The 57,671-nt window shown below is 59.0% G+C and carries 39 protein-coding genes and 4 pseudogenes (1 of these 43 running past the window's edge); 7 read left to right on the forward strand and 36 right to left on the reverse strand.

What is annotated here, in order from left to right; translation table 11 throughout:
* Positions 1-192, forward strand: a 192-nt coding sequence (locus LCM4577_RS28985; RefSeq protein WP_206744902.1) for a hypothetical protein, incomplete at its 5' end; no start/stop codon positions are given.
* A gap of 17 nt (positions 193-209) precedes the next feature.
* Here the strand turns inward: LCM4577_RS28985 and LCM4577_RS28990 are convergent.
* Entirely contained in the window at positions 210-695 is a 486-nt protein-coding gene (locus LCM4577_RS28990) for a molybdopterin-dependent oxidoreductase (protein WP_083354898.1), read from the reverse strand.
* Positions 696-1,536: 841 nt separating this feature from the next.
* Positions 1,537-1,893: a hypothetical protein gene (locus LCM4577_RS28995; RefSeq protein ID WP_198540316.1), complete on the reverse strand. Its 357-nt coding sequence runs from the start codon at positions 1,891-1,893 to the stop codon at positions 1,537-1,539.
* A 182-nt stretch (positions 1,894-2,075) separates the two neighbouring features.
* Between LCM4577_RS28995 and LCM4577_RS29000 the strand changes: the two genes are divergently transcribed.
* A complete protein-coding gene (locus LCM4577_RS29000; protein WP_040971399.1) occupies positions 2,076-2,483 on the forward strand; it encodes a MucR family transcriptional regulator in 408 nt (135 codons plus the stop codon).
* Positions 2,484-2,701: 218 nt separating this feature from the next.
* Entirely contained in the window at positions 2,702-3,868 is a 1,167-nt protein-coding gene (gene alr, locus LCM4577_RS29005; protein WP_082056433.1) for an alanine racemase, read from the forward strand.
* Between the two features lie 363 nt (positions 3,869-4,231).
* Here alr and LCM4577_RS29010 read toward each other — a convergent pair whose 3' ends face one another.
* The 12 genes and pseudogenes from LCM4577_RS29010 to LCM4577_RS29065 all read right to left on the reverse strand — a co-directional run bounded on the left by LCM4577_RS29010 (position 4,232) and on the right by LCM4577_RS29065 (position 23,340).
* The gene (locus tag LCM4577_RS29010) at positions 4,232-8,044 is read right to left on the reverse strand and encodes a Ulp1 family isopeptidase (protein WP_244508453.1); all 3,813 of its coding nucleotides are present in this window, start codon (positions 8,042-8,044) and stop codon (positions 4,232-4,234) included.
* Positions 8,045-8,248: 204 nt separating this feature from the next.
* Positions 8,249-8,434 (reverse strand): annotated as a pseudogene (locus LCM4577_RS29015) (IS5/IS1182 family transposase); the annotation flags it as partial.
* Entirely contained in the window at positions 8,428-8,826 is a 399-nt protein-coding gene (locus tag LCM4577_RS29020) for a hypothetical protein (protein WP_371410087.1), read from the reverse strand. The gene LCM4577_RS29020 and the pseudogene LCM4577_RS29015, both read right to left, overlap by 7 nt.
* Before the next feature lie 205 nt (positions 8,827-9,031).
* Positions 9,032-9,967, reverse strand: coding sequence for a MurR/RpiR family transcriptional regulator (locus tag LCM4577_RS29025; RefSeq protein WP_071074408.1), 936 nt, complete (start codon positions 9,965-9,967; stop codon positions 9,032-9,034).
* Entirely contained in the window at positions 9,964-10,227 is a 264-nt protein-coding gene (locus LCM4577_RS29030; protein WP_131614332.1) for a hypothetical protein, read from the reverse strand. The genes LCM4577_RS29025 and LCM4577_RS29030 overlap by 4 nt, the downstream gene beginning before the upstream one ends.
* Positions 10,228-10,381: 154 nt before the next feature.
* Positions 10,382-10,804, reverse strand: a complete 423-nt coding sequence (locus tag LCM4577_RS29035) for a tetratricopeptide repeat protein (protein ID WP_082047141.1) — start codon at positions 10,802-10,804, stop codon at positions 10,382-10,384.
* A 153-nt stretch (positions 10,805-10,957) separates the two neighbouring features.
* Complete coding sequence (gene sctV, locus LCM4577_RS29040; RefSeq protein WP_071074409.1) at positions 10,958-13,051, reverse strand: type III secretion system export apparatus subunit SctV; 2,094 nt, start codon at positions 13,049-13,051, stop codon at positions 10,958-10,960.
* Positions 13,052-13,062: 11 nt separating this feature from the next.
* Complete coding sequence (locus tag LCM4577_RS29045; protein ID WP_096874933.1) at positions 13,063-13,440, reverse strand: M48 family metallopeptidase; 378 nt, start codon at positions 13,438-13,440, stop codon at positions 13,063-13,065.
* A 42-nt stretch (positions 13,441-13,482) separates the two neighbouring features.
* A complete protein-coding gene (locus tag LCM4577_RS29050; protein WP_071074410.1) occupies positions 13,483-14,034 on the reverse strand; it encodes a hypothetical protein in 552 nt (183 codons plus the stop codon).
* Between the two features lie 26 nt (positions 14,035-14,060).
* A complete protein-coding gene (locus LCM4577_RS29055; protein WP_071074411.1) occupies positions 14,061-14,951 on the reverse strand; it encodes a hypothetical protein in 891 nt (296 codons plus the stop codon).
* A 115-nt stretch (positions 14,952-15,066) separates the two neighbouring features.
* Positions 15,067-15,273 (reverse strand): hypothetical protein, encoded by a 207-nt coding sequence (locus LCM4577_RS29060; protein ID WP_040971374.1) that lies wholly within the window; start codon positions 15,271-15,273, stop codon positions 15,067-15,069.
* Positions 15,274-16,251: 978 nt separating this feature from the next.
* A complete protein-coding gene (locus tag LCM4577_RS29065) occupies positions 16,252-23,340 on the reverse strand; it encodes a shikimate kinase (RefSeq protein ID WP_338012048.1) in 7,089 nt (2,362 codons plus the stop codon).
* Positions 23,341-25,682: 2,342 nt separating this feature from the next.
* On the opposite strand from LCM4577_RS29065, the gene LCM4577_RS29070 reads away from it, so the two are divergent.
* On the forward strand, positions 25,683-27,878 hold the full coding sequence (locus tag LCM4577_RS29070) for a Ulp1 family isopeptidase (protein ID WP_157900512.1): 2,196 nt from the start codon (positions 25,683-25,685) through the stop codon (positions 27,876-27,878).
* 63 nt (positions 27,879-27,941) lie between these two features.
* Here LCM4577_RS29070 and LCM4577_RS29075 read toward each other — a convergent pair.
* Together LCM4577_RS29075 and LCM4577_RS29080 are read right to left on the reverse strand one after the other, a co-directional pair.
* Positions 27,942-28,763 (reverse strand): annotated as a pseudogene (locus LCM4577_RS29075) (transposase); the annotation flags it as partial.
* Between the two features lie 82 nt (positions 28,764-28,845).
* Complete coding sequence (locus LCM4577_RS29080; RefSeq protein WP_157900513.1) at positions 28,846-28,989, reverse strand: hypothetical protein; 144 nt, start codon at positions 28,987-28,989, stop codon at positions 28,846-28,848.
* Positions 28,990-29,597: 608 nt separating this feature from the next.
* On the opposite strand from LCM4577_RS29080, the gene xopAD reads away from it, so the two are divergent.
* Positions 29,598-37,574, forward strand: a complete 7,977-nt coding sequence (xopAD, locus tag LCM4577_RS29085; RefSeq protein ID WP_071074413.1) for a XopAD/skwp family type III secretion system effector — start codon at positions 29,598-29,600, stop codon at positions 37,572-37,574.
* A gap of 322 nt (positions 37,575-37,896) precedes the next feature.
* On the opposite strand, the pseudogene LCM4577_RS29090 reads toward xopAD, so the two are convergent.
* The 12 genes and pseudogenes from LCM4577_RS29090 to LCM4577_RS29145 form a co-directional block, all read right to left on the reverse strand.
* A pseudogene (locus LCM4577_RS29090) lies at positions 37,897-38,052 on the reverse strand (ISL3 family transposase); the annotation flags it as partial.
* 198 nt (positions 38,053-38,250) lie between these two features.
* Entirely contained in the window at positions 38,251-39,285 is a 1,035-nt protein-coding gene (locus LCM4577_RS29095) for an EscU/YscU/HrcU family type III secretion system export apparatus switch protein (RefSeq protein ID WP_040971372.1), read from the reverse strand.
* Complete coding sequence (gene sctT / locus LCM4577_RS29100) at positions 39,282-40,103, reverse strand: type III secretion system export apparatus subunit SctT (protein ID WP_071074414.1); 822 nt, start codon at positions 40,101-40,103, stop codon at positions 39,282-39,284. Before sctT ends, LCM4577_RS29095 begins: the two co-directional genes overlap by 4 nt.
* An 8-nt stretch (positions 40,104-40,111) precedes the next feature.
* Complete coding sequence (locus tag LCM4577_RS29105; RefSeq protein WP_071074415.1) at positions 40,112-40,387, reverse strand: EscS/YscS/HrcS family type III secretion system export apparatus protein; 276 nt, start codon at positions 40,385-40,387, stop codon at positions 40,112-40,114.
* Positions 40,388-40,389: 2 nt separating this feature from the next.
* Positions 40,390-41,055 (reverse strand): type III secretion system export apparatus subunit SctR, encoded by a 666-nt coding sequence (gene sctR, locus LCM4577_RS29110; protein ID WP_040971369.1) that lies wholly within the window; start codon positions 41,053-41,055, stop codon positions 40,390-40,392.
* Positions 41,048-42,097: a type III secretion system cytoplasmic ring protein SctQ gene (gene sctQ / locus LCM4577_RS29115; RefSeq protein WP_041006923.1), complete on the reverse strand. Its 1,050-nt coding sequence runs from the start codon at positions 42,095-42,097 to the stop codon at positions 41,048-41,050. The genes sctR and sctQ overlap by 8 nt, the downstream gene beginning before the upstream one ends.
* Positions 42,098-42,155: 58 nt before the next feature.
* Positions 42,156-42,689, reverse strand: a complete 534-nt coding sequence (locus LCM4577_RS29120) for a hypothetical protein (protein WP_040971368.1) — start codon at positions 42,687-42,689, stop codon at positions 42,156-42,158.
* Positions 42,665-44,023: a type III secretion system ATPase SctN gene (sctN, locus tag LCM4577_RS29125; protein WP_071074416.1), complete on the reverse strand. Its 1,359-nt coding sequence runs from the start codon at positions 44,021-44,023 to the stop codon at positions 42,665-42,667. The genes LCM4577_RS29120 and sctN overlap by 25 nt, the downstream gene beginning before the upstream one ends.
* 12 nt (positions 44,024-44,035) lie before the next feature.
* Positions 44,036-44,641: a type III secretion system stator protein SctL gene (gene sctL / locus LCM4577_RS29130; RefSeq protein ID WP_040971367.1), complete on the reverse strand. Its 606-nt coding sequence runs from the start codon at positions 44,639-44,641 to the stop codon at positions 44,036-44,038.
* A complete protein-coding gene (locus tag LCM4577_RS29135; RefSeq protein ID WP_071074417.1) occupies positions 44,638-45,270 on the reverse strand; it encodes a nodulation protein NolU in 633 nt (210 codons plus the stop codon). The genes sctL and LCM4577_RS29135 overlap by 4 nt, the downstream gene beginning before the upstream one ends.
* 12 nt (positions 45,271-45,282) lie before the next feature.
* Positions 45,283-46,128: a type III secretion system inner membrane ring lipoprotein SctJ gene (gene sctJ, locus LCM4577_RS29140; RefSeq protein ID WP_040971365.1), complete on the reverse strand. Its 846-nt coding sequence runs from the start codon at positions 46,126-46,128 to the stop codon at positions 45,283-45,285.
* Positions 46,129-46,137: 9 nt separating this feature from the next.
* The gene (locus LCM4577_RS29145) at positions 46,138-46,650 is read right to left on the reverse strand and encodes a nodulation protein NolB (protein WP_071074418.1); all 513 of its coding nucleotides are present in this window, start codon (positions 46,648-46,650) and stop codon (positions 46,138-46,140) included.
* A gap of 178 nt (positions 46,651-46,828) precedes the next feature.
* On the opposite strand from LCM4577_RS29145, the gene LCM4577_RS29150 reads away from it, so the two are divergent.
* Together LCM4577_RS29150 and LCM4577_RS29155 are read left to right on the forward strand one after the other, a co-directional pair.
* A complete protein-coding gene (locus LCM4577_RS29150) occupies positions 46,829-47,533 on the forward strand; it encodes a secretin N-terminal domain-containing protein (RefSeq protein ID WP_096874931.1) in 705 nt (234 codons plus the stop codon).
* Positions 47,534-47,780: 247 nt separating this feature from the next.
* Complete coding sequence (locus tag LCM4577_RS29155) at positions 47,781-49,694, forward strand: HrpF/NolX family T3SS translocon protein (RefSeq protein ID WP_052459188.1); 1,914 nt, start codon at positions 47,781-47,783, stop codon at positions 49,692-49,694.
* A gap of 741 nt (positions 49,695-50,435) precedes the next feature.
* Here LCM4577_RS29155 and LCM4577_RS29160 read toward each other — a convergent pair.
* The 8 genes and pseudogenes from LCM4577_RS29160 to LCM4577_RS29195 all read right to left on the reverse strand — a co-directional run.
* Positions 50,436-51,008 (reverse strand): CpaD family pilus assembly lipoprotein, encoded by a 573-nt coding sequence (locus LCM4577_RS29160; protein WP_244508456.1) that lies wholly within the window; start codon positions 51,006-51,008, stop codon positions 50,436-50,438.
* Between the two features lie 15 nt (positions 51,009-51,023).
* Positions 51,024-52,469 (reverse strand): type II and III secretion system protein family protein, encoded by a 1,446-nt coding sequence (locus LCM4577_RS29165; RefSeq protein WP_040971388.1) that lies wholly within the window; start codon positions 52,467-52,469, stop codon positions 51,024-51,026.
* Positions 52,470-52,499: 30 nt separating this feature from the next.
* Positions 52,500-53,186: a response regulator transcription factor gene (locus LCM4577_RS29170; RefSeq protein ID WP_040971362.1), complete on the reverse strand. Its 687-nt coding sequence runs from the start codon at positions 53,184-53,186 to the stop codon at positions 52,500-52,502.
* Between the two features lie 908 nt (positions 53,187-54,094).
* Complete coding sequence (locus LCM4577_RS29175; RefSeq protein WP_131803538.1) at positions 54,095-54,352, reverse strand: hypothetical protein; 258 nt, start codon at positions 54,350-54,352, stop codon at positions 54,095-54,097.
* Positions 54,297-54,518 (reverse strand): hypothetical protein, encoded by a 222-nt coding sequence (locus LCM4577_RS29180; protein WP_052459187.1) that lies wholly within the window; start codon positions 54,516-54,518, stop codon positions 54,297-54,299. Before LCM4577_RS29180 ends, LCM4577_RS29175 begins: the two co-directional genes overlap by 56 nt.
* 405 nt (positions 54,519-54,923) lie before the next feature.
* Positions 54,924-55,302, reverse strand: a pseudogene (locus tag LCM4577_RS29185) (proline racemase family protein); the annotation flags it as partial.
* A 502-nt stretch (positions 55,303-55,804) separates the two neighbouring features.
* Positions 55,805-57,157, reverse strand: coding sequence for a HipA domain-containing protein (locus LCM4577_RS29190; RefSeq protein WP_071074419.1), 1,353 nt, complete (start codon positions 57,155-57,157; stop codon positions 55,805-55,807).
* Between the two features lie 3 nt (positions 57,158-57,160).
* Positions 57,161-57,671: the 3' portion of a helix-turn-helix transcriptional regulator gene (locus LCM4577_RS29195; RefSeq protein ID WP_198541107.1), read on the reverse strand. The gene runs 272 nt beyond the window's last position; only the last 511 of its 783 coding nucleotides appear in the window; its start codon lies off the right edge, out of view; it ends in the stop codon at positions 57,161-57,163.

Consider the following 57,671-nt stretch of genomic DNA (forward strand, 5'->3'; position numbering starts at 1 on the left):
AGGCTTCAAGCGCAAAGGGGTCATGCGGCGAGGCGACTGTCGGCGGAACTCGCCTTCACAGCAGTCCTGCTTCCGCCCGAGGCGAAGATCCCGGCGCAGAGCCTGCAAGGCATGATAAGGATTTCGCCCTGGTTGAAAGCCGCAATTGCAATCGAGGAAATCGTCTTCGAACACACTACAGCCACGTGCTGACCATCCGCGCGCGACAGCTACAGGCTCCGCGCCAAGCGATCGTTGTCCGACCTGACAAGACATGGAGCATTCGTCCAATCTCGCACGAAATCCCAATCGAACGCCGCGCGTTCAATAAGCTCTCCGAATCGCAGGATCCAATAGGTGCTGTCCGACAACGGGGATGACGATCCCGAGGTTACCGCGAAAGCGATGGACTCCGGACCGCCTCGGGCAACATGGTCCTTCAACCGATCACCGATCTCATCGAGTGCTTCGTCCCAAGAGATCTCCATCCACCGCGGATCCGGATCGCTCTTCGGCGTCGTGCGCCGGAGCGGCGCCGTAAGACGCCGTGAATTGTGGACGACTTCCGGCGCCGATCGGCCCTTGAGGCAAATTGCCTTTCCGGTCGGATGATCAGGATTTGGCACCACCTTTTTGAGCCAGCCGTTTTCGACGACGTTGATGGTGCCACACCGCGACTTACACAGCGTACAAAAACCGACTTTTTCTTCCATCATGGGAGGCGGGTCTCCGACCGTCGTGCGATCGTCGCAGGGCAACAAAGAGAGGGCGAACCGCGGCTTCACGACTATGGCGTAGCGACCGCCAGTCCGATCTTTTCCAGCGCAAAAATCCCCATCTGAACCGTCGAAGCGGCGGGATGGACGGCTGTTATTGCCACTGATCTCGGATTAGTCCGGGCATTGGGCGGCAAAGCCGGAAGATTCCAAGCCGGTCGGCTGGGCCAATTTCACCGGGCAGGACCGGGGGTCGGTTCCCTCAGATCACGTTCGGACGAAGGCCTTTACATTTCGTAATTTGTCATCGCCGGACAATTCACGATAGGGCTCGCTTGCGGCTCGCGTCGCCACCCGACTCGGACAGCTCCTCCGGCCGGATGGACGGCTCGAGCCGCCCCTGCCCTCCGCGCACACGTCGCTGCAGTTGGCGGAAGACTTTCCGAAGCTACTCAGCCCGGCGGCAGCCGGTCGCGCCGGCGCGATTGCCGGAGACCACCAAGCTAGGTCGGCCCGCCATCTCGGTTTCAGCGCATATTCGCAGACCTTTGAGACCGCATCCGGAGCCTGTGCGGGCGCTGTGTCCACACATGTTGCACAGCCCACCGTGCCGGGAACCTCGGCCCGTGACAGGAGGAGGGACCCCTTCGCACCAAGAAAATCGGCAGATTCGTTAAGCGCTATCTCACTCGCCGGGAACCGCGGTTCCCGATTTCGCCACACCTGATCAGCTGCTGTCCAGTTCACCCACGCCGCAGGGTTTGAGGCGTTTGCGCCGGCCGAGGCACCGTAAAGTATTGCCTAGCGAGACTTCATTCAGCCGTCATGATGCGGATGCAAGCTAAGGGACTGCTGATCCCTCCGGTTGGCCCTTGCGTTCCCGTTTAACTCCTGGGCCCGGCTTACGACCGGGCTTTCTTTTATGCAGGCCTAGTTTCGACCGGATCGAACGGATGGCCTTCAGGATCGCGTAGGCAGCGTGCGCGTCCAGCGCGATATCCAACAGGCCTTCGGTGGTGTGAATCGAGAGAATGCCAATCTCGCTTTGGAATCCTCGACTGTCGAAATGTGAAATTCGCTCGGCACGAAAGGCAATGCCTTCTTCGTCTGGCGCATCAAGCACCTTGTGTCCATAGCGCCGACAATCGCGCAACCCGACACCATGGTAAAGCGGACCTAGAGGTCCGATAAACTTCATGACCTTGTAGAGCCTCCGGGAGGGGGCGATAATTGCGCGCTTCCGGGGGCCGTCGGTGGCAAAAAGCCTCCGTGGACTTTCAACCCGACCCCGTACCCGCGGACTTCGTTGCGTTCATGCCGCGCCACCGTTAAAAAACGAGGAGCTTCGGCGACATTGCTTCAGGCAAGAAGTGCACCGCGATGGAAGAAACCGACGACAACACTAGCGCCGTTATCGAGCTGACCGCCGAGGTGGTCTCAGCCTATGTCTCGAACAATCCAGTCCCGGTCGGAGATCTCCCGGCGCTGATCGATCGAGTGCATGGAGCGTTGAAGAGCGCCGGCGGCGGCACGGCGGAAAAGCCGGAAACTCTCACGCCAGCGGTGCCCATCAGGAAGTCCGTCACGCCGGACTACATCATCAGCTTGGAGGACGGGAAGAAGTTCAAGTCGCTGAAGCGGCATCTTTCCGTTCACTATGGCCTGACGCCGGACGAATACCGCGCCAAATGGGGCCTGCCGGCTGACTATCCGATGGTGGCCCCGAATTACGCCGCCGCACGTTCTTCGCTTGCCAAGTCAATGGGACTTGGCCGCAAGGCTACCTGATAAGCCAAAGGGGCGCTCGCTGAGACAGGCCCGCAAGCGTCCTGGGCGATGTGGGCCTGCCAACACTGATGGCCTTGCCCCTCTGATGATTAAATTGTCTCCTTGAGGGTGGAATGCTGCCGAGCGCGTTTAGGAGCCCACCTATCACCAGCACTTAGACGGTCTCAAAAAGACCTGATAAATCGACCGTTCTCGGGATTGTTTTCATCGTTTTTGTCATGCAGCTTGACTATCAGACACTGATACATTGCGGTCCACCCGGCGCCTCTGACCCCCACCGCACGCCGCTGCGCGGCAGCTGGTACGAGATCGACCTGGACGCGATCAGGCACAATTATCGCCAGCTTCGCGCACACCTGCCCGCGGCAGTCCGGATTTTCGCGTGCCTGAAGCGCAACGGTTATGGGTGCGGCGCCGGACCGGTGGCTTCAGCTCTGGCTGCAGAGGGGGTTGACGGCTTCGGCGTCGCTGCGCTGCCGGATGCGGTCGCGATAAGGCATATGGGGGTCGAGCTTCCAATCCTACTCTATCCAGGACCTCTGCCGTCATCGGCCGACATCATCGAACGGCTCGGGCTTACAGTCACGATCTCCAGCCTCGAGGAACTGGAGCGCTGGCGTGCTGCAATGGACAGCACGCGGGTCTTTGTAAAGGTTGATCTTGGCTTTTACAGGTCGGGGGCAGCGCCATCGGTTGTCGGCGCATTGCTCGCGGCCGGCCATGCTTATGACGATGTCGATGTCGAAGGGCTTTATGCGCATCTCAGCGAACTGCCTTCGAAGACGCCCTTCCATTTAAGCGAACAGCGCTCCCGTTTGCAGCAGATTCTTCAATCGGCCAATGCTTCTGGGACACGACCTCCCATTGCGATGGTGGCGAGCACGGCGGGCGTGCTTCGATACCCTGAGATGGATTTCGATGCCGTCGATCCCGGCGCCTTGTTCATTGGTGTCTCCGAGACGGATCATTCCACCCGGCCTGTCGCCCTGCGGCCGGCTCTTAAGGCCATTTCGAGCTCTCTGGTTTCAATCAAGCGGACCGACTCCTCGCTCGGGACGGCGCCGGACCTGCCTGGCTACCAGCAAGGAATGGTCGTCGGAGTGCTCGGTATCGGTTGGGGAGACGGGCTGCCACGTCAGCTCCCGCCCGGCGCTGAGGCACTGGTGAGAGGCCGGCGTGCGCCTCTGCTGCCGCCGGTTCATTTAGAACATCTCCGTATCGACCTCACGGAGATCCCCGATGCTTGTTTCGGCGATCAGGTGCTCTTGCTCGGGCAGCAGGGAGACCAGACCATCACACAGCATGAGGTCGCCACCTGGTGGGGCACCGACATCGTCGGGCTGTATGCTCAGCTTCGGGACCACGTTCCACGCGTCTATGTCTGAGATTCAGAAGAGCACAACAATCGAGAGCGGGTGATCCCAGCGCAACGACATTCACTAAATGGGCTACGACAGGCTTCTTCCTCCCCAAGCCCCCCGAAATAAAGTGGATCCATGCAAGTCCGAGAGGTTGCACGCAAGCTCTCAGCCTTGTGATCGTGGCAAGAAGAATAAGACATGAGCGGAAAGCTATCGGCTGATGACCGATCCCCTAGGCGGGCCCCTAAATCTGGAACTGAAATTCATTACATGGAAGCTTGACCTCTTCGTGGGAGGTTTAGCGATGGCGCACGGCGGCTCCGGGATCAGGCTGGTATTTCAGAACACCTCGGTCGGTTATCGGTTTTTGACCAGCAGAGGCCGACATCAGCCCCGCAGTCGGTGTTGGAGTGCCTGCCGATCGATGACGAAGTTGTCGAGGTGCAGCCTAGCTGGCTGCCACCTTTGCCCCAGTCGTCCGACCAGCGCCCTGGTGCCGTCAAGCACAAAGACGCCGCAATCATAGCCGTTCTGCTGCTGGGTTATGCGGGCCGGCTCCAGGCGGGCTCCCAGCCGTTTTGCGAGCTGTGCCGCGGGCTGGTCGTTGTGCCGCCCGGCGGAGTCGTAATGATAGGCAACCGGCCTTTCCCGCTCGCGTCGATCTACCAGAAGCAGCGACCAGTGGCTGCCGCGGCGTTGGGGATCGGTAGCGCTGGCATCGTTGACAGGCAGGAACAGGAAGTCGGCTGTATCATTGCCATTGCGATCATAGACGATGCGCTGGAAAGCCCTGAGGGCGGCATTATCGGAGCCCAGGCGCAGATGGTAATGGGCTATCAGCGGGTCGACGAGCTGCGTTCGGGCGGCGAGATCTGGATTTTCCCTCTGCAGCTCCTGCGCCAGCAGCTCGTAGTCTCTCTGGATATGCTCATCGCCCAGCCATTGCGTGGCGGCGAGCGCCAGCCCGCTGCGGTCGTGAGACGATGCTCGCGGATTGAGCGCCTTAAGCTGAGCGTCGGAGGCTGTACCTGGAGGCGGGGCATAATGGGCCTCATCACGCAGCTCGGCCGGTGTGGACGGCAAATCGACCAGGGGGTCAAGACCGCGGTAGATGTCAGACGAGCGAGCTGACGCGGACCGCCGGGCTGGCCCCATGTCTTGATCCGACTGCGGCGACCACGCTGACCAGGGGCGGTCCCAACCGGCAGGTCTTTGCCTTCCGGCTTGATCCACGTCCTGCCAAAGTTGCGACTGATCGTAACTTTCCGGCGAGGCGGCGGGCCTTACCCCCCAATCGGCCTGCTCCCGCGAGCCAAGCTGTGACCCGGGATCCGGGAGCCTGCCATGTGCAGCGCTCGACGCCGCGGAACCTTCGCCAGGCACGCTCGATGATGGCGATGGCCCGGCAATCGATCTCGACCTGGCAGCGTCCGACCGCGGCGCGGAGCCGGCATCGTCCTGCAAGTCGACGATGTCATCAAGGCCGGCATTGATCTGCGATGATCTACGTGACGAGCCGGGCTGGGCAATTGCCGAGCCGGCAACTGCGGTCCAATGGCCCGAGCCGCTACCCTCCTCAGCCAGTTGCACGGGCGTGAGCGCATTCAGATCAAAATCGGGATGCCGATAAGGTGTGGGCGACAGCGGCGCAAGGCCGGCAAAGGGCGAGGACGAGCCGGCACTTTGAGCAGACGAGGATGGGGCCGGCACGGGCGCCAATTCTGACAGGAGCGATGTCATCTGATGGAATTGCGCCGCATTGGTAGCTATTGGCGCGCCACGCTGTGCGGCCTCTTCTTCATGGAAGGCTCTCAACACGTCCCAAGCCGGGTCGCCCGGGGACATGGGGATGGGCGAGAGGACCACAGGCGAGGTGCTCTGCACAGTTCCAGCGGGCGGGCCGCTTGGCTGCTCGCGCGGGGCGGCTTGCCCATGGGCTGCCAAGCCCAGCGCATTGTTGGCTGCGACCATTTGCCGGTATTTCTGCAGAAAGCCCCAGGCTGCGCTGAAAACGGGGGCTGCGTTCTTCTTGTACTCGTCAACCGCCCGGCTCAGCATCGCGGGTTCAATCCGGGCAATGCCCTCGCCGAAGTTCTGACTGAGCCATCTGTTGAAACGACCCAAATGACTCCGATAGATCGCTAGCGTGACCTGACCGTACCTGCTCGCAGCTGCCTGACATGCGTCTTCGATCACCTGGTTCTCTTCGCTGATAAGGCGCGATCTGGCTGTTGTGACAGTCTGTCCGGCATCAGCTTGCCGGAGCCTTCCCAACGCCACATTAAGTTCACTCAGTAATTTTGCATCGTTGCCCGCGAAGTCCTTCGCCAGACTGTCCAGCCCCGGGTCCTCAATCCGGCCGGCGATCTGCGTCCGGTGGTTCTCGTAAAGCCATTTGCTGAACTTGCGCAGCGCCGCTAGATCGTGCGACATGGTTCCTTCTTTGAGGCGGGCAGCTATGGCTCTTGTCTGGTATCTGGCCAGGAGTTCCTCATCGTCCTTCGTGCCAAATTCCCGGATCTTAGAAACGATTGTCACAGGCTGTCCGGCAGAATGCTGCCGGAGCCTTTCCAACGCCACGTTAAGTTTGCGCAGTAGTATGGCATCGTTGCCCGCGAAGTTCTTCGCCAGACCGTCCAGCTGCTCGTCATCAATCCGACCGTCGATTTGGCTCTGGTGGTTCTCGTCAAGCCATTTGCTGAACTTGCGCAGCGCCACTATATCGCGAGCAATCGAGCTTTCACTCACCTTGGCTGTTTTAGCCGCTTCGGCACGGTAGGCGGCAAAAAGCGCCTCGTCCGGGTGCTCGCGGCCGCCCCTGCGACTGCGCGTTTGCTGAACGAGGGAAGCCTGGTGCGGTGCCTCGGCCGGCATTATTTGACGCGCGCCGGTCAAATCGCCTCCCAGGGTTCGTTCTTTGAGGCCGGCAGCCTGGGCAAAAAGTTCCTCATCATCGTTGGTGCCAGGTCGAACATTCGAAGCAGCCGTCCCAGGCTGTCTGACAGAAGCTTGCCGGAGCCTCTTCAACGCCGGATTGATACGCTCGTCATCGCGCTCCGCGAAGCCCTTCGCCAGCGCGTCCAACCCGGGGTCCTCAATCCGGCCGGCGATTTGCGTCCGGTGGTTCTCGGCGAGCCATCTGCTGAACTTGCGCAAGGCCGCTAGATCGCGCCTCACGGCTGATCCTTTGACCATGGCTTTTGCCCGGTATTGGGCGAAGAGTTCCTCATCGTCCTTCGTGCCGGGTCGAACAGCCGAAGCAGCCGTCACAGGCTGTCCGGCAGAATGCTGCCGCAGCCTTCCCAACGCCACCTTGGTATCGCCCAGTAGTACGGCATCGTTGCCCGCAAAGTCCTTCACCAGACCGACCAGCTGCCCATCCTCAATCCGACCGTTGATTTGGCTCTGGTGGTTCTCGTCAAGCCATATGCTGAACTTGCGCAGCGCCGTTATATCGCCACGAATCGAGCTTTCACCCACCTTAGCTGTTTTAGCCGCCTGGGCACGGTAAGCGGCAAAAAGCGCCTCGTCCGGATGCTCGCGGCCGCGCTTGCGACTGCGCGTTTGCTGAACGACGGCAGCCTGGTGCGGCGCCGCGGTCGGCATTGTATGGCTTGCGCCGGTCAAATCGCCCTGTTGATTGGCCGCAGGCCGATATGCGTCCGCGATGACGTGAGGGAGGCTCACGCCATCGGGTGCGCTTCCAAAGCCCGTGGCGGGCAGGTTGACCCGCGGCGGCGGGATGGAACTCGAAGCTTCGCAACCGACCCCAATCGCTGCGCGGCTCCGCGGCTGATCGCCACTTTGCGCCGGTGAGTGGGCCACCCGCTCCGCATCCTGCCAGAACTGCGAAGCGAAACTTGCAGCCGCAAACGGCCCGGCGCGGTCGGCGGCGGCAAAGAGCTCGTCCTGGTCAAAACTCTGCGCAGGTGAGTGAGCTGGTGGAGCAAAGGGCAAGTGCGAATCGCCTTCCCCGGCGCCCTCCTCTTGCAGCATCCTCGGTCCAACCGCATCAGCATGTGAGCCGGTCCGCCTGGCAAGACGGCTGTTCGGAACGGCTGGCCGATGCTGGCCCGGCTGCAACGCGTTCAGATGCTCCTGAAAACGCGCCTGGTCAGTCTGCTGCTGTTGCGAGCCTGCATCGTCTGTGCGGGCGAAATCTGAGACGTGGGACCGATTGATATTGCTAAAGGGATCCATCGTATCTCCCTTACCTGTTCCGAGCAGCTCAAGCCGCCCTGGCGGCTAAGAACTGTTTCTATGGGGCTCAGCTGTCGACAGGCTGACGGACGGAGAGCGCGGCAGGACGCAGTCGAGATCATCACCTCCAGGTGCGAAGGAGGAACTCGCTGCACGGCCGGCCGATCTTCCCGTTCGACGAGCCCCGTCCGGCTGCCGTTGCGAAGCTGTCGGATCTGGTGAATGCCGGAGCGCGGCGAGGAGCAGCCACAAATGCTGCCCGAACCAGTTGGGCAGCAGCGAGGAGTTGTAGCCGGCGGCGGCCAGGATGGCGTTGACGGCGTCGCCCTGCTCGCCGGCGAGGTAGTTGCGGTCCATCCGGTGCTCGGCCTTGATGTGGCCGATCACCGGCTAATCGCGGAGCGGCGGCGCATCTGCCGCTTGATGCCCGCGGTGTGACGCGCAGCTGCGTCATCGGTCAGCTCGCCTGGCTGGGGCAGCTCAACGCGATTGCCGCTGCGCGCCAGATTATCCGGCACCGTACTGCATGCTATTCCCAGCACGACCACAATAAGCTGGTCCCGCTTCCGGTAAGCCGAAGCATTTGTCTCAATACTCTCATGGTCAGCCTTCTCTTTGCCGGCATCACAATCTCCTCGTTCATCGCGAGGTAATTGATGCCAAAGTTGCTGACTCAGGAGGTTATCTTCAGTGCCGAAAACCGGCCGGTCTTTGGTTGGAATGGTAGCCGGCTTCATACCGGAATGGTGGCGGTGTTTGATCGGAACGGCGGCCGGCTTCACGTTGGAATCCGCAGGCCTGGACGGCCAATGGCGAGCTCCGGGGTGGGTTGCGGGCGAGGTTTAGCAGGCTGGAGTTCGCTTCCATTTTCATGCTCAAATCGTTTCTCCGCACGTGCAGGGTTTGGTACCATGCCGAGCCGTCCAGGCGCTTGCGATAAGCGTACCCTTCCATGTCGCTTTGCGCACATAATCACGCGGGTAATCATCAAGTAATTTCCGGAAACGCGCTAATCGCGGTTCCAGCGGTTGGATTACATTTCGCACGCCCTCTGCGCTTCCCACTATGGGGCGGTTTCCAGAAGACATCGAGCTCCGCGAGCTGGCGCTCGATTTCCTTCACGACCTCATCGACATTCATTCCGGAGTTGGCAGCGATCAACTTGGCCAAGATCTCGCTTGCTACCAGAGCCGGCGCGATACTTTTGAAGAAGGATTGTGGATTGCTAATTACAATGACGCTTGCCTTGGCCACACGGGCGAGCGGCGATACGCTGCTGTCGGTGATGGCAACCACAGCCACTCCTTGGCGCGCTGCTTGCCTAGCCGTTTCGATGGTTGCACGACAGTAAGGCTCGATGCCTACCGCCAGTACTACGTCGCCTCTCCCGACATCTCGCAAGGCATCGATGCCGAGTCCCCCGGCCGCATCAAGAACGACCGCCTGCCGGCCGAGCCGCGACAGCGTATAGGCAAAATGCTGTGCCACTGGATGCTCTGCGCGCAAGCCAAGGCAGAAGAGATTTCGGCTCTCGGCAAGGACACTGGCAGCAGCCGTCAGCTGCATCGCGTTCGCACATTCCCCGAGCCTCGCGATTTCGGCTGCCAGCGTGCCCGCGACGACTCCGACCGTTGAGTAACTGCCATCGCCATCTTGCCGAGGCTCAGGCAGCGGCGATTCGGCAGACGTGCGCAGGGCCTTCGCATAAACGCTGCGCATGTCTTCGTAGCGGTCGAGGTCGAGCCATCGCGCTAGCCTCATCATGGTCGTGTGGGACACACCCGCTAAATGCGCTAGCTCGCGCATGGACATTAACGCGACGTCCTGCGGATGGTCCAACACAAACCGGGCAGCCCGCTGGAGCTGAGGCGGCATCGTCTCAAACCGTTCGACTAAGAGGTCGGATAGAGGCCCCTTTTTCATAGCCCCTCGCGCCAGTCGGCCAGCTGAAAGGTACGCCCTATTTCACAAAAATAGACACTCGAAAGAATTCCCACCGGACGCTCTTGCTGAACGACAGAGACACGCGCCAGTTCTTCATTGACAACAAAATGCCGTGCCGTTCCTGAACGACTTCTTATGTCGCAGCGATAAACACCCTCTTCTGCACCTCCAAGTTTCAAGACCGAAGAGGAACGTACGTTCGGAGACATACTCTGTTTGATTACCGTGAAGGCGTCCACTTTCTGGATCCAAGCATTTGAGAGATCAATTCACGTACCTATGGACCAAGACTTTTCGCGCTGATTTCGGGCTCGTCAGGTTTTGCGGGAACCACTGATGAAAGCTGCTGCGACTATGTTGGTGCGTGCGATGAGCTTCCGCGCGAATGCCAGTCTACCGCGATCGTGCCGGCGCACTCCGTCCTGACTTCTCGTCAAGCGCGAGCGACCGGTTAAGGTTGTTGACCAACATCTGGTTCCCGGGTTCTTTCCTGAGAGCTTGGCGATATAGCGCTTGGGCCGCGCCATGCCGTCCGCATATATCGAGCACAACTCCCTTCGCGTTCAATGTGCGCAAGTTGCCGGGAGCCGCAATCAAAACCCCATCGAGCACCTGGAGCGCCTCGTTCGGGAGTTTCCTTGCTAGTAGGGCTTTCGTAAGCTCTATCGCCGCGTCGACATTGCCTGGTTGCTGCTGCAGCTGATCCCGCAAAGCCCGCTCATGAGCATCCTGACCAACGGAGCTCAAGATGCGTTCGCGCATTCCCGGATTGATATCCTTGGCGCCGAGCAATTCGGGTGACGGCGTCTCCTTCACTGAAAGACCTTGTGGGCCCCAGCTAGTGCAACCACCGAGAGGAAGAATGGTAAGTATTGCGAAGGGAATTGACGCCAGACGAACTGAACGCAACTGCGCAACGACTGCTGTTCTCATGGGAATGCCGCTATCCTTACGACTGATGCTACGATTTCAGCTGGGCTCAACGCGCAAATTGTTACGCTCTCCCGACGTTTCGTGATTCGTTGCGGCGGTGAGCTTGACGGATCCGACCGGCTGAATCGTAAACTCCGAATCCAGATCCTGATAAGACAAAACGACGAGATCGATCCCGTTGCGGGTAAGGAAACCGCGGACGAAGCGTCGGACATCCATTGAAGCCAATATGACAGGATGGCGCTGACCCGGCGCAGGGTTCGAATGGATCTGCCGCATTTGTGACAGCAGCATCTCACTTTGCGCATCCCCTAATACGAGGTAGGGACCAACAGCCGAATCACGTATCGCACCGCGCACCAAATTCTCGGTTTCACGTTCGATAATAAAGGCGGGCAGGACACCCTGAGCGTTAGCAAAACGATGACAGATCTGCCGCGTCAGACCGGAGCGAACATATTCCGTCAACAATGCGACGTTTTGCTCCTGCTCCCCCCATTCGGCCAACGCCTCCAAGACGAGGCGGGTGTTGCGGATCGGGATATCTTCGTCCAGTAGACGGCGCAGGACATCAGCGACCCGGGGGACCGGCGTCGTGCGTAGCACCTCCTTCACTAGCTCGGCATATTCCTGCTCCATTCGGCCCAGTAATTCACGGGTCTCTTGGATGCCCACCAAGCGCCGCGCACGCCGCGTGAGCGTTGCCTGGACTCGCGATGCAATAAGTTCGATGGGACTGTGATAGCCGATGCCGGCGTCATTGAGAGCCGATGCATGGCTTTGTTCGACCCAGATCTTGCCCGCTTCTGGGTCATGCTGGAAGGGGATGCCGCTCAATTCAATATTGGCCAGATCGTCAGTAAGCCTTAGCTGCGTCGCATCAATCGCATCCTGTTCGACCGGCACGCCCTCGACATCTATCCTGAACTGCGACTCCGGCAACTGCTGTTCGACTGCAACAGGGATGCGGGGAACAATGATGCCGAGGTCAGATGAGACCAGTTCCGAAACGCGCTCAATGTGCTTTTGCAATTCGGCTTCGTTGATCGCATCTCCAAGGCTCGGTGCAAGGAGCAGGGKGATCGGACCTCCTTCCGGAGGTGGGGTTTGCTTTTTTGGCTTCCCTGGAGCTGCGGTGGTAGTAGTGGCATTGTCGCCGTTTTGCTTATCACCTTTGGTAAAACTTGCCGCCGCGAAGAACGCAGCCAACACGAGAAAGACGGGCAGAGGGAAGCCAGGAACAAACCCCATCGCAACCAAGACACCAGCAGCCAGCCTCAACGCGCGCGTATTGGCGGTGAGCTGGCCGGCAATGTCGGCACCAAGGTTGAGTCTCCCGGCCCCGCCCACACGCGTGACTATGGTCGCCGATGAAATCGACAGCAGCAGTGCTGGAATCTGTGAGATTAATGCATCACCTACGGTCAGCAGAGTATATTGCTGCACCACCTCGCCGAAGGGCAACCCCTTGGACAGCCCGATGGAAACTCCGCCCAGCAAGTTGATACAGATAACCACCAGCCCGGCGATGGCATCGCCCTTCACGAACTTCATGGCCCCGTCCATAGCGCCATAAAGTTGGCTTTCTTTCTCCAACATGGCGCGCCGCATACGAGATTCATTCTCATCGATGTGGCCGTTCCTTAGCTCGGCATCGATCGCCATTTGCTTGCCTGGCAGAGCGTCGAGCGTGAATCGCGCCGCCACTTCTGCAACGCGTTCGGCACCCTTTGCGAGAACCATGAACTGGACCATGGTCACCACTAGAAAGATCACAAAACCTACAACGATGTTGCCTGAGATTACGAAGTCGCCGAACGTATGGATGATGCTACCGGCCTCCCCTTCCGCAAGGATTAGTCGCGACGTTGCAATGGTAAGCGCGAGGCGGAACACCGTGGAGATCAAAATGACGCCGGGCAGGGAAGAAAGTTCAAGTGGCGTGCCGACATACAGGGCAACCATTAGAAGAAGTATGGCGAATCCGAGGTTGAATCCGATCAGGACGTCAACGACGCCGATTGGGATTGGCATGATCATCATACCGATCGCCAGAAGCAGCATTAACGCGACCATTAGATCCGGGTTGGCCGGCGCTCGCGCGATGAAGTTGCGCATGAGGTTCGCCATCGCGACCTTCTTTATGTTTGTTTGAGAAGAATTGTGCTGCTGCGGAGTGAAACGTAGCTTTGGAAGACCGCTCGCGCCTCGTCCATGCGACGGGCTCGCAGCAGCGCATGGCTGCGCATGAGAGTCAAAGGGACGCGAGAAGATTGCTGGTCATCAAGTACGTCCAGCCTGTCCAGGATCGTCAATGCTTCATCGCCGAGACCCTCAGCAATCAACGCATAGGCGAAAATCCGTAGCAGGTTGACATCTTGAGAATTGTCGCTGACGGCGAGCCGCAACAAGGCTAGGCTTTGGGCGCTCTGCCCACAAGCAAGGTGGGTATAGGAAAGGGCGCAGAGCAAATCTCGCTCCTGCTCGGAAATCAGCACGACATCACCGGTCTTTGGCAACGTGTGTCCCGACGAGATAACCCAACATTGAAGTTCTATTCTTCATCCAGGTCGACCTTCGCTCGCCTTGATCAAGCTGTTCCGGTTCAGTCGCAACAGCACCAGCCGCCGAAACTCCTCTTGGAGGGCGGCAATACCTTCACGCGCCACCGAATCCTCAGGTACCGCCGCTAGCGCCTTGACCAAGCGCTCCAGAAGAACACTACGCTTCCCTTCGCGCAGGATTTCCGGATGACGTATGCGTGGCATGATGAAGGAGAGCTGGCTACGTGCGAGAGTATGGCCATGAAGAGCGGCCGCTGCAGCGCGGGGGTCGATCTCACTGATCTGAAAGCTCTCGCTCGGGCTGACGGACGTGACCGCCTCGATTTCACTAATTCCCAACAATCCGTTGGCCGTGCGTGTGAGCGGCATATCGTGCGCGTGCGCACGCCGCAAAGTCGATGCATGCTTCTTGCTGCGATTTGCATGAGCGCGATCGAATTCCATCTTTTTGGTTTCACCATTGGCCGGCTCGGCTGCTCCTGCAGGCTTAATGGTAAGATCGTGCGCCGAGGTGCCGGAGCCGACAGGGAAGCTGGACATCTTGACCATGGAGTTCTCCTACCGAACCTGGGAGTTTAATAAGGGAGCGCAGCAACGCGGCCATTTCGGCTCAGCAGCACCTGAGCGTCCTCGATCCGATCGACCATCCATCCATTATCCAATAGAGCTCCCACGAAATACTTCTGCCCACCGATCAGAAGATGTGGAAGATTCCCGCGCCACACAGCTTCAATGGGGATTGCGGATGGTGCCTTGTCCTCTTTGATCACCACACCGTTCACGAGTGTTAGCGCTCCATTTGTGCGATGATCGAACCGCTGTTGGATCTTCTGCCATTTGGAGACCAAGACAGGCGTGACGGTGCCCTCGGCGGTAACAACACTGTCTACGGATTTGATTTTGATATCGAATAACTGCGCCCGATCAATTTCGTCTTGCAGCGCTTTCGCCGCTAACTGGACGCTCTGATCACCAGGGCGCTTGATGGTTACCTTCGATATAGGTGCGGGGTTAGTAGGATTGGCGCTCAGTCCGCTGGTACTGCCGTAGAGGGAAAAAATGGTTGAGAGCGCACCGAGGCCAATGCAGCTCACCAAGACAACGGCTATCACTGGCATTGAGAGGCGACGCATGCCAATGGGGCGCTTCTCCCCCGCATCTTGAATGGACCAGAGAATGGACATCGCGCCCACATGAATGACGACAGGAAGAGAGACAACAACGCGCTCGCCTACGGCGATATTTTGGTTGCCCTCTATGCGGATCCCATCCGCAAGGGCCTCGACCTCAATCGAATTGCCAAGAAGACTGACACGAAGATGACGCGGCTCTAGCCCTTGTTCGATGAAAATTATATCGGATTCAAGACCACTACCGATTACATTCGGCCCCAGAGGCGCATTACCAGTCAGCCCAGAATAGAGACCCGACAGCACTTCGAAATCGATAGAAATGGCGTCATTCACGGAACTCTCCCGCACAAGGAGATGAGCCGTACAGCCATGGCCGTACGGCTCACTTTGACTCCACATTGCACCGCCAAGGCAGCGGTCGGGACGACGCTACGTCCCGCTTGCAATGTTACTGAACGCGCTCGTCGGCCACCTTCTTGACCGTTTGAAGGTTGGTCGTAACGGTGCGCAGCATCACACTCCGTTCCGTGGCCTCTGCGCTCATTGCCGTGAGCGCCGCAATTTGCGACTGGAAGGCGGCAGCCCCAGCCCCTTCATTAGCCATATTGCCAAGGGCAGGAGCAGCACCACCACCAGCGGGAGCAACTTTAGACATATCGTTTTACCTTTCCGTTCGAATTGTGCCGTGCTTGACGGCTTACACACCTGACGCCGAAGAATCCGGCGTCAGGCATCCTCTTCCGTATCACCCATGGCGTCATCGAAATCAGCCATGGAATCGCTCGCCATTTGTACTGCAATGGAACTCAGAACACTTTGGAATGCCGCACTCTGATCTACCGATTGCGGGTCATTTCCAGAACTAACCGGACCGCTGTCCCGTCCGCTCTCCCCAATCGGTCGGCCACCACCAGAAGGCCCGCCGGGCTCATCGTGCCTATCCCCATGGCCCGCTCGATCCAAGGACGCACCGGTGCCGCCACCTCCACCTCTAATTGCTCCGACCATCAGGTACCTCGGTTCTTTATTGCCCTCAAGAGGCTGCGATGCAGTGTTCAAAATCGACTTGCTCAAGGTAAGAGCGCGAGCTTTCGAGAAGCTGACGGCCCCCAAAAAAACGAAGAGACGCTGTCACAAAAACTGAAGGTCGTATACGGGCTGGCCTGCTCATATCGATGCGCGGCGGCTTTAAAGGCGCCATTTACCCGGCAAGGTGGGATCGGAAGGGTCAGTCATGCTCGGTGCCGCAATTGAACAGATTTGATTTAAAGGGTTCGGAGTATGCGAACTCTGCCGATCGATGAATTGATATGGTAAGGGACTCGACGCGTCATCGTTATCGACCCGTTCACGATCGCCGCTAAGCTGGCGGTCCATAGGCATATGGCGTGGGTGCGGAACGGTGCTTTTTCCTTTCAGACGCAAGTCAGCGAATGCTTTTGCCGGCGAGCGCTTGGCGGCTGCGGCGGCGTTTTGGGTCGTGAACAAATCCGGCCCGCGATGAGGCCATCGACGATGGCCCCTGACTTCGTTTCGGCGGTTATTACACTCTCGTATTGGCGTTTTCACTGCCCAGCGACTTGAAAAGATACAGAGGGCTCATTCATGCGCTCCCTTAGTTCCTGTGCTTTGTCTACGGTTTATCCTGGTGATGCGACCCTATCGGCGACCTGCTGATTGGCGGCCGCGTTCGGCACAGATGGGCGTATAGCGCGCTGAGGCATGGATCCGCGTTCTTTTTGTCTTGCTGGTGAGGCGGGACGAAGGTGAGATCGGCTTGTTGGTAGAATGGTCTGCGCTCATCGATCAGTTGGGCGAGCTTTTGCTCCTGGTCAGGGCCTCGCAGCAGCGGGCGGCTGGTATCCCTTTTGAGGCGCTTTTTGATCACCTCCAGCTTGGTATCGAGCCAGATCGAGACCGCCTTGTCGCTGATGAGACGGCGGCTCTGCTCATGCATGAACGCGCCGCCGCCGGTGGCGATCACCGCGGGCTCTGCCTCCAGCAGACGGGCGATCAGTTTCGCCTCCATCTCCCTGAAGTAGGCCTCGCCTTGCTCTTCGAAGATTTGCGAGATCGATTTGTGGGTCTGCTTTTCGATGATTTCGTCCGTGTCGCGGAAGGGAAGCTGCAGTCGCTTCGCGAGAGCTGGGCCGATGCTGGATTTTCCGGCGCCCGGCATGCCAACGAGTACGACCGGCCGACCGCCGAGGGCCGCGAGGACTTCCTTCGCCTGTGATGACCCGACGGTTTGCGGCATATTCGATTGCCCGACAGGTCGCAATTTCAGGGCTGCAGTGACGCTTGCCCCGCGCTCACCTTCGGCTTCCCAATGAAGCACGGCGAGAGCGCCATCGGGGACTGGGACGGCTTGGCAGTTTTCCATGACGCGCTGCATGAGTTGCTCCGCAGGAACATCCCCACCCACCCGCCGCAGCTTGTCCAGCTGCTTGTATGTGTGATGATTGGCGAGCTTGGCTTGGTAGCTAGCCGGCGTATGGAACTCAACCTGGAAGCGATAACCATGCGGTGTGGCGAGCACGCTCTGGATGCCGCTGAAAGTCGGATTGCGCATCCTGAACCAGTTGCTTGTGTGGCGTTCGGCGTAGCCGCGCTCGTCGAAGGCCAGGATGGCTTTCTTAAAGCCACGGGTAAAATCCTGGTCGGGGAGTTCGAAGATGTGGCGGACAGCGTTGCTAATCAGCTGCGGCGCGCTGCCAGAGGGGGCGTTCAATCCGGTGAGCTGGTCAGCCATCGAGCCTTCCGATCGCACCCGGCGATCGAAATGAGGCATGTTCACCGGGATGCCGGTCTGCCTGAGGCTCTCGGCAACCGAGATTGCTGCTGCGGTGATTGCCTCCTCTTCAACTCTCGCGCGCCTCGCCTCGATTTTGGCCTGCTCCGATGCTTCCTGGCGGCTCAGCGTTACCGTCATATCGGAATCCACTGTGGCAGGGCGGCGGCCGGAGCGTTCGGGCAACAGGCCGTTCTGTGCGGCGAATTTGATCGAAGCCTCCATGACACCGGCCGCCAGCGTGGGATTGTCCTTCAGTTCCTCCAACGTCGCATCGACATCGAACCTGCCCTGGCTGAGTGTCGCCGCCATGCTCTTGACGTAGGGCACGGGCTGCAAGCCTGGCGTCTGGCATAGGAGCCGCTGCAGCTCATGGCTTTTTTTCAGAAACCGGCGGGTGCCGGTGTCGGATTTATAAGCATCCGTCCCGACTTTAATGCCGAGGCTCAGCAGATTGCTTGTGCTCTCGACGAGGTCGTCCGGATTGTAGCCATCCGGGGAAGGATCTATCCGGGCTTGAGTGTGGTCGAGCAAAAGCTGGACGCGGTCGCGAGGCTGGGACGTTGCCGGATAGCTCTCCGCCAATTCCTGGAAAAGGTTTGCAAGCGCTGGGCTCACTGACGGGCTTAAATCGTCCACGGTCTCGACGGTTGCGGACAAGTTTTGCTGATCCGCCTTCCCCGCCCATGCCGCGAGCTCGGTCACGAGCAAGGCGGCCATCTCGCGCGCGACGGGATGCCGGGCGACCTCGATCTCCTGCCTCGCCCTGGCGAGTGTGTCCTGGATGTCCTGGCCCCGCACCTCTTCCGCGTTCAACAGGTTCGCGATGTCCCGCCTGAGCTCGTGGTGAATGCCCTCGTAGGTGCCGAAGACAGCACGCTCGGCAAACCAGCGTCGCGCCTCGTCGGACTGCGCCAGAAAGTTTCGTTGCAGGCAGCTATAGGTTTCCAGGACGTCCTGTGTGGTGGCAAGGATCTGGCGGGCACGACTGAACTGGTAGCTATCGTCCTTAAGCGCCGGAGTATGCGACTTCGCYGGCTTGAGTGAGCGAACGCCGCGCTCTTGCTCCTTCTCATCGAACTGCCGCACATGCTCATAAAGCTGCGGTCGGTCGCCGATGATGATGACCGCGTCCCCGTCGAAGTCGCCGTCAAGCTTCTTCTGTTCACTGGTCGGGATAGCAACCAAAGAGCCCGGAGCAAACACCTCCGTCGCCTGTAGAATGCCTATACTGTCGACCGGCGTGTCCACTTTGGCGCGATCCTTGCCGTGTGTCCAGCTCGAATGCGATTTGACGTCTTCGGCGGACAGCACCAGCTCACGCTCGGCGTAGTCGGCCGGCCACATCTTATCTGGCACGACGATCAGAATGCCTTTGGCAAAAAACATCGGATCGTCGCCCGCCAGTTCTTTCCCGTTCTTCTCAGCGACATTGAAACTGTATTGAATGGCTACGCAGCCGTCCAGGAAGGCCGCAGTCGGATCCCCGTCACCTGCCGACCTGACTTGCTTGGCGCCAAATGGCCGCAGGTTAGCCTTGTCATAGGGGGCTCGCCCGATCAGCACGCCATCCCTCCCCGTCAAGGTCTCGCTCTTGAGCGTGGGCACATGGACGCAATCATCACTGGACGGTACGGCGACCGCGCCGGGAGCGTCGATGTGTCCGGCCGTCACGGTGCGAAACAGATCCTCGGCCCCCAGCTCTTGTCCTTCTCTGCTGTCGAGCCAGGTCTTGGCCTTCTCGCGCGTCTCATCCGCCACCAGCTCGCTGCGCGGATAATGTTGCAGCGCCGAGGCAGGAACGGACGATCTCCTTGCCTCAGCAAAAGCAGCCACCCGATCGAGACCTTGGCCTTGAGCGGCCCGACGAACAGCCGGCATACGCTCGGCCAACGAAGCCTTGATGAAGCCGCAACCGTCATGCGGTCTCAAGGCGATCGGGCCTTCCGGCCCCGTCAGCCTGAAGGGGTGCGCCTCGCCCGTGGGACGGTCCGGCAGCAGTGACAGTTTGAAGGCTCCTTCGAGTGCGTAGTCGTGGGGCCCTAGACCTTTGACCGCCGGGGGCGCGGCAAAGCCTCGACGCTGCGTGTAATAATAGGCTTCCTTGAATGGCGCCCAGTATCGCGACAGCTGCTCGAACGCCGTACCCGGAGCGGTTTCGGCATATGGAATTGCCAGCAGCTTCCCCCCGAGCGCCTGAGCCGCCGTTTCGCCTGGAGCGCGGGCGGCGATCTGGGCGAGGGTCTTTTTCGGCGGTTTTGACTTGCTGCCGCCGAATAGATCCATCCGGTATGGCACACCCTCGACGCTCAATGTCCGTCCCAGCATGAAGGCGCTCGGCTTTCCCGGCAGTTGTACCGCGACCACCTTCACCGCCCCCGAGGTCAGGCGATGGAAAGTGGAATAGCGCGTCTCGGGCTCCGTCGGCAATCGCCGCCCCTGCATGTCCACCACCGGCAACTGCATCAGCCCCGCATCACCCTCCGGCGGTCTCGGCTCGTGATCCATAGCGCGCAATACCTTATGGACATCGAAGACGGCGGCTGGATGTCGAGCTTGGATCAGTGCCGCATTCTGCGCCATGAACTCGTCCAGCGCCTCGACCGGCCCCTCTGCCTCGATCTGCGCGATAAGGTTCCAACTCATGTTTGAAAGGTCGCCTTCGATGAGGCCGCGCGTGCTGGCCAGGATCTCCCTGGTTCCGCGATGCAGCTCATCCCGACGCCGCTTCAAAGTGGAACTTTCGGCATCGACGTAGGGCCTCTTGTAAAGCCCCTCAAGAACAGCACGAGCCTTGAGCACTTGATAAATCGACAAGGCGGGACAGCGGCTCGAATTCGGTCCAGCGATCCGCTCGGCCTCGCTTGCCTTCAGTTGCGCCTTGATCTTGTGCTCCACGACTGGTTGAATGTCGTTCAGCAGGTTCAAAGTCTGCCTGCGGTGCCAGCGCAACGCCCTTTGGGAGCTGCGCGCTAAAGGCACCAGAGCGGCGCAGAGATTGCCCATGGTCTCGAGGTTCTCGGGTGCAAAGCCAGAGGTCCGACGCAATGCCTCGAGCCGATCCAAGCCTGCCCGTGCGAGCAGACCCAAATCGTCATGCAACTGCGCCTTCGCCAGCGCCTTGAAGATATGCACGATGCTTAGCGCATCGGCCTGCTCCAGGCGATCGCTGGCGTAATGAAGATGATGGGCCAGCTGATGCAGCCGATCCCTCAGCAGAGCGGTGTCTGCAATCTCTCCGGCGTCCTGTCCCCGTACGACGCCGCGCCCCAAGATATTGGCGATGGTGCCGAGCGCGACGGTAGTGAACGTGCTAAATCTTGGCCCCGCCGCGCCGAACCCGCGCGCGATATCCATGATCGCCCCGTGGCATACCGGTTGTTCGGGCCATTTGCCGAAGCCATGCAGGACAATAGCAAGTTGCTGCGAGGAGAAATCGGACAGCCCCCCGGTGCGGTCGGCGCGACGACGGACTTCAGCAGCAATTGCGACCGAGGCGTCCCCGCATCTCGTCTCGTCAGTCCACTTGCTGAAACCGTTCACCAAATTTGCCAGATCCTGCGGATTGAAAGCAGATAGCTGCTCGGCGCGATTGGCACGGCGAAGCACATCGCCGGCGATCGCGACGGTAGCCTCGCGACAGCCCGCCTCTGCCGGCCACTTGCTGAAGCCATTCACCAGGTTCGAATGTTCCTGAGCAGTAAAATCGGTCAGCTGGGCGCGGCGGCGGCGAACCTCACCGGCAATCGCAACTATGGCCTGGCAACAGCCCGTCTCATCCGGCCATTTGCTGAAGCCGTTCACCAGGTTCGCCAGAGACTGCGGGGTACAATAAGATAGCTGGCCAGCGTGGTCAGCGCGGCGCCGGATCTCGCAACCGATCGCAACGGTAGCCCGGCGACACTCTACCTGTTCCGGCCATTTGCTGAAGCAACCTACCAGGTTGGCCAGATCTTGGGGATCAAAGACGGACAGCGCGGCGGCGCGGCGGCGAACCTCGCCGGCGAGAGCGACGGTGGCCGCAGCACAACCCGCCTGCTTTGGCCATTTGCTGAAACCGGTCGCCAAGTGTGCCAGATCCTGCGGGCTGAAAGCAGATAGCTCATCGGCACGGTCCCCGCGATGAAGCATCTCACCAGCGATCGCGACCGTCACGTCACCACAGGCTGCTTCATCTGGCCATTTGCTGAAACCGAGCGCAAGGTTCGCCAACTCGCGCGAATCAAAGCCAGGGAGCCGGCGGGCACGGCGGCAAAGAACCTCACCAGCGATCGCGAGCGCGGCCTCGCGGCAGTTCGCCTGATCGGGCCACTTGCTGAACCCGTTCACCAGGTTTGCCAGATGCTGGTGGGCAAAACTGGAAAGTCGGCCGGGGCCGCGGCGAACCAGCTCGCCAGCGATCGCGACCGTGGCGCTACTACAGCTCACTCGGTCCGGCCGTTTGCAGAAGCCGTTCACCAGATTCGCCAGTGCCTGCGGAGTAAAATCGGCCAGCCTATCGGCGCGGCGACGAATCTCACAGGCGACCGCGACCGTGGCTTCGGCACATGACAACTCGGCAGGCCACTTGCTGAAGCCGTTCACCAGGTTCGCCAAGTCCCGCGAATCAAAACCCGAGAGCCGGTTGGCAAGGCGACGGACTTCACCGGCGATCGCGACAGCGGCAAGGCGTGAACTCTCTTGTCCAGGCCACTTGCTAAAGGCGTTCACCAAGTTTGCCAGGTTCTGGTGAGTGAAATTGGCGAGCCGATCCGCTCCAGTGGCGCGGCGACGAATCTCACCCGCGATCTCGAGGGTGGCCGCACCACACCCCCCTGTGTCAGACCACTTGCTGAAGCCGTTCACCAGGTTTGCCAGACCCTGCGGAGTAAAATCAGATAACGCATCGGCGCCGCGGCGAAGAACTTCTTTGGCAATCGCCGCCGTGGCCGCGCCACACCCTGTCCTCTCCGGCCATTTGCTGAAACCGTTCACCAAGTTCGCCAAGTTCTGCGAATCAAGAGCAGAGAGCCGGCTGGGGCCGCGGCGAAGCACCTCACCAGCGATCGCGCCTGTGCCGTCACCGCAGCCTGCAGCTTCCGGCCATTTGCTGAAACCGTTCACCAAATTGGCCAGTTCCTGCGGATGAAAATCACAGAGCCGGTTGGCTAGGCCAGCGCGACGGCCGACCTCGCTGGCGATGGCAACCGTGGCCGTGCCACACCCCGTCTCTTGCGGCCATTTGCTGAAACCGTTCACCAGATTCGCCAAATGCTGTGGCTCAAAACCAGCAAGGCCGTTTGTCCGTTCGGCGCGGCGACGGACCTCACCGGAGACTGCGACCGAGGCAAGGCGTGAGTTTTCCTGTTCCGGCCATTTGCTGAACCCGTTCACCAACAGGGCCAGGCTTTGACTGTCGAGTTCCCGAAGCACTCCGCTTTGCTGGCAACAAAATTCAGCAATGCTGCCCATTCCGTTTTGGCAGGCCGGCACCCGTGGATATCGACTGAACGATAACGCCAAGAGCGCAAGCGCTTTGGGCTCGACATTAATGAGTTCGTGGGCAAACGTAGACAGCTGAGCTGCCATGGCCCGGCAAGCTTCCATGCCTGCCGGGCCTTCCTCGCGGCTCACTGCATTGCAAACTGTGGCATATCCCCATGTTTGCCGGGCGCGGATCTCGTGCTGCCAGTTGGTGACAAATCGAGATTTGAACTGGGCAGCGGCCTGTTGCAGGAATGTTGCAAGTTCCGGCATCTTCAGTTCTTTGCGATAGCGCACCACAGCCATTGAGAATTTGCGGATGTCACCAGCGAAACCAATGTCGTGTAGGGCGCCATTAAGCAGTTCTTGCGAGTTTGCAGCGCGGCCATCCCGCCTCGCTCCATGGTCGATAGGTCGCTCGCCTGATCTAGCAGCCATATCGGGTATGCTTTGTCGATGCGGCGGCAACGCGTCGATGCGAGAGCTTCCGGCCGCTTGATGGCTGCGGCAGGGTTCGCCGCCGGGCTGCCGCCTTGGTCCGTTCCGTTGCGAGATCCCGCCGTGATCGTCCCGCCCGGCTTTATCGTCGATAGGCCGTTCACCCGGTCTGGCAGCCGGTTCGCTCACGCTTTGCTGGCGCGGTGGGCGCGCGGCTGTATATGAAGGTCCGGTTGATCGGTCGCCGCGCCAGGATTCGTCATCAGGATGTAACAAGCCTTCTTCTCGGGCTGGCCCCTCGCCCTCCGGCACCGAGGGGAAACGGCGACGCCGCCCACTGATTTGACCTAGAGCAGCAGCCAAAAGTCGGCGTGAGCCAAGCGAGGGACCGGCAGGGCGATCGCCAGCAGCATTTTCGGCTTGGGGCGCAATGGGAGCGGAAGACGTCGCTTGGTTTTGAGGCCCAGAGTGCATTCGCTGCACGACGGAATTGAACGATTGACTGCCTTCTTCGGGGGCGCGGCCTGACTGCGGGCACGGACCGCTCGATCCCCGCGTGCTGCCGGACTCAGCACCTCCCGTGTGCGATCTTCCAGATCGTCCAATGCCCGTCATATCCAATCTCCAATGCGGGCAATGCGCCCCTATAGTGTCGAGGCTGATCGCTCATCCGTAGGGCGAGCTGCGATGGACCGGGCATCCAGGCGAAGATGGTCTTCACGAAACGGGATTTTGAAAAGTCTGACGCTGGCCATGCCCTCATTAGCCGCTCGAAGCGCATGTGACCGAAGTACCCGCCCCATTGGTCAGCTCAATGCGTGAGACCCCATCGGTTCCGTTCGAGGTCTTGTCGATCGCCCGGATGCGATCGCTTGCACGGCATCGGCGGCCGTCCCCAAAAGTTTCCCTTAATCCGAAGCACACGCAGTAATCGCGGCAGGAGATTTCGCACGCACGTCGGCGGCATGGAAATAACGGGAACCGCAGTCATCAAGCCCTGCGCCAAAGGCGACGATGTCCCTCTGCGCGCCCGCAGGTTCTGGCTTCGCCTTCTCGGCGTGATGACCTTGCGCGCGGGGGTGCTTCGCATTCTTTGGCGGTCATCCCAATCCTACCCGTAGCACCCGACAGACATTGATCTTTCGCAAAATGTTTTCCTGAGACAATGGCAAAGCTTCGACCATCACACATAGCCGTCCTTACCTGACATAAACCTGACCTGCGCTCGGCCAAAATGCTGAAATCGCCAAAAGCGAAGACCACTGGAACTACTGCGGCATCGGGGGCGCGGGCTGCAGCCTGAGAGAACTGGAAATTTGTCTCGACACTGTCCTGGGCAACAGGGCGCGTGTCGTGACCACAAGACGAGCCGCAATGGCCTGATCCGCTCGATGGGAAGTGGGAAGCAGGCGGCGAGAGCTCAATAGACACGGCGACGGTCGAAGCGGCCTGTCAGCGGCCTTCGAGGAGATCATATCTCCCTGTTCATTCCCGCTCAGCCATCCGAGTTCGCAACCAGTTTGAACATCAAACGTCAGATGGCAAATCAGTAGCCCCGCCATTGCCACTCACAGGCCGCGCACTCCAACATCTGTGAAACTACCGGCACTTACAAACGTGCTCGTCAGCCTTCTGACAGCTAAATGAGGGATATACCGAACGTTGAACAACGCAAAGCCTTCGAGCCGTTAGGTTCGATCGGAATGCAAATTCCGCATCCGAGCTTAGCTTAGGTCCAGCTGTGATTTGTCTCATCTATGGAGAGTGATTTGGAGCCCCACAACGGATGGTTTGATACGGACGCTTGGATGCGCGACTACGCTGCTCTGCAGGAACAGCAGCGGGTGCGGCAACAATCGGGAGGCATGCCCGAGGATCAAGCACGTTTTGAACAGCAACTGAGCGAGTTGCAGCTCAGTTCCGCTGGTGCGAGCCCCAGCGATACTACTTACCCTGAAGCTGGTATGCCTGACACTCGCCCTGCGAAGTCGCATGGATCATCCCAGCGCGCTGACATAGAGGATCCAATGTGGATGCCTCAGCGGTCCAAGTCACGAAATGGCGGGTCCAGCAGCACGTGCTACACCGGGCCCTCGGGAGCGCCTCCTGCTGTGCGGACGAAGGACGGCAAAGGCCGGCACCTATGGTCAAGTGTTAAGTCAGGTGTCGCCAAAGCCTTTTCGGGGCGTCGTCGCGAGGATTCGTCCGGCATGTCGGCGTCGGATGTAGTTCATTCAGAGCTTCGCATATATTACGCGAAGCGACGGCTCCCGACCGAGCCCTTCGAGACGGACAAAATCCTTGTTTCCAGGTTTTTGAGGGCGTCTCTCGGCAGCACCTTCGTGCAGACTGCCCAGAGGAATGCATCTCATTTGCACCAGTTCAGTGCATGGCTTAACCAGCGCGAGAGGGACCCAATTGCCGACCGGCTGAACGACCATGAGTTGGACAACGATGCACGGGAGTATGCGCAGCAATTTGACTCTACCGGCAGCAAGAAAATCAAAGATCAAGTCATAGAGGCATTGGAAAACATCCGACAAACCAATCTCCCACCAGCTGAGCTCACAGATGACGAGAGGCTTATTGGTGACTTCAGGGAGGCGGCCACATCCGCCGGCCGTTCGAAAGACACCGTTACTTGGTGGGTGGGAAGGCTGCATCAGTTCCGGACATGGCTCTGGTCCAAAGACTTGACGCTGACCAGCTTGCTTGATCTCCCCGAGGAGTTGAATCGACTTGCGACACTCTCTGGCACAAAGCGTATCCATGCGGCGTTGACAGTGCTCCAGGAGTTCCACGCCGCAAAAGTCGAGGAACGCGCCGCGAATTTCAACCCCCACCGCCGACAGCGGTTGGCTGCCCTCCCTGCCGAAGACGATGCGCTTATGACGCGGTTCAAAACGGCAGCCATGCAAGCCGGCGTTCCCAAAAACACGATTGACAGCAGCCTGATACATGCAAAAAAATTCGCCAACTGGCTCCATAAGAACGACAAGGAGCCGTTGGCTTCTCGGTTTCGAGATGAATCGCTGGCGGACGATTTAGACCTGTATAAAGCCGAGGGTAATGACCCTGAGAACCGTCTTCAGTCGACGCTGAATCATCTCCGGAGGCTCATGTCGGAAGGGTGCGGCTTCGAACAGATCGGGCCCGGCCCGCGTCTCATGGGGCGGCACCTCCTGCACCCCTATCCCGCAGACGCCCGTGTCATCGACGCGATGCTGGACGAAGCCATACGTGGACTTGGAGATGCGACTACGGCGCAAAAGCTGCCTTTTCAAGACCGGGCTAGCCGCCTTCGTGCCTTCAGTGACTGGCTCCAAAGGGAAGGTAAGAGCAACATAGTTGACCGGCTTAACGATGCTGACCAGCGACGTGGCTTAAACGCAGATGCCAAGAACTTTAGGAAGGTTTCACCTCGGCTCTATGGAACCGATTTCACGATGCTTCGGCAATACCTGCAACTTGTCGAGGCGAATAGAGCGCTCGGGTTGCGGGGTCCCGAGGAGGCGGATTCGTTTGCCGGGGAAGGCGCCCAGCACGCCAGCTCGTTTCAAGAGTTTCCCTCAGCTCAGAATACTCCGTCCGAGGGAGCTTGGGATTGTCTCAGGACGCAGATGCAGAGCTCCGCGCCCCCGTCTGCAGAGCTTTCCTCAGCTCCGAATACTCCGTTCGAGGGAGCTTGGGATTGGCTCGGCACGCAGATGCAGAGCTCCGCGCCCTCGTTTGCAGAGCCTTCCTCAGCTCCGGTTACCCCGTTCGAGGGAGCTTGGGATTGGCTTACCACGCAGATGCAGTCCTCCGCGCCCTCGTCTGCAAGGTCCCCATCGTCAGACATCTACCGCGGTCTTTCCCCTCTGGTTGATTTGCCCTCCACCCCGTACGAGTTGCGTGACGATGCTCACTATGCACCGGGGTTTCCGAGCACATCGGCGGATGCTCAGATAGCGGCGTTGAATCAGACAGCCTCGTTCCACGGCCACGGTGGGCTAGAACTCGGCGCCAGGGATTGGCTGAGCGACGAGCATATCGCGGCGGATTACGCGCTTCTGATTCAGGAGCTGCAGCGGAACAATCCGGATCTCGCCTCCCGCACGCGGCTCGTGGATCCGCTCATAGCCCACTATCATCTGCGCTTGGGCTCCGACAGCGTGGCGTCGCGCGCCTTCCAGCAGATTGTCTATGATCAGGATGGTAATGACACAGCCGACTTCCTGTTCCTGCCGCTGAACGATGCCAGTGCTTCGGATCCCAATCGCCGCGGCAGCCATTGGTCGCTGCTGCTCGTTGATCGTCGCGAACGGGCAATGCCGGCTGCCTATCACTACGATTCCGCCGTGGGATACAACGACGGGCCTGCAGCACTGCTCGCACAACGGCTGGGCGCTCGTCTGGAGCCTGCCCGCATGACCCAGCAGAGCAACGGCTATGATTGCGGTGTCTTTGTGCTGGACGGGACGCGGGCATTGGTTAGGCGCCTGGCGCAAAGACGACGGCCGGGCGTGCTGCACCTCGACAACCTCGTTGTCGATCGGCTGGCACTGCAAACCCGACTGAGGCGCTGACTGGCTGGCTGGCTGTAGCGACATATGTGGAACGGCCACGCGACAAGCGGTTTTTTAGACATATCACGCAGCGGGACCGGTGCGCCCATATGTGGGGCCTTGATGCGCGGTCGAGCGCCGAGCTTGAGCAGCCTGAGCCGCAGCGTAGCCAACTCGGCGCTGCGCAGATGATGCGTCGTGGGCACCGCCTTCGCGCAGGGTAAGCATCAGCCAGTATGCGGCGGTGTGCAGGACAAGACGGACCTGGTTGGCAATCGGTGGGCGGCAGGAGGTACGGTCGGAGGCGAGCTGGCTCTTGTGCATCTTGATCAGGTTTCGGCCCGGCCGCGGGCGCAGTAGATCACGTCGTAGATGTGCTCGGCGGAGCCTTTGTCGAGATTGGTGACGACGAAGCGGATGTCGAGGCCATCGTGGTTGCCTCGATGCGAGCGCAGGCGCGACGTTTCGTCTTCCAGGATTTCGCCTTGTAGCGGTTTCGGCATAGCCGCGCAGCACCGACTTCCGCTCGAGCGCGCGGCGGGTGCGGATATCGTCGGCGCTCTCGTCGACGAGCCGCTGCAGAACCTTGTTGCCGGGTTGGCCGAAGGGGTAGTCGACGCCGTTGTTCTCGCACCTGGCCATGACGTGCGCCCGGCCATAGTGGCCATCGCCGCGGATCAGGATGCGGGTGGTCGGCCAGCGGGCACGGATGCGGCGCACGAGGCGGCGCAGATAGCCGCGGATCTCCTCGCCCGTCGGGGTCTTGCCGAGGCGCAGGACCATGGCGACCGGGCGACAGGTCGCGGCGTCATATACATGGATCGGCATAAAGCAACGCCTGTAGTAGTGGGCGTTGAAGAGCGACAGCTGCTGATGGCCGTGAACGACATCAACCGTATCGTCGACCCTATCGTCGTGCATAAAACGGGCTAGGTCGCAGCTTTGCTATCGCGGCGAGGTGGTGCTCCCTGCGCCCAGCCCCTCGGCATCATAACAACCCCTCAAGACGACCGCGAAGGAGCGTATGAAGGGCCGACAAGCCATCGTTCACTATCTGAAATTCGTTTGCGCCGCCAATGCCGATGCCTTCATGGCCGTCCTTCAATACATTGCACATGTCAGGCATCGTCATGATCCACCTCAATTTCGGCTAGCGCACGTCAGGGTTTCGTCAGTCGCAGGGAGTATTCCGTGCCAGAGCGCGCGATTGTTCAAAAACGACGATCCGCACGCTGGTTGTGGCGAATTACGTCTCGTCGGCGCTGCCGAAGGAGCTTCGCTCGCTCAGGTCGCGGCCGCACTGTGTAATCGGCGCATCATCGGTTGCAAGGGAGACGGCTTATGACAGGAGTTAACCGACGTGCGAATGCGCCAGGCGGATCAGGCCCCCGCTGGTCCCATGCTGGGTCCGATATTGGCGCTGGAAACGATGCCACGGCGTTCAGTTCGGTCATGCAGGGTCTGCACTCTGACAGTCGAGATTCAGGAACCTCCTCCGCTCAAAGGCCGCCTTCGACCAGCGATGCCCGACACCGCCCCTCACATGACCCTTCGGTAGATGCGCGTGACGTTCAGCCTGATGCTCGCTATCTGCCGGATCGCAGCGCGACAAATTGGGAGGAACGTTCATCGCGTTCCGGTACGGAGGGCCACGGTACCGGTCAGTCCAGCAGATTGCGGCCAAGTGCCTCGCACAGGCAATCCGCAACAGGCCTGGATCGCTCATCAAAAAGGCGGCGCATGAGTGGTGTCGCCGCCCAGAGCAGTGCACTCTCAGAACAAGAATCTAACGAAGGTCTAGACGCAATTTACTTCGCCCGGGACATCGTTGGATTCTCGTGTGCAGTAGTGGAGTATGACAGGCGGCTGCAGGGAGCGGATGACGGAATCCATGCAGACTTCGTGCAAAAGGCCGCCGCCCAGTTCAGAAGTCAATTTGTCACACGTTTCGAGGAAGATATACGCCGCGGGAAATCATGGGGCTATGCCACAGCATGCAACGCAGTAAGTCGCGAGGCCGGAGGTGAGGAAGGCGTCGACGCCTGCAAGGCGATTGCAGCTCGGGTGTCGCAGCTTAATGATAGGTTGATGTGCGAAGTGGAGCCCAAAGCTCTTTCGCTCTTCGCGGCGTCGTTTGGTCGGCATCCGCAGTCGAGAACGTGCCGCAATGCAACGATCAGAATAGCCCAATTTTGCCGCGATGAAGACAGGGCACTTGGGGGGCTGAATAGTCAAAGTCTGTCGTTGCTGGTGAACGGTTTTAGCAAGTGGCCGCAGCGGCCGGAAACTCGTGGGGGCGCGGAAGCCGTTGCCCGTGAGGTCGGCCGTCGCACCGAGCGACGTTTCCGGCTGTCTGATTTTGCGCAGCAAAACTTGGCGAACCTTGCAAATGGCTTCGGCAAGTGGCCGCAAGCAGGCGATTGCCGCGACGCTATGATTGCGCTCGCCGGGGAGGTCCTTCGCCGCACTCGCAGCGACCCCGGGCTCTCCGCTTTCAATCACCAGGACCTTGCGAACCTTGTAAACGGCTTCGGCAAGTGCCCGGAAGAGGAGGTCATTTGTCAAGCCACCGACATGATCGCTGGCGAGGTCCTGCGTCGCAGCCGGCACTCCAGGCTCTCTGAATTTACTCACCAAGAGCTGGCAAATCTTGTGAACGGCTTCTCCAAATGGCCGGCGCAGGACTCATTTCGGAGAGCCACAGTCGCGATTGCCGGGGAGATCCTGCGCCGTGACCAGCATTCCCGACTCTCCGATTTCAATCAGCAGGAGCTAGCAAACTTGGTAAACGGCTTCAGCAAGTGGCCACAAGACGTGTCGTCTCGCCAAGCCACGAGCGCGATCGCCGTGGAAGTTCTGCGTCGTGACCGCCGTTCCCGGCTCTCCGATTTCAACCATCAGGATTTGGCAAACTTGGTGAACGGCTTCAGCAAGTGGCCCGAAGACGTATCGTCCCGCCAAGCCATAGTCGCCATCGCCACACAACTTTCCAGCTGCGCCCTTAATGAAGGGCTCGCTGATTTTACTGCGCAGGAGCTGGCGAACCTGGTAAACGGGCTGAGCAAATGCCCCACCAATGCGGGCTGCCACCAAGCCACAGTCGCGATCGCCAGTGAGGTCATTGGCCGCCGCGATCAACTTTCTGATTTTACTCACCAGAACCTAACAAACCTCGTTAACGGTTTCAGCAAGTGGCCGGACATGGCGGATTGTCGCGAAGCAGGGATCGCAATCGCCGGCGAGATTTTTAGCCGCGTCGACCAGCTCCCTAGTCTTACTCAGCAGGCACTGGCGACTTTGGTGAACGGCTTCAGCAAGTGGCCAGCAGAGGCGGCATCTCAGCAAGTCTCAGTCGGGATCGCCAGCGAGGTCCTTCGCCGGGCACGGGGCGACGCTGGGCTCTCGGACTTTGATTACAAGAACCTGACGAACCTGGTGAACGGCTTGAGCAAGTGGCCGGAGCAGGTGGCATCTCAACAAGTCGTTGCCGCGATCGCCAGTGAGGTTCTGCGCCGCGCCGAACTCTCGGATATTCCCCCCCAGGACCTGGCGAACCTGGTGAATGGCTTCAGCAAGTGGCCCGAAGAAGAATGGTCTCGCCAAGCCACCGGCGCAATCTCCAGCGAGGTCCTCCGCCGCGATCGGCTTTCTGACTTTACTCACCAGAACTTGGCGAACTTGGTGAACGGCTTCAGCAAGTGGCCGGACGGGGAGGGCTGCCGCGCCGCAGCCATTGCAATCGCCGGTGAGGTCTTTCGCCGCGCCGACCAGTTCTATGACTTTGCACCGCAAGCGTTGGCGACAGTGGTGAACGGTTTWAGCAAGTGGCCGCAAGACGCGTCGGCTCGCCAAGCCACAATCGCCATAGCCTCTGAACTGCGTCGCCGAGGCACGCGCCAGCTCGAGCTCTCTGAATTTAATCGCCAGGACATCGTGAACTTGGTGAACGGCTTCAGCAAATGGCCCGAAGAGGCGGATTCTCAGCAAGCCGCAGACGCAATCGCCAACGCACTTTTTTGCCGAGCCGACCGGCTCTCTGATTTTACTCACCAGCAGTTGGCGAACTTGGTGAACGGTTTTAGCAAGTGGCCGAATGGACCGAATTGTCGCGAGATGACGTTCTCAATCGCACGGGAGGTCCATCCCGGCCAGCTCTTTGACTTTGCTCCGCACGAACTAGCGAATCTAGTGAATGGTTTCAGCAAATGGCCGCATGCGGAGGACTGCCGCCAAGCCACGATTGCAACCGCGCATGAGATTCTGCGCCGCGGCGCCTTACTCGGCGATTTCGCTCACCAGCATTTGGCTAATCTGGTGAACGGTTTCAGCAAATGGCCGGAAGCCCCTACCTGCCGCGACGCGGCGGCCGCTATCGCAGAGGAGGTTCAAGGCCGTCAGCTCTCTGATTTTGTTGCCCAAGGACTGGCGAACCTAGTGAACGGTTTCAGCAAATGGCCCGAACGGACGTCATCTTATCAAGCCACGGTCGCGATCGCCAACGAGGTTCTTCGCCGAGGCACCCGGCACTCTCAATTTACTTCGCAACATTTAGCCAATCTGGTGAACGGTTTTAGCAAGTGGCCGGAAGAGACGAACTGTCGCGACGCGATGCTCGCAATAGCATCAGAAGTTCATGGCCGCGCCGTTCGGCTCTCCGATTTCAGTTCGCAGGAGTTGGCGAATCTAGTGAACGGTTTCAGTAAATGGCCAGACCAGGCCGGTTCTGAGCAAGCCACAGTCGCCATTGCCCACACGATCGTTCACCGCGCCGTCCGCCTCTCTGATTTTACTTCGCAGGAACTTGCGAATCTGGTGAACGGTTTCAGCAAATGGCCGGAATCGTCGTACCCTCGCGATGCCACGTTCGCCATCGCGGGCGAGGTTCTCCGCCGCCCCGCCCGGTTCTCTCAATTTACCTCACAACATTTGGCGAATCTGGTGAACGGTTTTAGCAAGTGGCCGGAGTCGCCGGAACCTCGCGAAGCCACGTTTGCGATTGCCGCTGAGGTTCTCCGCCGCGCCGACCTCTCCCATTTTGCCCCGGAGGGACTGTCGAACCTGGTGAAYGGTTTCAGCAAGTGGCCAGACGGGGAGGACGGCCGCAGAGCCACAGTCGCGATCRCCAGTGAAGCACGTCAGCGCCAGTTCGCTGATTTCGCTCCGCGGTTAATGGCCATCTTGATGAACGGGTTTAGCAAGTGGCCGGAAGAGGAGACGTGCAGGCAGTCCACAATTGACATCGCGCGCAGCTTAGGTGCTCGGGGACAGCGATTTGGTGTATTCACCACACCTCAGCTTAGCCTGATCGTCAATGCTCTGTCGCGAATGATCGTGAGGGCAGAGGACAGTGGCGAGATAACAGACGCCGTTCTGCCGAAGGATCGGTTGCACAAACTCGCTCACTATCTGAACTATGATAATGAGCGGCTGGCGCAGGCCGGCCCTTTAGACATCACGATCATTTTCAAGGGGCTGGGTAAGGCTCGACTGGTCGACGATCTCGGTTTGCTGGCATCGGCAGGGTTGAATCGGCTCTCGGAATTGCGTCAAGCCCCTGGTTTTGCGACGCAGGTCGATCTGGAAACGATGGGTAACATGTGTGCGGCTCTGTTGCCATTGGCGCGCAGCCCACAGAAGCCGCTGCGCTGGCACCGCAGGCAGGCTCTGACGTTGCTGAACGACCTTCAACCGGTTCTTGAGCAGAAGATTGAAGCGCATCTGAACGCAAGCGATGCCGAGCGGACGCGCGGGCCGCTTGCGAGCCGCTCCCCCGCACTATCGATCTACCAGACGCTCAAGGCGCGTGCGGTGCTGGAGAGACTATTCAGGTCGCCGTATGTCGAGGGTAAGCGGGCCGACTTGCGGGTGCGGCAACAAGAGCTGGAGGGCAAGACCAAGGATATCCTGCACAGGACGCGCGGTCTCATTGAAGGCGACCTTTCCAACATGAGCTGGAACTTGATCGCGCAGATCGAGGCCGACAGTCCGGTGGATGCGTTAGACCTGTTCATAGAACAGGATGCGGCGGCGATCCAGGCGCAGCATCCGGCCTCAGTGTTCGACGTGCTTCAGGTGCTGCAGAGCATGGATCACGAGCCCAGGCCGCCGCAGGGCGATGCAGGACTGATGCGGTTGCCTGTGGTGGACATGCAGGGGCGGCCGTTGCCCGGCGAGCCCGAAACACGCTATTCGATTTTCCATCGCCTGACCTCGGGAAGACTGCCCGTGGTCGCCGTGCAACTGCCAGCGACCCCGAGTGCATTCATGCTGGCGCGGACGCTCACCGTCGATGGCGTGCCATACCGCATGGACCTGTTCGGCGGTAGCAAATTGAAGCCGCCGCGATTGAACGTGTCTCAGGTTGCCGCGCGTGCCCCAGGCGAGCCAACAAAGCCTTCCGGGGGAAAGTTGCTGGCAATCCCTTATGCCGAAACCGCACCCGGCACTGCCTTCGAGCAGCTCTCGCGCGCCTGGGCACCTTTCAAGGAGGCCTATTATTACACTCAGCGCAGGGGCTTTGCGGCGCCTCCGGCGATCAAAGATCTATCTCCTCACGACTACGCGTTGGAAGGCGCCTTCAAATTGGTGCTGCTGCCGGACCGTCCCACGGGCGAGGCGCACCCCTTCAGGCTGACGGGGCCGGAAGGGCCAATCGCGTTGCGACCGCATGACGGCTGCGGTTTCATAAAGGCCTCGCTGGCGAATCTCATGCCGGCCGTTCGTCGTGGCGGCGAGCAGGAAGACGGTCCGGACCGGGTGCTTGCCTATGGTGAGGCAAAGAACACGTCCCTCCCGGTCTCGGCGCTGCAACATTATCCGCGCAGCGAGCAAGTGGCGGATGAGGCGCGCCAAAAGGCTCTGACCTGGCTACGTAGCAAGGAAAGGCTACAGTTGACGTCCGAAGAGCTATTTCGCACGGTTACGGCGGCAAACATCAATGGTCCGGGCGCAATCGCCGTCCCGTCCGCCGACAGCTGCCTGCATGTGCCAACGCTCAAGAGCCAGACCTTGAGCAGTGGCGGCACGCTAATCGGGCGATCCCCTTATGACAAGCCGAACCTGAGGCCGTTCGCCGCTGAGCAAGTCAAGTCGGCGGTCGATGGAGATCCGACCGCCGTGTTTCTCGATAACTGCACGGCCATCCAATACAGCTTCAATGTCGCGCATAAGTCTGGCGAGGAACTAGCGGCCGACGATCCGACTTTGTTTGCGAAAGGCGTTCTGATCGTGGTGCCGGATGAGATGTGGCCCGCCGACTATTCCGACCGAGGGCTTGTGATGTCTTCCGAGGACGTCAAGTGCCATTCGAATTGGACCACGGGCAAGGACCGCGCGAAGGTGGACACGCCGGTCGACTGCGTCGGCATCCTCCAGGCGACGGAGGTGTTTGCCCCGGGCTCGGTGGTTGCCGTGCCGCCCAGCGAACAGAAAAAGCTTGACGGCGATTTCGACGGGGATAGCGTCATCATTATCGGCGATCGGCCGCTGCTTTACGAGCATGTGAGGCAATTCGATAAAGAGGAGCAGGCGCGCGGGCTTGGCTCGCTCAAGCCGCCAAAGTCCCATACTCCGGCGATTGACAACGGTCACTACAAGTTCGGTCGCGCCAGCCAGATCCTCGCTGCCACGCGGAACGTTCTGGAAATCTACACCGGCTTGCAGCGAGGCTTTCTGGCTCAATCCCACGAAGCGCGACAGTGGTTTGCCGAGCGTGCCATCTTCGGAACGTACGAAGGCATTCACCCACAGCTCAAGCGAAATATTCGAAGCCTGCTGGAGCAGGAGCGGGTCAGCGCTCTGAGCTTTCTGGACGCGCGCGAGATAGCGCGGCGTGAGATCGTACTTGCCAACCATCCGGTCGCGCGCGAGATGGCCGAATTGCTCCTCGCCGAGCTCGAGGCTTGGGCCGGGAGGCTGGAGGAGCAAGCCCTGCCCGAAACGGACACGAGCATGAGCGAGGCTCCTGTCGCAGTAAGCCAACCGCTTTCCGCGCTATTTCCGGAACTGGCGGAGAGCTACTCGGTAACGACCCAGCCACGCGAGCGCGTCCAGCTTCTGGTGGACCGTTACCCTGCACGCATCGATCCGCGACCCGATGGTTATAACCCACACGATCTCGTGCAAAGTACAAACAATCTCCTCAGCCTGGGTATCAAAGTCGGAACTGACGCCTATAAATCCGACACTGGCGCCCACACATTTATGTTCAAGAGCGGGTACCTTCAGCGCCTGCTGCAACAGATCCCGGGCCTAGCCACCGTACCATATGTAAAGAGCACGGCGGCGGCTCTCCACCACGGAAGCTTTGATTCCGATGCAGCCTTGAAGGAGCTGAAGGACAACCCCACTCTGGCGGCTTCCATCATGGAATCCTCGATTAAGTTCGCTGCGGAGCAAGGCCTTCTGTCCAGGCCCTCCAACCTCCGGCTCGCCGTCGGAGATAGCGACATGACCATAACGCTGAACCGCGAGGAGGCGTTGGAGCGCGCCAAAATCGAGTCGTCGCGTGCCAAAGAGGTGGAAGAGAACATCACTGCAGCGGCGCTCGGAGTTGCCGCGAGTCTCAGGAAAGCCGGCATCCAAGTGAATATGCCTCATCTTGAGCACAGGCTGAGGTCGGACGCCTCCATGACAGACCAGCTCTTCGGCGTGCAGGTCCCCGTCGAAGCCGGCGCCCAGCTGATCGGCAACGCTGTACGTCATCTTTACGAGCTCCCCGACAAGGAATTTACGCCCGCCTTCAAGAAGGCCATTCTAGCCTTCGAAGAGCGAGGCTATTCGGAGGTCAGCACAATCAACTGGTTCAAGACGCGATCTCCAACCTTTGTCGGCATCAAGACTGTTCTCGCCACGCCTGAGGGCTACCGCTTTGAAGTAGAGTTCCACACGGCCGACAGCTACAAGGCCAAGATCGACAATCATGACACGTACAAGGAGCTGCAGAAACTGCAGGAGCTCCAGCGAGGCAGCCGAGAGTCCCTGGATCCCTCGATAGCCGAGCCACTCTTGGAGCGTGTGCGAAACGCTTGCAACAAGGTTGTCATCCCTGACGGAGCCATAGGGATCCCGCACTGGGAACCCGACGCGGATAGTTCAGTCGGTGCCAGTCTAATTCGTCGATTGAAAGTGGAGCCGCCTAAGCACACGACGGCGCGGTCCGCGATCGGACAAGAAATTCTTGGCGCTCTGGGCTCGCGACCGATCGTGCTTGTCGGCATGAAGGGCGCTGGGAAATCCAGTTTTGGCCGGGTGCTCGCCAGACGACTGGGGCTGAAATTCGTCGATGCGGATAAGGAGATCGAGGCTAAGACTGGCAAGTCCATAGCTAAGATCTTCGCTGAGGATGGGGAGGTGCATTTCAGAGATCTTGAGATGAAAGAGATAAAGAAGTCGCTCGAACAAGGGCCGAAGGTGCTCGCAACCGGCGATGAAACGTTCATGTTCGAGGAAATTCGGCATCTTGTCAGTGCGAAGGCGGTCTCAATCTGGCTCAATACCCACGAGAACGTGATCAGGCGCAATCAGAGGCACGAGCGTCTCAAGACTAAAACCGACGATCAAGACCAGTCCGTCACAGATCTGATGCGCGTGCGTAATCCTGTCTATCAACTTGCCGATCTCACGATTGCCCCGCAGCACCAGCGAGATCTTAAGAGTGCGGATGCTTGCCTGAGCGCGTTGCACGCCCACCTATGCGGCGAGGGCAGGGAAGCCTAAACTTGTGTCGTGCCATGGGTAAGGACGGTGATGGCGTAGGTCAGCATGCGCCCCCCCCCGCGTCGACACCCTGGTCGGTATAAGGGTTTTTCGGATAGTTTGAACGTACAGAACTGTAGATGTGGCGAAGGCAGCGCGGTGCGGCGCCCTTCAGCGGCACAGTTAAAAGTTGCGCAGTTCTGGACCGGACATCGGTCAATGGAACCAGGTGCCGTTCGAGAGTTGGGCGTCCAGAACGTCGAGTCCTTAGCAGGAGACGGATGCGCCTTTCCAGCACCAGGCATCAATACAGTCTACGCCCGCTTGCGGCTCGCTACAATCAGCCGGCGCTGTGGCCGAGCAGGCCGACAATCTCCCCGCCCCTTCTCGTCCGACGCGCGTATGGATCAGCTACCGTCGGCAGTCGGTCGGTGGACGTTCGTCGTGCGCATTGCCCATGTGCACATCGCTAGCGGCTCAGCAGGAGTTTCACTGTCACCGACTAGGCGGGGCAAGATGACTTGTGACGGCGGACCGAGCGCGTTGAGCAGAAACGGGAGTCCCGATGTCGCGAACATTGCGATAATTCTCTAAAAATGTGAGGCCGGCCCGACACACAGACGATTCCGGTTTGCCCATGGTCCATAGCGGCAAAGTAGGCTGCGCAATCACGGAGAAACCGATTTTGTCTACGCATCTAGACTAAGCCGGCGGCATGGAGTGCTCTCGCGACGGGCTCAAAATACTGCATTGGAACAGGTTTTCCTAGCTTTGTCGTCTGGATGAGCTGACGCGCCAGGCCATCATCGTCGACAATACTTAGACGTAGAGCTTGCGCCGCTTCGAAGATAGGTGAAACAGCCTCGCCCTCGCCGCGGCAAACCAAGACCGGCACCCCAGTCTCGCCCCTCACGTAACGCAGACCGACCAATATCGCCCGCCCTCTCAAGATCAATGTGGCGGACTTCACGCCAAGCGGAGGTTCGCCAGCCATCTCTTGACGTAGGCGACGTTGTTCACGCTTCAACTCTGGCGTACCTTCTTGTTCCTTCCTTTCGCGCTTGACCTCGGTCTCAGTCATGCGCATGTCGCGCAAAAACAACCAGCGCTGGAGCAGGAGATCGATCAAGCCGCCGACCAGAAGTGCACCAGCACCAATCCCGACCAGCAGTTTCACCTCCGTAAAGACGAAGCCGAGGCACGAAATGCCGCAGACCGGCAGATAGATCATCGTTTTCCACATGCCCAGAATAGCAAAAAGAAAGATAGCGCCGAGGACTAATAGCTTCACCAGCGCCTTGCCAAGGTCGGTTAAGGAGCGCATCGTCACGATGCGCTTAAACCCTTGAAAAGGATTGATTTTTTCAAGCTTTGGCGCCATCGGCTCAAACGAGAAGAGTAGTCCACCGTTAGAGATGAATGCGGCCGAGACCGCCGCGGCGGCTACAGTTCCAAGCAGCGGGCCGACGGTCGTCACGGTGAGTTCGGTCAAGAGAATTAGCGCTTGCCCGACAGCAATATTGAAAGGCAGATTCTGCAGCTTGTCGGTCAACAAAACCGCTTCGATGCATTTGTCTTCGATCGCGCTAGCTCTTAACCATAGATAGCCGAGACCGGCGCAGGTGCCGACGGCGCGGACGAAATCGGTGTTGCGTGCAATCTGCCCCTTCTTGCGAGCTTCGCTTAGCTTCTTGTGAGTGCCCGGGTGTTTCTTCTCTTCGCTCGTGCTCATTTCAGCATCTTTTCGAACGCCTCGAGCCCGCGGTTAGCCTGTGCGATATCTGACGCCATGGCGTCGATGAGATACGCAGTGTAGGTGACCATGATGATCGGAAAGCCGATATTTTTGATCGTCGGGGAAAGACGGTTCGATTTGAGTTGCGGGGCAAAGCGGGCAAGGATCATTACCGAAATGTCAACTAGTAACAGAAAGGCCACGACAGGCCCGGCGACTAGTAAACTCGTCACCATAATCCGGTCGAGAAGTGCGATTAATTCCATTGCCCCTTGTGAGGTCAGGGCGGGATGAAATTGATATACGGGCCAGATTGAGTAGCTGCCATAAAGGGCGCTGATCATGATCTGCAGGCCGTCCGATGCGACGAAGATCGTGATTGCTGTGATTCCGAGAAAAAGTCCCATCGCGGATGCCTGAGTGTTCGTCGCAGGGTCTACCGGACCGACTTGGCTGGTGATGCCGCGCTGGGTGTCGACAAGCTCACCGGCCGCCTGGAGGCTCCATATCGGGATTCCGAGTGGAATCCCAAGTAGCAGGCCGACAAAGATCTCCTTCAAACCGAGCAGTGTCACTTGGATGAAACGGGTATCAGCATCGAGCAGCTGTAATCCGTCTCTGATGGGTGCCAAGCACGGTAGCCMGAACGCGACCGCAAGGCATGTTCTGATTAGCCCGCCAAGTTGAGACCGCGTAAATACAGGCACGACCAGCATAATGCCGACAGGGCGAGCCGCAGCAAGACCGGCGGCGATGATGAGTTCGATGGCCGCATGGATGATCATTTGGGCATCGGCGGGTGACGAACCAGACATAATGAAGGCTAGTGACTCGGTATAATCGCGGGAAACTGTGAGAACACGTAATCGGCTTGCTCGATGAGCGGAGCGGTTAGCACAGGAGCAAACAGAGCAAGGATCGCAACAACGACCAATAGTTTCACTGTCAGGTGCAAGGTTTCATCCTGAATCTGTGTTGCCGCCTGGATAATACCGATGCCAAGGCCGACAATCACAGCGGCAATAAGTGGCGGCAGAACCCAAATCATGAAAACGATTAAGGTTTGGCTTATTTGGGCTACAATGCCGGCCTCATCCATGGTCAACCTCCCGGCGTTGTATAACTCAACACAAGCCCTTGCGTTAGTCGGGACCAACCATCGATAGTAACAAATATAAATAGTTTGAAAGGGACAGCTATCATTGTTGGGGATACCATTGACATGCCCATCGCCATCAAAATCGTCGTCACGATGAGGTCGATGCATATAAACGGAAGATAAAGAAGAAACCCAATTTCGAAAGCACGCTTGAGTTCTGAAATTAGAAAGGACGGTACGAGAATGGCGAAATCATCAGGTGTCGCCCTGGCGCGCATTTCCTCTGGCCAGACTTGTTTGGTCGAAGATAGGAAAAATCGGCGCTGCTCTTCGCTTGTGAACTTCTTGAGATAGTCACGCAAAGGCTCTCGTGCCTCCTCGCCAGCGGTAACCCAGTCATCGAAGGTTTGATAGTGGAGCTTCGGGTCCGTGACGCGCTCATAGGTCTGCTCGATAACAGGCGCGCTAACGAAAACGGTGAGAATTAATGCCGTCGCGTAAAGAACTATATTCGGGGGTATCGTCTGCGTCCCGAGAGCATTGCGGACGAGGAATAGAACCACTGATATCTTTATAAAGGCCGTGGTTGTGACGACTGTGAGCAGCAGCAGACCCAGTCCAGCCGTAACCGCAAGAAGCGCCAGGATCCCTGGTTGAATCTCACTCATTGCAAGCCAACCTGCCACGTAGCCTGATGCCAAGCTCGTCGCCGATGCGCACGATGTCGCCACGGCCGATACGCCGGCCGTTGGCAACTATATCGATCGGACCGTCGACCGGCCGATTGAGTTCGAAGACATGTCCTTCGCCTGCATTCCTCAGTTCCCCCAGCGGCATCAGCCAGCGGCCGCATTCAAAAACCAGAGTGATTTCGATATCGTCGAGCTCGGCATCCGATGGCCCTTGCTGCAATTCCGGTTCTGTCATGATGTGCGCATACTCCAAAGGGCATGGTTGCGGGCGGAAAGGCCCCCGCAGGATCAGGCTGTCGTCCGCAACATCTGCCACGGCCCAGAGCCGGCCCGCAGAGAGGATGACCTGATCGCGGTGGAACGGTAATACGTCTGGTATCAAAGCATCACCAGCAGAAGTTTTGCGAATAAGCGCCGCCGGAACGCAAAGCGAGCCGATCTTTCCTGCAACCAGGATCGGGAGCTCAGCGGGTAATTCGCAGGGTTGTCGCGGCAGCTGTCGAATCAGATCCCCCAGGGCGTGGAACGCGAACGGCACCGGGCCATCGAGAGGCGAGAATAAGCACAGACGAGCTTTGCCGTTGATCGGGCCGCAGGCGACGTCGTATTCGAGATAGGGAGGTGGCATGGTGGTTTCGCGCAGCTGAGCCAGTTGCACGTCCTGCCCCGTCTGAGCCTCGAGCCGAGCGATAAGCGGCTCAAGTGCGAGTTCGAGAACGAGTGAACCGGTTGGCTCGGAAGGTAGGCCAATGCCGCTCTGCACGGTCGAGATGAGCCTCTCTATCAGTGCGCGGGAGATCGACAAGACGATCGTCTCATCTCCGAGCCGCCAAATGCACTCGAGCATTGGGATGGGAAGCGATTCCGGCTGCCAGACAAGCCGTCCCATTCGCACCGATAGCGGCTCGTCGCCGAGCCGGCACTGAAAAGGCGTGCGGGGGTGTGCGCATTCGTTGAGCCACGAGACGACGTCGTGGGACAGACTTAGCTTTGGCTTCAGGGAATCGTGCGTGCTCAATGTGTTTTCGGCCCTACAAGACGGCACCATTGCGACACGACAAGAATACTAGTGGTCATCAGATTGACTTGCCCGCCACCTCGGTGAGCGAGACACTCGCGTACCGAAGCAGGATCTCATCGTCGGCCTCCGTCTCGGCTGCGGTCTGAGAGCGGATATCGACGCCGCGCCGGACGTCGTCCTCGATTTGTTGCCACTTGTTCCTTGCCGCCGAACAGCTGATCCAGAGCGACCTTGCCTCAGACGCCGCTGTCTCGGCCTGTTCTTGAGCGATGCAGGCGTTATCAAGCGTCTTTCGCCTCAAGGCGACCTCAGCCTCAAGCCGCTCTATGTGGAGGTGGCCTTGATCGAGCGCCTGGATGGACAAGGCATCAAGCGTTGCAAACCGTTGGTAAAGCCCCATCTCCGCCCTTGCGCAGTGTTGCTGTGCGATTGCAAGCTCGCGGGAAGCATGCTGTGCGGCCTCGGCCGCTAAGTGGGCCTTGGCTTCCTTTTTGGACAGCTCACGAAAGGCGCTACGCTCTCGCATATCCTTCAAACGCCGCAAGCTCGTAGCGTGGAAACAATTCATTCGGTCAGCTGCAACATCCATGCGACGGTTTCCTCAAAGTCGCTCGCCTCGTCTTGTCCCTGGCGCAAAAATTCCTGCAGGTCGCCGATCGAATCGATAGCCCTGTCGGTAAGCGGATCGTTGCCTTGCTTGTACTCGCCGACCTTGACCAAAAACTCGGACTCGGCGTAGCGCGAGAGGAGATCACGGAACGTAGATGCCGCCTCGCGATGTGCCATAGGCACGACCGCATCCATTACGCGGCTGCGACTTTGGAGCACATCGATCGCGGGGAAATGGGATCGCGCAGCGATGGTGCGTGAGAGGACGACATGGCCATCGAGAATGCCGCGCGATTCTTCTGCGATGGGATCCCCCATGCCGTCACCTTCGACAAGCACTGTATAGAAGGCCGTAATTGAGCCACGCTCACCCATGCCCGCGCGCTCCAGCAGGCCTGGCAGCATGGCAAACACGGAAGGCGGAAAGCCTCGCCGGGTCGGCGGCTCGCCCGCAGCAAGTCCGATTTCGCGCATGGCCCGGCAAAAGCGCGTCAAGGAATCCATCATTAGAACGACGCGTTGCCCTTGTTCACGAAAATGTTCGGCAAGCGCGCTTGCCATGTGAGCACATTGCGCCCGCTCCATGGCCGAGCGGTCGGATGTTTCGACCACAACGATCGTACGACGAAGAGCCGCTTCCCCAAGGTGTCGCTCAACGAATTCGCGCACTTCGCGCCCGCGCTCGCCAATGAGGGCAATTATGTTAACATCGGCCGCCGCGCCCTTTATGATCTGCGATAGTAATGTTGACTTGCCGCAACCAGGCTCTCCATAGATCCCAATCCGCTGGCCTTCGCCGCACGTCAGGAGACCATCCAAGGCGCGGATGCCAAGTGGGAATGGTCGCTCGATCATGCGCCTTGTCATGGGGTTGGGCGCCTTGCCCCGAAGCGGGCGCGTTTGGTCGGCTTTGAGAGCGCCTTTGCCGTCGAGGGGACGGCCAAAGCTGTCGATCACGCGGCCAAGCAAATCGGGGCCGACCGGCACTTCATGCATTCGACCGCTAGCGACCACTTCTGCGCGACTGGACAGGCCCACCATGTCACCGATCGGGGTGAGCAGCACGCCATCTTGAAGGAAACCGATCACCTCGGCTTCGAGAGAGCGTCCGGTGCGCGGATCCTGCAGCAGACAAAGTTCCCCAATTCGAGCATCCGGCAACACGGCATGGAGAACAGTACCGACGGCCCTAGTTAGGCGTCCGCGCACGACACGGGTGTCGATATGCTTTGCCGTCGCTCTCACAGACGAGAGCGCCGCATCCAGTGTCCTGTCTACAGCTGGACTGTTGTGTTGTGGTAGCAGTTTGGCCACAGCTCGCCTTGTTTAGCACTGCAATCCAAAGCCGAGGCGCAGCGCCCGGAATTGCGCATCAAGTCCAAGATCGACATTGCCATAGTCGCTCCACAGCACGCATTGCTGCGGCGACAGCGCCGGATCCGGATCAACTCGAACTTTCGGCCGGCCTTCCCGTCCGTCGTATGTAGCGAACTCGCCTGCGACGGCATCGACTTGCGTCGGACACACCTTAAGGCGGACTTCCGCGCCGCCTTTCCGGTCGATCGCGTGACGAACGGCGCTCACCAACAGCTCACCAGGGTCGAAAGCGCCCAGCAGGTCGCTTACGATCTCCATGACGAGTTGTGGCAATTGCTGCTCCAGGGCTGTCCTTTGGCGTGCCGCTTCAGAGACCGACTGCGCGATCAGCCGCGCCATTTCCTCAGCGCCACGATTCATCCCCTCACTACGTCCGCGCTCCCGTTCCCGCTGATATGCTATGCGCGCCCAGTTGCGAACCCGCAGCAGATACCGTTCCGCCGCCGCGCGCGCCTCAAAGGCACTGTGCCAGATTTCGAGCTCACTGGCCGGGACCAGCGGCCCGACGGGGCGCATCCGCGGAGCGACCGGAGCTTCGATATCGTCGAGCGTCATATCGCAGGGACCTCAGTCGTCAGATGAGCCAGCACAAGCGAAAACAATTGGTCTGCCGCATGGCGGTATTCGGTCGCAGGATTCTCGGCCGCGGTCCCGACGGGCAAGCGTAGGAACACCCTGTGGCGGTCGAGCAAAGAATGCCCATCGAGCCAAACCCCAAGACAGGCTAATCCATCGTGTTCAATCTGTCGGGCGAGTTTTTCCGGATCCGCGATCAAGCTGGTTGAGATCGCCTGCGCCTGGTGTCGGATACCAAACGTATGCGCTTCAGCGCCGATACGTTCGATCAGAACGGTAACTTCAGGCTTGGAAACCAGCTTCAGCAGCGAACGGGCATGCCAGATACTACCGGCAAACACAGCAGTTTGGCGCGGATCATGCCCGTGCAGAAGGTCCGACCCCCAGACGCTGCCATTCAGGTCCATTCCATCGTCGAGGAGCAATTTTGCCAGTCTTGGCTGCAGTCTTTGGTTGTTCTGCAGCCGCACCAACGTCGCAGCCGACAAAGCTGGGTCAAGGCGTGCAGCAAGGCGGGTCGGATGGGTTGAAGCGGCAAGCTCGCCCAAGACCGTAAAAGGCAATTTGAACGAGTCATTGCGTTTGAGGGTCTGCATCCGTATTGGCATTCGGAATACCTCCTATGCGGCATCGCCGATGGTGTTTTTTCGAGCGGCCCCGATCGCTGAAACACCCGAGCGCCCCTCGAGCCTTGCTCGTTGCGATGGCTGCCTCCGCCTATAGACAAGAGAACTGGCCAAGTAGGACAGCACCGCGAATACTGCCACGGCGAGCCCCACAATGACCGCCAGAAGTGGCACCGGAATTGATTTAGCTGCTTGGGTCGAGGCAGGCCGTTGCTCGACTGCCGGCCGTTCCGCCGGCACGAATACGACCTCTACCTTGTCGTACGACAAGCCTTGGATGCTGTTTGCAACGAGCATCTTTATCTGCGGCAGCAAAGCCGAGACATTTATGTTGGCATCGTGCCGGACGAATACCGAGGCCGAGGATGGTGTGGCGCGCTCCCGCAACAGGTCGTTGTCAGGCAAAACAACATGGACACGTGCTGAGAAAACGCCGTCGATTTCGCTAATGGTATGCGACAATTCTTCGTTCAACGCATAGACGTAACGGGCGCGCTCCTCGGTCGGCGAGGCAATGAGGCCTGATCCTTGGAAAATTTCGCCGAGATTCTTGAAAACCTGACGCGGCAGCCCCTTCGCATTCAACAGGTTGATTGAGAAGGCAACCTGCTCATTTTCGACCTGGAGCGTGCTGGTCCCATCCTTGGCGGCGACGCGGACCGCATCCACGCCGTTGTCAAGCAAAATCGCGAGCATCTCATTGGCATCGCGTTCCTGCAATTTTGTGTAGAGATCGTCCTTGCAACCACTCAGAATCAAGAGTAGCGGCAAAACATAATGACACGATCGCCGACCAGGCGGGCGGCGATCAATGCCTTCGCCGTGCGGTGACGCGATCATGCGCCTCGTTCATCCTTGTTTTATTAACGTGTTCACGGATGATGTAGCGCCGCTGATACTCTTGGTGACAAGAGAAACCTCAGTAACGGCGCTGTATACTTCCCGCAGACCAGCAATCATCGCTTCGTAATTCTCCCTTCCTGGCGGAGCGCCTGACATGCGCATTCCCGACCCTGCTTGGGAAGGAAACTGCTCCGCCGGCCCGGGTAGGACGTCCTTCACAAGGGGCACCTCTTGGTCGGGCGTGGCAGGTGCCACGGCATTGTCCCTGTACAGCGATGAAAGGGTCTGGAGCACGCGGTCGCCCAACGGGCTCGTTTCGCTTGTCGCGCGCGAAACCTCCAGGACTGGAGCAACAGGCCCCGCCCCCGCCGTCGCCGACGGGCCATCGTTCTTAATCGAGGCGGCTGCCTCTACAAGCGCGCACTCAAACTGGGCATGCTCGCCGCACGCCGACGTTGCCCCCACCCTAGACAGGTTGTCGRCAAAATTGGCAGAGATGGACGTAACACCAATTGTCATGCAAAGACTCAGTTGTTCTGTTTGAGTGTGATGAGTTGATCGTTCATCACCTGCTATCGAGCTGCTGTCCTAGGGACGCCAACTGACCACAAGCTGACGAACTGGCCACGAAGCGTCATTTAAAGGCCACGTTCGGCGTTCAGGTCAGCACGAATTTCAGCTTTCGATTTGGGACAAGATGCCGGAAAATACACTCCAATCCACCATTCTGCACATTGGGATGAGAGTTCTCTTTCTCGTAATCCTTCTCTCCACCGGCATTGATACAACGCTGCCGGCCCCTCTGTCGCTGCCGTCGACGCCTTATAGGTATACAGTTCTGGATCAGGACCTGTCTGCCGCTTTGCGAGAATTCGGCAACAACCTCAATGTCGACGTCGACGTCAGCTCCGAGGTAAAGGGGCGCATCCGCGGGCGTATGCCGAGTATGTCGCCGCGCGCGTTTCTGGATCGCTTGACCGAGCTCTACGATCTCCAATGGTACTATGATGGGCTTGTGCTCCACGTATCTGCTGCGAAAGAAGCGCAGACTCGTATGCTGGTTTTGACTTCAGTCCGCTTCGAGGTGTTCAAGGCGGCCCTTGATCAGCTTGGAATTTCCGACGAGCGCTACGTCGTGAGACCGGCACCGGGAAACGGCCTGGTCATGGTTTCCGGCCCACCCCGCTTCATTGTGCTTGTAGAGCAGACGTACAACGGTCTCGTAGCGGAGGCACAGGCGCGACCTCACGACACCGGGACGCCCCCAAAGGAGACGGAACTGATGTTGTTTCGTGGCTCCTCGACCGTGGTCGTTCGCGATGGGCGACCTGAAGGACCGTTCTCTTCCGAGGTGCCGCACCAGGACAGCGTCGTCCGTGAGCCTGCACAGAGCCAGAGATGACAATTGAGCATACACCGCAGCTTCCCGCAGGAAGCAACACGGCCGCCATTCGCTAACAATCGCGTTTCCTTCCGCACTCGTCAGCTGTTCGACAGCTGAAGCTTGTAACCGGTGTTGTCGCTGACGAGGAACCAAAAATCGGCAGCATTGATTAGCCGCACGTTAGTCATGCGGCCGGCGTTCGGTATTCGTCGGGAACGACGGTGGCACCAGGTGACGCAATTGATCTTAACTGTGAGGATGCACGATGTCGCTTAGCCTTTCGGCAGCAAATAGCTCCAACCCCGCCCTCTCTCCACAGGCCTGCGCGGGCCCAGAAACTTCTTCCCAAATTGTCGCCCAGACCGGGCAAGGGGCGCTCTTGCCCTTCCAGGCGATGCTGTCCAGCTGCTCGCCGCAGGACAAAGTTTCCGATTCCATCGCGCAACTAAGCGCGTCGCCAGCGAATTTGAAGTCGTCCATGGACGAATTCCAGCAGCACCCGCTGGACGAACTGCCGCCAGATGTGAAGGCATCGCTGGAAGACTTGCGACAGCACCCGCTCGAGCTCATGCCACCCACTCTGAGGGAGGCATTCAAATCGTTGGATCAAGCCCCCCCTGCAGTCGCTTCACCTCCCGTCGCACCACCTCCCATAGCGCCTGCGCCGATAGCGAGCACGCGGATCACGTGGTGTGACGGCAAGCTGACTGAGCCCGAGCTGCAGATCGTAGCGGTGCTGAACCGCCATAAGGACAAATGCCCGCTCAGTTGGGATTCGCTGAGCGGGCTAGCCAATGATCCGTCCACGCCGCCGGATCTTAAGGCTGCAATCGAAAGTTTGCAGCAGGACCCGGAGCTCTTTTATGCCATTGGCTCGCAGGGTGATGGCCGCTGCGGCGGCAAGATCAAGGCCAAGGATTTGTCCGGGTTCTCAGACCTTCACCCACAAGTCGCCGCCTTCCAGGACCAGCAGGCACGAAGCTACGAGCAGAACTACATCCCATCCGACGGATCTGGAAATGGTCAGCCGACGGTCATGACCATGAACGATGCAGTGCGTGAACTTTACCGGTACTCCGACAACCTACCTGAGAACCTGAGCTTGGGTGATTTCGGGAAGATCGTTGACGGCACAGCAAAAACCGGCAAATGCCCGCCCCAAGTCATTGCGGCCGCACAATATTTCCTCACTCACCCAGATGCCTGGAAGCAGTTGTATGGTGGCTCGATCGATAAGGTCCACAAATACGACTTCCTGCAAGTCGCTTCATCCTCGATGAGCCTCACGCAACCCGAGCTGAACACGCTCGATGTGATTAACCGCAATCAGCAAGCCTTTTTTGATAGCGGTGTCCTGACTCGCGACAAACTGGCGAAGATGGCGGACGACAAGAGTCTCAGCCCAAAGGTACGACAAGCGGCATCGCAGCTACTGTCAGATCCCCTATTGTTCGGCTTGCTGAACAATTCAATTACGGGCTACAAGACCCATCATCGGTTCTTCGATTTTGGCGGCGGACATACTGTCGATTCCGGCAACATTAGCAACCGGGACTTCGCCAAATTCTATAACGATATGACCGTTGCGAACCGCACGGTTCAGCAGGCGAAGGCCCATGTTCCCAAAACCGCGGCAGATCAGGACGCGGTCGCGGATATGAAGATGGGTGTGGCGGACCAGCCGGATACCAAGTCTGCCAAGAAGAATGGCGGGGCTTTTATGCACGCCATCGACGGCGTCCTCAAGGTGGGTTCCAAAGTTTTTGATTGGGCCGCGACGGCTGTGGGCCTCCTCAGCTTCGTTCCGGGCCTGGGCCAAATCGCCGATGCCGTTTCAATGGCGCTCGAGGGGGCGTCGCAAGCAGGGAAACTCATTCATACCGCTATTAGTGGAGGCAACATTAAGAAGGCATTGGCCGAAGCAGGGCTCGATTTCGCTGCTCAGGCTGTGGGCCTTGTCGCTGGCCCCGAGGTCAAACTCGCGATTCGCAATGGGCTCGCGAAGGCGGCGCTGGAAGAGGCCTTTACGGCCGGCGTCAACCTACCGGTCGAGGCCGCCAAATCCTACGCGGAGAATTATCTAACCAATCTGAAGGCAAGCCTTGAGGCTGGCCCTATGCAAGCGGCAGGCGTTTCGGACTTTGTCGGCGTGGCGGCGCTGGCTCAACGCGTGGCCTGACAAATCAATCCGCGTCTCCTTCGGCGCGGATTGACCTATCTGCCAATCAGTGGCTGCAGACTTTGCAGCCCTGATTGGTGGGCTGGGTTGCGACGGGGTGAACCCCTCGATGGTGCGATAGATCGTCCATTGCATGGTCGGCGCACCATTCAAAAGGATTTCGTGGATGTCGCCGGCAACAAGTCCCGCATGCCGATCATCGACGCGGAGCGTAGCCTTCAATCGATCTGTTCCTGGCGGGGTCTTAGAATCGCCTGGCAGGCAAGGGGACGTTTGTCCGACTGCGATAGCGAACTCAATGAAAGCGCGGCTGTCGTCCGGCTCTTCCCATAAACATCACCATCCGCGGGTGTGGCGGGGAGGCTTTGGTTGCACGAGTTGCGGGCTTCTCGAGCGTCTACAGCGGGAGCACCCTAGCTATCCCGATCACCTTGCGCATACGGTACAAGGCCGATCGAAAATGCGTCGCGGGACAGGAGGTATTTCACGCCCGAAATACCGATCAGGCAAATCCAATCATTGCAACTTCATTCCCGGGGAAATCAGGCAACATTCTGATGACACTCTGAAGGACCTTTGGGAAGAGGTTCCTCAAGTCTGATCGCCTAATGGCCCCCGGGCATCGCCCGTTGCGTGACGCCTCTACCGATACCCATTGCCACCCAACGACCATTCCTGCCCTTGCGCAAACGCCGTCATGCGTAATGCCTGGTTGCGTATGTGCTATGGTCATGATTGCTGTTACTTTTCGTGTTCTGCGCTGCTGGTCTTGCCCGTCTCGAAGGTCCTGTATTTGGCAACCGGGATAGCCGCGCGATCACCGAGACTTGGCCTGACAGCGTTGTTGTCGATCAAATCGAGCGGGTCGTTGACCATGACCGCCAAATTGCGACGCGTCGAACAGCCAAGCGTCCGGTCGAAGGAACTGTCATTGGCTAAAGGACCGGACAATGGCGGGCAGTCAGGGGGGAGGCTATCGTAGACAATCGCCTCTATTCGCGCTGCAGAACGGTGGCGCTGTTCAAAGAGGCGGATGTGGTACGCGTCAACTCCCATCCCCATCACCTGACTGGCGACCTCCGCGGCCAGCCAGGGCGGACCGCTGATAGAAACATGGACGGCATCGGGCCGGCCACGGCTGGTGCTCGCAATGAAATTACGCAAACGCTGCCGTTCGACAGAGTGAAGGCTCTGCAAGAACAAGACGTTGCTCTCCTGCCGGACGAGGATTTCAGTCGATGACTCAACCGGCGAGGAGCTTGTGCAGCCACTCACGCTCGCGCTCAGAGCGACCAGAAGGATTGTGATCCGCATCGTTATTGGGCGTCACTATTCAATGATGAAGCCGTCCAGGACGCCTGAGCCGCCGGTAGCGTGGTCTTGCGGCGGATTTTCCGATGAGTTCATCGGAGTGGGCCCCACGTCGGAAGCCGAGCCGAGGCGATCGGTAGGCGTGCTCATCTGCTTGGGATTTGATCCTGGCCTCACGATGTAAGGGGTGACTATGATAACCAGTTCCGTCTCCTCCTTTTGAAATGATGAAGAACGGAAAAGGGCGCCGAGGATCGGCAAGTCGCCCAGCCAGGGAAAGGCGCGGATATCAGTATTGACGTTCCGCCTGATCAGCCCACCGATTGCGAAGCTTTGACCGCTGCCGAGCTCAACGGCGGTGTCGGCACGCCGTGTGGAGACGCCAGGCACAGAAATACCGTTGATTTGGACCGCACCTTGTGTCGACAGTTCACTGACTTCCGACTTCACGCGAATATTGATCTGCTCGTTATTAAGCACCGTTGGCACGAACTCCAAGCCGATGCCGAAGTGACGGAATTCAACCGAAACTTGCCCACTCCCCTGCACGACCGGAATGGGAAATTCACCGCCGGCCAGGAAATTGGCGGATTCACCGGACATCGCGGTGAGATTCGGCTCAGCTAAGACAGAAGCGACATGCTCCTTTGCGAGCGCGTCGAGAACCGCCCCAAGGCTGACATTGCCATCATTGTACGCGACGCCGGCCGTACCGCCGCCGCTCGCCGCACCAGAACCGCCACCTTTGCCGCTGGCCAAACCCACTGTCAAATTGCCGATCTTGCCGAAAGCGGACAGGTTGATACCGAGTTCCTTCATGGCGCTACGGGAGACCTCAGCTACGCGCACACTCAGATTGACCTGTAACGACCCAGCGACTTGAATCTCATTGTCGACCTGCGCGCCGTCACCGAGAAATTGCTCAGTGACTTTCGTCGCGGTGTCGACGACTTGGGCATTGGGCGCTGTCCCGCTAAGGATCGCACCGCGTGGCGTATAGCTGACGTGGATTGGATAGTCGCCGACCCGAGTCCTCAACATGGCGCGCAGATCCTCGATTGGTTCAGTGACAACAATATTCAACTGGGCGAGAGCCTCCCCGTTGGCGTCCAAGGCAAATAGGCTGGTCCGCCCGGATTTCTTGCCAAAGACGAAGACAGTCTTATTCGAGGGTGCCTGAAAATCTGCGATCGTCGGATCAGCAATAAAGACGCTGGCGGCCGGCGCGGATAAATGAATTGTCTTGCCGAGCGAAGAGGAAAGATTCAGCGTGCCGTTGATGCTATTGGCAGTGGCACGCGGTGCGCCTTCATACCGTTTGTCTTGGGCCGTGGCAGAAAATGGGGAAAACAAAATGAGCGCGCAAAGAAGATAGGCCGGGCAAGGAGAAACCATAGTTCTCAAACCGCCAATGACGGTCGACCGCCGATTGGCGGGGGAATGGCCATTAGGAACGACTTTCAAGGCAATCTTCGCTTTCAACATGCGACCAGGTTAGGCAGATCGTGCGTCAATCGATTCAAGAATGTAGCCAATGCCACGCGCTGTGTTGATTCGGAGGGTTGCCCCTGACTGACACAGGTTTTTGCGCAAGCGATAGATGCCGACTTCGAGGGCGTTGGCCGAAACTTCATCGTCGAACGCATAGAGGCTATCTTCCAGCTGCGCGCGTGGAACAGTGCGACCTGCGCGGTTGAGTAGATGCTCGAGAATACACAATTCGCGGCGTGCTATCTTTATTGGCTGGCCCCCAACGAAAACTTGTCGACCGATCGGATCGAATTGTAGATTGCCAAATTCAACGGTGGGATCGGCAATCTGTGTTGAACGCCGCAGAATGGCCCGCATTCTGGCGATGAGTTCTTCGGTGCAGACTGGCTTTGGCAGGAAATCGTCCGCACCACCGTTGAAAATCGCAATACGCTTTTCGAGATCGTCGATACTGCTCATGATGAGCGCAGGAACCGAATGACCGTTGCTCCTTAACTGTGTCAACCAGGGCAAACTATCACCGTCCGGCATGACCAACTCCAACAGGAGAATGTCATAGCTCGCACAACAGAATGCAGTGGATGCCTCGTCCAGGGTACGAGCCACATCAACGGCGAAACCGCAATCCTCGAGCGCCCCCTGTATCGTGCGTGTAAGATGGGCATGATGGTCAATAAGCAGAGTTCGCATTTCATCACCCATCAAGCACGTCAAAACATCCTAAGAGTGCGCGGTTTGTCACGCACGTTGTCGGGTAGAGGGTAGTCAACGCCCTCCTGTCCGAACATCTGGTCGCTCCTTGCGCCGCAAATGACTTCTCCGGACGGGGTGGACTCGTGGCCGCCGCGACGGTCGATCCAGTCAATGCCATGAGGCCGCTCTATCAGATCGTCGCTCTCGCTGCTGAAGACGGTGCCGGGTCCAGTCATGCCGCGAAGAGGGTTTGCCATCGGACATACTCCTGATGATGGCCCCCATCGTACTTTTTACACTTTACTTTGGATTCTTGAAAATCGATTGCTTGGATAATGTCCATCCATATTACGGATGGATCACATTTCGCCCTTCCACTTTGCACTTTGTGTAATCTCATGAATTCCATGCAGCTATAACTTTGAATTTTCAGGCTAACCGGGGCAGACGCCCACCTGTGAAGCACTGGATCAAAAACAGCCCTACCGCCAGTCCCCTTCAATCGGCGAATCCCTGCCGGGTTCGCGGATTGACACGCATTTGTAACCGGCCGTATTGACGGCCCAATTCTCGATCGGGGTTCGAGGTCCCTAAGGCCGCAAAATCCGCAACCGAGCAGTAGTTTCATGAGACGGTCCTGGCCACGAACCGGTTGAGTTCTCAGCGCAAGAAACCATTGAACGCGAACTCGGCCCACCTGAACGTGCTGCGCGCCTTCGAGRCCAGACAGAGACGATATTGTCGTGCTCGAGGTGATGGCGCCAACGGTGGATGCTTCGGATTGGCAGCGCCGACGCAATCGGTGATCTGCGGCCGTTGATATGGCTACAAGGGAGCCGAAAACGGCCGGCGGGCTTCGGCTGGGATTTGCGATAGAAGGAACCAGCGCGCGCGACCAGGAGGGATTAGTTGAGGGCGGGGATGGTGGTGACGATCTCCTCCAGAAGATTCGGCTTAATCTCCTCGGGTGTGAGGTCGGGGCCGCCCGGAATCAGATCGCGCTTCTTGAGCCACCAGATCGGTAGCTGCTCGGCGTCGCAGTAAGCCAGGTTCGCCTTGATCTGCGATCGCAACCGTGGCGCATCGTTCGTGTGCGGTGTTGATCGCTCACCGGATGTGGTGAGCGCTGCCGCTCCCCAGTTTGCCGATGCGGTGCTCGTCATAACTGCCGCCGTCGGCGTCGAGCGTCGCACCTTTGACCGAGGCCTGCGATGGGCGCATCACGAAGGCGACAAGTTGGACGACCTCGGCCGGCAAGGCCATCTCGCCAATCGGAATATCCGCGACCGCGGCTTGCTCGCCGGGCGCCGCGACAAAATCGTCAGCCATGTCGGTTCGCACCCCGCCGGCGCGATTGCAACGGCCGTCACGCCATCAGTGCGGAAGGAGCAGCAATGGACTTCGTCAGATTGAGGAGCGCTGCCTTGCTCGCGTCGTTAGGGCATTGGCATCCCCGCGATGGACGGCGCGACTCGCCATATTGACGGTGCGTCGCCCGCCGTTGCCTTGAAGTGCCGGATAGCTTCCCTCGCGAGGACGGCAGCGGCAAAAAGTTGAGCTGAAACTCCTTTTGCCCAGCCGATTTCCAGCGGCGCCAGCGCGCCAGCAGCGTTCGGCGCTTAGCCTATGCGACCGTACTAAGCGATGGGACGGGATCCTTCCGCGGCAAATTTTCACGATTACCGCGCCGATATCGCCGGATTCCGCCATAACGAGAACAGTCTAAGCCGCCAATCAGCTTGCCCATCCTTGTCTCACTAACGTCAATAGATCGACCTGAGGTCCCCAAGTGTCGGAGAGCACAAAGCCGGCAGGGAACGGTTGCAATTGTGAGCGCCCGTATACATAACCGCGGCCGGTGATGCGCGGCAGCACGGCCTTGCGGCCGCCGATTTCCGTTTCGCCTATCGCCTCGGCCGTGAACTCGCCGCCGATGATGGACCGAGAGAGGCGGGCATCGCCGACTTTTCACCAGGCCGCGTGCAAAAAGCGCCGCGAGGTTGGCGGAACTTCCGGTACCGCATGGCGAGCGGTCCACCCTGCCCGGCGGCAGCGTCGTGCAGGTACGCACTGCGCCATCGGGCTCGTGATCGCGGAACATGACGTAGCCCAAAAAGAAGTCGGGATGGTCGTAGATGTTCTGTGCCATTGTGTACTCTGTCCTGGTAATGGGACGAGGTACTGCTCATGCGGAAAGCCTCGTCCAGGGTGGCGAGGCCAAGGGATCGTTACCGCAATATGAGGCTAGCGCAATCGATATCCCCGCATCCCGCCGATGGGAATGCGGGCGAAACGAGATACGATGTGGGTATCCTCTTCGACCATACCTCGAGCGTGTAGCGCGCCAGCCGCAATGTCAATATCCCGGCGATCAATGGGCTATTTGGGAGATTGCCCAATAAGAGGGCGAGTGAAGCCTGCGGATCGTAACCATCTGTTCACCATAAGTTGGCAGACTGATGGTCGGCGCTTCCGGGCCGGCGTCATTGATGACGCACTCTTGCCGCACACCGGCGGCCGACGTTTTCATGTCCCTCACCCCGCCCCCAAGCAGTATGCGTCGGCCGCCGGTTTTTCTATGTCCCGAGTACATAAGGGCAAGTCTCTATTGGATTTCAACTCATCAGCCATCCGCCGGCTCGGCCAATGAACTCGTCTCGGTCCCTCGCCAAATCGGGTATTTCCAATCTCAGCGCACCGAGGAGCACGCGCATGTTGGTCGCGATCAAGTCAGCGAAACGCTTCGCCTGACGCGCTTCAAGAGCGCCCAGGCAGTCAGCGAGGCCCGATGCAATCTGCGATGGGTAACGCTCATGCATGCGTTTGCGTGCTGCAGCACTTTCTATTCCCAATGCTAGGAGAAACGCATCGAACTCTTCTGAGGTAACTTCATCGAGCGTTTTAGCCTCACCGATCCTGTAAGCGAGTTCGTCTGTCAGAGTGTCATCCAGCCTGGTCGGCAGGATATCGTAGCGCGGCGCAAAGTGGATTCTGCCCCCGCGTTCATAGAGCAGCGCGAAGTTTTTTGCGTGTCCATCGTTATTGCCGACCAGGAGATCGAATATGGTAGCCCTAATGAAGGTCTCCTTGGCCTGGGCGGGATCGACTGTCGTCTCAAGTATCCTGCGGATAGCCGAAACGTCGAAGCGCCGGCCTGCCTTGCCACGCCTTTCGTACTTCATTGAAGCGGCCAAACCGAGCGCCTGCGCGAAATCCTCCTGATGAAGACGCACGATCCTATTCTGTCGATCTCTGCCTCGGTCGAAGCGAGTCACCAGTAGCGCATCGATTCCGCCAATCGGCACCATTGAGGCTTCAGCCGTGTTGAAGCCAAGCTCTCGGGAAAGTCTCATCGCCTCGGCCTCATACCGGGCATCCTGCTGATGATCGCGGTCGGGCACCTTGAGGATGTGTGTCGTCGGCGCTCCAGATCCGTGCCTCGGTTCAGCAAACCTACCGTCCGGCAGAACAGTCACGGCTATCTTGCTTTGTATGCCAGCCAAGGGAGACGGATCTTCGGTTCCATCAGGCAAGCGTTTACGCAGATGGAGTGCCTCGACGATCGCGATCATGCGATCTTGCGCAATGGGTACATAGTCCTGTTCATAGTCGCCCGGAACCTTTGTCGGTGGCGATCCGGACGGAAGAACGGAAAGTGCGCCAGCACAGTCCTTTCCAAGGTGATACAGCAAGCCAGCTATGTCATCGCGGGCTAGGCCTTCTCGTGCCATCACGTCGGTGAGCACACCGTCGCGCTCCTGCAGAAGGTTGTCGAAGAATGCTCGCGTAGTCACGTCGTTATAAGGCTCTTCGGCGAGCGGGAGGGAGAGCGACAACGCGGTCGCATCTGATTTTCGAAGGTAATCAGCCTTGTAGACAAAGGCGACTGAGCCGTTTTCGTCACGCACGAGGACGCCGATCGGATCAGCGAAACCGTCGAGCCTCACATCGAGGGCAAGTACCTCCATGTATCATCGTTCCCGAGCAAGCAACGATATGCCGGCTGCGTGCGCGACTTTCAGGACCTTGCCGAGTTCAAGTGTGGCTTTGCCGTTCTCCAACTCGGATAAAAATCTGCGCCCCACTCCGGCAAGGTCAGCAAAACTCTGTTGTGAGAGATGTCGGCCCTCGCGAGCGCGCCGGACTAGCCGCCCAAGATCTGAGGCGGAGACGATCTCCAGCCCTAACGTATCCGTCTCGCCATGGCGCGGTGAGGCGGCGCCGGCGCCCTCGTCCTCATCACTGCTCCCGCTGCTGCGAGGCAGATAAGCGTCGGGAAGCGTTCTGGGCAGGGCAGTCGTAATGAATTCCGAAACATCAGGAAGCTGCAGATTGACCTGCGGCATTGCGTCGGTCAGTCGTTTGCTGACGTCCGCCAGGGCATTGACGCTGGTAAGTGCCTCGGAAATTCCCCTCGTGTCCAATGAGCTCCTGATGGCCTCATCTTGACGCGAATATTCTTTACTGACCGCTTTGAGTGCT

The organism is Mesorhizobium sp. LCM 4577, assembly GCF_001854795.2.
In the GTDB taxonomy this organism is placed as follows: domain Bacteria; phylum Pseudomonadota; class Alphaproteobacteria; order Rhizobiales; family Rhizobiaceae; genus Mesorhizobium; species Mesorhizobium plurifarium.

What these genes read in the sequence shown, in the direction of transcription:
- LCM4577_RS29155 (WP_052459188.1), top strand. Translation starts at nt 47,781, where the DNA reads ATGTCGCTTAGCCTTTCGGCAGCAAATAGCTCCAACCCCGCCCTCTCT.
- LCM4577_RS29000 (WP_040971399.1), top strand. Translation starts at nt 2,076, where the DNA reads ATGGAAGAAACCGACGACAACACTAGCGCCGTTATCGAGCTGACCGCC.
- LCM4577_RS29050 (WP_071074410.1), bottom strand. Translation starts at nt 14,034, where the DNA reads ATGGTCAAGATGTCCAGCTTCCCTGTCGGCTCCGGCACCTCGGCGCAC.
- sctR (WP_040971369.1), bottom strand. Translation starts at nt 41,055, where the DNA reads ATGAGTGAGATTCAACCAGGGATCCTGGCGCTTCTTGCGGTTACGGCT.
- LCM4577_RS28990 (WP_083354898.1), bottom strand. Translation starts at nt 695, where the DNA reads ATGATGGAAGAAAAAGTCGGTTTTTGTACGCTGTGTAAGTCGCGGTGT.
- LCM4577_RS29025 (WP_071074408.1), bottom strand. Translation starts at nt 9,967, where the DNA reads ATGAAAAAGGGGCCTCTATCCGACCTCTTAGTCGAACGGTTTGAGACG.
- LCM4577_RS29175 (WP_131803538.1), bottom strand. Translation starts at nt 54,352, where the DNA reads ATGACGAGCACCGCATCGGCAAACTGGGGAGCGGCAGCGCTCACCACA.
- LCM4577_RS29080 (WP_157900513.1), bottom strand. Translation starts at nt 28,989, where the DNA reads ATGACGATGCCTGACATGTGCAATGTATTGAAGGACGGCCATGAAGGC.
- LCM4577_RS29060 (WP_040971374.1), bottom strand. Translation starts at nt 15,273, where the DNA reads ATGTCTAAAGTTGCTCCCGCTGGTGGTGGTGCTGCTCCTGCCCTTGGC.
- sctJ (WP_040971365.1), bottom strand. Translation starts at nt 46,128, where the DNA reads ATGATCGCGTCACCGCACGGCGAAGGCATTGATCGCCGCCCGCCTGGT.
- alr (WP_082056433.1), top strand. Translation starts at nt 2,702, where the DNA reads ATGCAGCTTGACTATCAGACACTGATACATTGCGGTCCACCCGGCGCC.
- LCM4577_RS29010 (WP_244508453.1), bottom strand. Translation starts at nt 8,044, where the DNA reads ATGGATCCCTTTAGCAATATCAATCGGTCCCACGTCTCAGATTTCGCC.
- LCM4577_RS29160 (WP_244508456.1), bottom strand. Translation starts at nt 51,008, where the DNA reads ATGCGGATCACAATCCTTCTGGTCGCTCTGAGCGCGAGCGTGAGTGGC.
- LCM4577_RS29120 (WP_040971368.1), bottom strand. Translation starts at nt 42,689, where the DNA reads ATGGATGTTGCAGCTGACCGAATGAATTGTTTCCACGCTACGAGCTTG.
- LCM4577_RS29180 (WP_052459187.1), bottom strand. Translation starts at nt 54,518, where the DNA reads ATGGCTGACGATTTTGTCGCGGCGCCCGGCGAGCAAGCCGCGGTCGCG.
- LCM4577_RS29190 (WP_071074419.1), bottom strand. Translation starts at nt 57,157, where the DNA reads ATGGAGGTACTTGCCCTCGATGTGAGGCTCGACGGTTTCGCTGATCCG.
- sctL (WP_040971367.1), bottom strand. Translation starts at nt 44,641, where the DNA reads ATGACGCTCGACGATATCGAAGCTCCGGTCGCTCCGCGGATGCGCCCC.
- LCM4577_RS29095 (WP_040971372.1), bottom strand. Translation starts at nt 39,285, where the DNA reads ATGAGCACGAGCGAAGAGAAGAAACACCCGGGCACTCACAAGAAGCTA.
- LCM4577_RS29135 (WP_071074417.1), bottom strand. Translation starts at nt 45,270, where the DNA reads ATGCCAATACGGATGCAGACCCTCAAACGCAATGACTCGTTCAAATTG.
- LCM4577_RS29105 (WP_071074415.1), bottom strand. Translation starts at nt 40,387, where the DNA reads ATGGATGAGGCCGGCATTGTAGCCCAAATAAGCCAAACCTTAATCGTT.
- LCM4577_RS28995 (WP_198540316.1), bottom strand. Translation starts at nt 1,893, where the DNA reads ATGAAGTTTATCGGACCTCTAGGTCCGCTTTACCATGGTGTCGGGTTG.
- LCM4577_RS29170 (WP_040971362.1), bottom strand. Translation starts at nt 53,186, where the DNA reads ATGCGAACTCTGCTTATTGACCATCATGCCCATCTTACACGCACGATA.
- LCM4577_RS29150 (WP_096874931.1), top strand. Translation starts at nt 46,829, where the DNA reads ATGCCGGAAAATACACTCCAATCCACCATTCTGCACATTGGGATGAGA.